The organism is Marisediminitalea alba, from assembly GCF_002993365.1.
Classification (GTDB): domain Bacteria; phylum Pseudomonadota; class Gammaproteobacteria; order Enterobacterales; family Alteromonadaceae; genus Alteromonas; species Alteromonas alba.
Genome location: NZ_PVNP01000142.1, coordinates 1 through 57,671, shown reverse-complemented (window position 1 = coordinate 57,671; position 57,671 = coordinate 1). Strand labels below are relative to the sequence as shown.

The window sequence follows — 57,671 nt, the reverse complement described above, 5'->3', positions numbered from 1 at the left end:
CTATTTCCTTAAGTACCTGGTTATTCTCCTTTATCCTTTTGTAAAGATGTCGGAATGGTTGACTAAAGGCTTTAAAGAAGAGAGTCCCTTGCGTGGCCTTAATCGGGCTGAGCTGCATGCTATGGCCGAGCTGAGTGGCGAAGAAGGCCAGCTCAATGAGCATGAAGCTTCGGTAATGAAGAGTCTGCTTACCCTCAATGAGCTCGCGGTAAAAGATGCCATCACCCACCGTACCCAGGTTTTCTCGGTACCGGAAACACTCACTATCACTGAGTTTTTCCATAAACATGGCAGCATAAAATATTCACGCATCCCTATTTATGAAGAGGGCGATTCAGAGCAAGTCACCGGCTTTGTGATGCGTTCTGACCTGCTGGTTGCCCAGGCTAAAGGCCATGGCGACAATCCGTTGTCACAATACCGCATGAGCATGGTCACGGTACTGGGCTCCATGCCGCTGTCATCCACCTTTGATCAGTTTATTAAAAATCATGTGCATATCGTGCTGGTTGTTGATGAGTACGGTGGCCTGGAAGGCATTCTGACCCTGGAGGATCTGCTGGAAAGATTACTTGGAGTGGATATTGAGGATGAAAAGGATACCAATGTCAGCATGCGCCGCCTGGCTTACGTTATGCATCGCCGTAAGCAGCTGATGATGCTAAAAAATGTGCCGGATAGCAGTATGACATCGGCGCCGGGTAAAAAGTAGCCCGGCGCCGATAGCGTTAAGGGTTTTCCAATCGCTCCTGCCACATTGCCAGATGTTCCCGGCGTTTGTGCTGTAATTCACCAGCCACTTCGGGATCGTCCTGCAAATCCGTTGGGATCATCGCCAGCATGCGGTCGCAGGATAGTGCTGATACCGCCGCCGCCCATACCTGAGTTAAATGTACATTTGAGGTCTGCTGACTCGCCGCCAGCTCATTGGTGGCTGTGATTTTCTGCTGCATAGTCTGGTCGTTGCCCGGGTACATTGCCACCGCGACCTCAAAGTCTCGTTTAAGCTGAGTAAAGTCATCCTGGTTTTCGTCAATATCCCGGCCGGTTTGCATCACCGTCATCACTGCCGACTGGGCGTGACTGAAAGTATCAAACAATTGCACGTGTATCTGGTTGAACTGCTTTTCCAGTGCCACGATCCGCGGATCAGCTTCGCTCATGATTTCGCCTTTTCTGGTTAGTTCTGGGGAACGGGTAATGAAATTACCACGCAGACCCCGGTCTTGTCCGGTAAATCCTGCAGCACAATGTTACCTTTGTGAAAGGCCACAATCATATTGGCAATATACAGCCCCAGGCCTAAATGCGGCGGGCCGTCGGCATTATTGCCTTCTGCGCGCACCGACACCATGGACTGGGTCAGCTGCTCATGCATGCCTTTGGGCAGCAATGGACCGGTATTGGTAATACTCAGTTTAACAGTGCGCTGTTCCTGCCACATATGCAGGGCAATAGTACTCTCTGGCTGGCTGAATTCCACTGCATTGGCGATGATTTTGTCCAGCATCTGGGCAACCAAATCCGGTGAGCCATTGAGTTGCACTTTCTCGCAACTGAGCCTGAGCGCAAACTGGCGGTGGGGGTATGCGTGCTGATAGCCTTCTACGCAACCACCCACCACTTTAACGATATCGAAGCGTTCGGTGTCTTCCTGACTGATCATCTGCTCTAATCGCGTAGCTTCGCTCATACTGTTAAGAATGCTGCTCAGGCGGCTGATGCCCGATTGTGCGCGGCTGAGGAATACCTGCTGCCGGGCAGGATCTTGTACCTCATCGAGGGTATCCAGAGAGGAACGTACCACCGCTATGGGCGTGCGCAGTTCGTGGGAAAGTCGGGACGCCATGTTCTCAAGATAGGAATTGTACTGTTGCAGGCGGCTCAACACAGCGCTGAATGAGCGGGATAAGTCGCCTATTTCATCACCGTGGCGGGATGGCGGCAGACTGCCAATAATTTTGCCGTTGGGGTCGATGACCGCTTCGGTATCGTCACGTAAGTTGCGAATTCGGCTGGAGATACGGTGCGCAAACATCAGCAAACCGAGTGTACCTAGTAGCATTACCGCAAGAATAACGTGAAAAAGCTGTTCCAGCGCCCGGTTACGCAATGTGCGGATCCCGTGGGTGGTTTGTTCAACGACAACCGCACCCATGACGGAGTCGCCAATGTAAATGGGATAAGCGGCCGACAGTATCACCGCCTTGTTGTCCGGGGTCAGGCGCCACAGGGAATCTGGCTGGCCACTCAGCGCGTGATTGATATCTTTGCCTGCCAGCGCGTAGGCGTCTGCCAGTTCGTCCACAAAATCGCCGGGCGGACGGGTGAGTATCTGGTAATAGAGCGGCAACAACCATTGCTGTTCAATATAGTGCCACCATCCCTGACTGCTGCTTTTCTGGCTGCCTGCATTAAGCCCGAGAGAAGAGTGGATAGAGCCCGAGCGGGCCAGTACCCGTTTGTGTTTATCGATAACCCATACACGGGAGTCGGCGTAGCGCAACCCGGAAAGTATCCGCTCGATTTCCGGTGATGGGGTTACCACGGTTCCAAGGTCATCGCTCTGGTTGGGATTGGCGGTGCCCACGGCATACTGTTTGGCGCGGTTAGCCGGGTCGTCAACATCGACAATGGCGAAGGCCAGGGCGCCGGAGGTCATGGTAATCGGAAAGCGCAGCTCAACATTATATCCGGTACTGGTCAGCTCCCAGCGGCCCTGAATTTCCAGCGCGTTATCGACGGCACGAAAGCGACCGGGGTTGTCATCAAGCTGGTAAGCATTCACCCAGCCGGAGTCGTAAGGAGAAATAATATAGCGGTGCAGGGTATCCTGCGCATCCAGCATACCGATCAGCAGATGATCGGAGCGATCAACGCTAAGGCTATTAGGCGCTCGAAAAACTACTTTGTCATCGGTGACCGCGAACATGGCATAAAAGTACTGATCGTAACGTCCCACCATGTGCTCTACCGACAGGGTAACCGGCACATTCTGTTCAGCAAACCAGGTAACCACGTTCTCTTCGTTATAAGACTGGATGAGCGGTGATACTGCCTGCCATTCCTGTAACCGGCCATCGAGCTGAATGGGGACATCAATAGGTGGGGCGTATAAATCAGTACCCGGGCGGACGTTTTGTAAATATGCGGACTGGCTGTCAAACAAGGCAGGGCGCTCGTGCAACGCAGTGGCAACTGCTCTGGCCGTACCAATCATGGTTTGTTCCTGGCCGATGCGCAGGTATTGTTCCAGCTCCCAGACATATTTATAGCCGAGCCACGGAATCGCAAACAAGAAAAGCGACAGTACCAATAACTGCAGACGAATTGAAAAACGTAACTTCACCAGTCTGATCCTTTTATACCGGTCAGCTATTGCTGCCAGCGATATCCCATGCCGTAGACCGTATCAATATGGTCAAAGCTTTCGTCGAGCTGGACAAACTTTTTTCGCATACGCTTAATATGTGACGTAATGGTGGAGTCATCGACGACCATGCGCGACTCGTCCATCAGTTGCTGGCGGCTTTTCACATGCCCCGGGCGTTTGATCAGAGCGTGTAACATCCAGAATTCGGTAACGGTCAGGGCCACCGGAATATCCTTCCAGCTCACCGTCATACGGCTGACATCCACGTTAAGATGGCCAAGGCGAATGGTATCTGAGTCCTGTTTGGGCGTGGCAAGTAAGTCTGTGCGTCGGAACAGGGCGGCAATGCGCGCCAACAGGTGGGCCATGCTGATATCTTTAGTCAGGTAGTCATCGGCACCCATACGCAGCCCGCTGATGGTATCCACGTCATTATCCCTGGCAGTAAAAAAAATGATTGGTAGCGATTGAGAAAGCTGACGTAACTGCTGACACAGCATAAAGCCGCCTTCCATCTCGTCATTCAGGCCGATGTCGATAATAGCAAGATCGGGGAGAGACTGGCTGAATGCCAGGCTGGCCGACGGGCGGTCAGCATAAGCCTGAACCGTGTAGCCTTGTCCGCTCAGCACGGCGGTGTAGTTATCACGGATAGCAATATCATCTTCAACAATGGCAATGGTTTTTGGCATACATCATTCATCCTGTCTAATACCGGCCCCTACTATAACTTAGTTAACAGGGTTAGGCGGAAGTTCGGCATAAATTCCCCGAGCTTGCCATTTTTCTGCCACTTTTGTTCCGCGGTAGGCGGGTTTTCGCAACGGGCAACGTGTTTGGTGGTTAATGTCGCCACAAGTTGCCATGTTTTTCCTTTTTTGCTCAGCACATTGCCACAAGCTGACACCAACCGCGCCATATCCGACTGGTGTAATTCATATCGTTCACAGCGAAACACAAATTGATTACCCAGAGGAAACTATTATGCGTAAAACTATCATTTCAGCCGCACTAGCAATGTCTTGCTTAACTTCAGTGGCGCCAGCCATGGCTAGTGACAAAGAGAAAACTTATGAACACGCCGCGGGCATCGGTATGGGATCCGGGGTGGTGATTGGCGCCATGGTAGCGGGGCCGGTAGGCGCTGCAGTCGCTGGCTTAGTGGGAGCCTTTGTAGGCAATGATATTCAACAGGACAAAGAACTACAGGCCAATCAGGCAAGGTTAACCGCTCAGGCTGAGTTGTTGTCGCAACGCGACCGCTCTTTGCTGGCAATGAAAAGCCAGATTCAACAGTTACAGCAGGCGAGCATGACTACCCAGGTAAGTGATACGCGCACTCAGGATACGCCGGCCATCACCTTGCAGAGTGTGGTGCAGTTTCAAACCGGTGCCTATGACATTGCGCCGGATTACCAGCAGCAATTGGATCTGATTGCCAAAGCGTTACGCGGCTACCCATCGTTGCAGGCTCGCCTTACCGGCCATGCCGATCAGCGGGGCGATGCTCAGTACAATCAGGCGCTGTCTATGCAACGGGCAATTAGCGTAAAGCAATACCTGCTTAATCAGGGTGTAGACGAAAAGCAGGTACTAACCCTGGCGTTAGGCGAGGAACGCAGTAAACATAAAGAGTATGAAGGCACTTTCTTTGACCGTAAGGTGGTCATTGAGCTTGGTGAGGAAGATCCAACGTTAACCGCACAGCGATAGCGGTTAGCCGGTAACCACCTTGTTCTTCCCTTTCAGCTTTGCATCGTACAGGTTGATATCAGCCTGTTCGATGACATCATTGAGGGGATAGCGTTCTATATTCTGAATACTCACTGCACCAGCACTCAGGGTAACCCGTTCAAAAGGTGAGTGCTTGTGCGCTATTTCCAACTGATAGATATCGGTTAAAATCTGATTAGCTATCTCCCTGGTACCGGAGAGTCCGGTATTCGGTAGCAGCATAATAAATTCCTCTCCCCCGTATCTGACCACGGCATCACGGGCCCGGCGCGTATAACGTTTCAGTACTGCCGACACTTTTTCCAGACAAATATCACCTTTCAGATGGCCATAAATATCATTGTACTGTTTGAAGTAATCCACATCGAAGATAATCAGCCCTAGTGGCTGGTGGTTGCGCATCAGTTGGCGCGATAAGCGGGGATATTCCTCATTCAGATAATTGCGATTGTAGAGGCCGGTCAGACTGTCTTCATAACTGAGCTTTCTTAAGGCGTCGAGGCGCAGCTTACTCAGTAACTGATTACGGACGCGGTGAACAATGGTCTGGGCCACCACCGGTTTGGTCACAAAATCATTGCCACCGGCTTCCCAGCAGTCGACCTGGGCGTCTTTACCTAAATCCGCGGTAATAAAGATAACCGGGATATCAGCGGTATCATTACGGGCTTTTAGTTGGCGGCAGAGCTCCAGGCCATTGATATCAGGCATGTTTACGTCAACCACCAGTAAGTCAGGTAGTTTGTTTTCACAAAATTCTATGGCGTCGGCAGCAGAGGAAGCAGTGAAAGAGCGGCAAAGGTTATTCAGGATATTAGCAACCAGCGTACTACTGAGGTGATCATCATCTACGATTAAAACCAGGCAGGACTCGATGTTTTTCGTGGATTGAATGGACATGAGAGGAACTTTCGAGCCACCATTAAATAGATGCGTTGTTGCTAACATGTAAAAATAGCACGGGATAGAAGGAAAACAAACCTTAAACGCGGGCAATAGGTATAACTTTGGTATGTATAATTGCTTTATAGTATATTTTTTAATACTTTATTGGTTTTTTGAAATGGTTTGTCCGGCAAAGTAGACACTTTAATTCTGTAAATTTGTTACCATAATAGATGGGAAATCTAATTCTATCTGAACCCGTTGTGCTCAGGCCTCCCGCCACAAAAACGAAATACCAATAACAGACGTTGGGTTGGATGGTCAGGCGAGTATGGTGTATAGCCATACCATTTGCCAATTCCTGCCCCCCAGGGTAACACAACAATAAACACGGAAATCAGCATGCAAGCGTTAACAATCTCGGGGTTAACAAAAACCTACCGTGGCTCAGTTCATGCCTTAAAGGGCGTTGAGCTGAGTGTGCAAGAGGGTGACTTTTTCGCCCTGCTCGGCCCAAACGGGGCGGGTAAATCAACAACCATTGGCATCATCAGTTCGTTGGTAAACCAAACCTCAGGCGACGTAAAAGTGTTTGGTTATGATTTGGATAAGCAAAAAGAACTGGCCAAGTCCTGCATTGGTCTGGTGCCGCAGGAGTTTAACTTCAACCAGTTCGAAACGGTATTGCAGATCGTGCTTAATCAGGCCGGCTATTATGGCGTGCCTCGCAACGTAGCTCACGAGCGGGCCGAAAAATACTTATCGCAACTCGATTTATGGGAAAAGCGCAATGCCCGCGCGCGCGAATTATCTGGCGGTATGAAGCGTCGTCTGATGATTGCCAGAGCCTTAATGCATGAGCCAAAAATGCTCATTCTCGATGAACCCACAGCCGGCGTGGATATTGAGATCAGACGCTCAATGTGGCAGTTCCTGCAGGAAATAAATAGCCAGGGAATTACTATCATTCTGACTACGCATTACCTGGAAGAAGCGGAAATGCTGTGTCGTAATATTGCCATCATCGACAAAGGACTGATTGTTGAAAATACCTCTATGAAGGCACTGTTATCCAAGCTCAATATCGAAACCTTTGTGCTGGATTTACAGGGCGAAACGGCCGATGTTAGCCTTGAGGGCTTCGAATACCGCTTACTCGATAGCAGTACGCTGGAAGTAGACGTGGCCAAATCCGATGGCCTGAATCCGGTGTTCAGTCAACTGACGGAGCAGGGCATACAGGTAATGAGTATGCGTAACAAAGCCAATCGCCTGGAAGAATTATTTGTTAGTCTGGTTGAAGCCGGACGTAAGGAGTCGGTGTAATGTCTGCCGGAAACAACTGGATAGCTTTAACCACCATCTGGATAAAAGAGTGCACGCGCTTTCTGCGCATTTGGGTACAGACTCTGGTGCCGCCAGCCATTACCATGAGTTTGTACTTTGTTATTTTTGGTAACCTCATCGGTGAGCGTATCGGTCAGATGGGCGGCTTTACTTATATGGAGTTCATCGTCCCAGGCCTTATCATGATGTCGGTGATCACTAACTCTTATGCCAATGTTTCGTCGTCATTTTTCAGTGCTAAGTTCCAGCGTAACCTGGAAGAAATGCTGGTGGCGCCGGTACCTACGTCGGTCATTATTCTGGGCTATGTAGGCGGCGGTGTTGCCCGGGCTATGTTAATTGGCCTGATTGTAACAGTGGTTTCGATGTTATTTGTGGATGTTCATATCCACAATCTTGCGATCATTGTGCTGACCTTACTGCTCACCGCAACACTGTTTGCTACGGCGGGTCTGGTTAACGGTATTTTTGCCAAAACTTTTGACGATATCAGCCTGATCCCTACTTTCGTGCTAACTCCACTTACTTACCTGGGCGGCGTATTTTACTCGCTGACACTGTTACCTGAGTTCTGGCAGTGGGTCAGTAAGGCAAACCCTATCGTATATATGGTTAACGGTTTCCGTTACGGCTTTTTAGGGGTATCTGATGTCAATATCGGTCTGGCCATGGGCCTGCTGGTGTTGTTTAACCTGGCATTATTTACTCTTGCCTACACACTGCTGAAACGCGGTACCGGGATCCGTTCTTAATCATGCGGGGAAATTCACGAACCGTAGAAAGTCAGCAAGATGGCGTTCACGAAAAGCTTGAGGCGATAGTTGAAAAGTACCAGCGTACTGAAAACCGTCGCCCCATCCACGCCCATACCCAGCAGGCTTTTGATGACGTGGCAGACTGGCTGAGTGACTGGCAGGGCGAGGTGATCCTCGACTCCTGCTGTGGCGTGGGTAAAAGCACGGCCGGCTTGGCTGAACGCTATCCGCAGGCGCGGATTGTCGGCATCGACAAATCGGCGCTGCGCGTTAATAAGCACCAGCACTATCAGAACGAGCAGGACAACTACCGGGTCGTGCGGGCTGACGTCGTCGACTTCTGGCGGCTCATGCGGGTTGCGTGTCAGCAGAGCCCATGGCGTATCAGCGCCCATTATCTGTTGTATCCCAATCCGTATCCTAAATCCTCTCAGGTACAAAAGCGATGGCATGCGAGTCAGGCTATGCCCGATCTCATGGCTTTGTCTCCTCGTATTGAAGTGCGAAGTAATTGGTTGATTTACATTGAAGAGTTCGCTGTTGCCGCAGCTAAATACGGCATGCAGTGCGAGATTGCTGAGGTTAATTCGCAGCAACCGGCGCTAACGCCTTTTGAGCAAAAGTATCAGGACAGCGGACAGCAATGCTGGCATTTACTCGGGGCAATGGTGCAATAGAGCCTTACACTAAAGCGGTTAAAATGCGGATTTGTGTCACTAATATGACAGATTTTCATGGGTTTTTGTTAGAAAATCCTTATAATCGCATTCTTTTTGGGGCAGCCCCGGAAGAGCTTTTTACTGGCTGTTTAGCGTAAGAAACACTGGCTGGCCTTGGCGTGGCGGGTAATCTGCGCTACAGTCAGGGGCTGTGAAAGGTCATTGCTAAGTATCCGGCATGAGTTTCAGATTGGGCCGGATAGCGATGTTGCGCGAGCGTTTAACAGTCAGTGTGGCAAAGCATCAGCGCAGTTATCATTTTCAATTCGAGAGGTGTACAGTGTGGGTGAAGCACAAGTAAGCTTGAAGCACCTGTTTCGGGTTTTTACCAAGCCAGAGCACAAAGACTCTAAGCTGGCACAAATTGAAGAACACCTTTCAGACAATATCCTGGATTTCTTGTCGCAACACGTCGTTACCAAGAAAACCTCGCTGGAAGAAGTCGAACAGGACTTTGCCGATGCAATGATGCCTGAGTCGCCTGAGTTTGTGTCTACACACGCTGAAAACCTGTTGGAAAAGCTGGTTGCCCATTCAGTGAATACCTACTCTCCCACCTTTATAGGCCATATGACATCGGCGCTGCCGTATTTTCATTTATCGCTGGCCAAGCTGCTGGTGGGTTTGAATCAGAACCTGGTTAAAATCGAGACATCAAAAGCATTTACCCCACTTGAACGCCAGGTATTAGGGATGATGCACAATCTGGTGTACGAGCAGGACGAAAGCTTTTACGAACAATACCTGCACAGTGCCCGGCACGCGCTGGGCGCATTTTGCTCAGGTGGTACCGTTGCCAACATTACCGCACTGTGGGTAGCACGCAATAAAATCCTAGGTCCACAGGGCCGTTTCCCTGGGGTAGCCAGAGCCGGACTGGCCAGTGCTTACCGCCACTATGATATCGATAACCTCGGCGTGTTGTGCTCGCGGCGCGGTCACTACAGCCTCTCAAAAGCAGTGGATGTTCTGGGGATTGGGCGCGAAAACCTAATTACATTGCCATGTCCTGAGCAGGTCCTGGATCCCGCTGAGGCGCTCAGAAAAGGCCGCGAATATCAGGAACAGGGCAATAAACTGCTGGCCATCGTTGGTATTGGCGGCACCACTGAAACTGGTCATGTTGATCCGCTCGACGAACTGGCCGATGTGGCAGAGGAACTGGGATGCTGGTTCCACGTAGATGCAGCCTGGGGCGGTGCGACGCTGTTTTCCAAGCATTATCGGGGCATCTTAAAAGGCATCGAAAAAGCCGACTCGGTTACCATTGACGCGCACAAACAAATGTACGTGCCCATGGGCGCCGGCATGGCGCTGTTTAAGAACCCGGCAGATGCCAACGCGGTGCGCCACCATGCGCAATATATTCTGCGTGAAGGGTCAAAGGATCTGGGCGCTACTACTCTGGAAGGTTCCCGTAACGGTATGGCCATGATGGTGTATTCGTCATTGCACATCCTGGGCCGCCGCGGCTATGAGCTGCTGATTAACCAGAGTATCGAGAAAGCCAAAAAATTTGCCGCTATGATTGAGGCTCACCCTGATTTTGAGCTGATTACTTCACCGACATTGTCTATTATGACCTATAGGGTTTGTCCGGCGGCTATTCAGGAACAACTGAAAATGCTACCGCAGGTGCAGGCTCAACGGCTGAACAGCAAAGTAGACCGACTGGTAGTTAACGTGCAGAAATTGCAGCGTGAGGCCGGTAAATCATTTGTGTCACGAACCCGTTTAGAATGCCCGGTGTATGGTGCATATCCCATTACGGTTTTCCGTGTGGTACTGGCCAATCCAATGACCACCACCCGCGATCTCAGAGCGATTCTGGAAGAGCAACACGCCATTGCCAGTCGCAACCGCGTATGGCAGGAATTACTGGCGGTGAGTACGCCTGCAACACTGGATCAAGCCTGATCCAGTGTAATCTGCATATTATCGATTAAACGCGTAGTGCCCATAAAAGCTGCCATCAGAATGACGAGCTGATAGTCACCCGGCTCGGCAGGTTGCAGGTTTCTGGCATTGCGAATGGTGACATACTCCGGCTTAAGGCCGGCAGCCATGAGCGATTGCGATGCTATGCGTTCAATGTCAGCATAGCTGTCCTGCCGCGCACAAATAGCTTTACGCATTTGCTCCATGGCGGCGTATATCTGCGTAGCGGTAGTCCGTTGTTCAGCGCTGAGGTAACCATTACGGGAACTCATTGCCAGTCCATCTTCCTGACGTCTTGTGGGCACGCCAACAATATTAATCGGCATGGATAAATCTTCCACCATGGTGCGGATCACCTGTAACTGCTGGAAGTCTTTCTCACCAAAACAAGCTACATCTGGCTGTACCATGTTAAACAGCTTGCAGACGATGGTCGCCACACCGCGGAAATGACCGGGACGACTCGCGCCGCACAGCAAATCAGAAATACCGGGTACTTCCACAAAGGTTTGTTCGCTTAAGCCGCGTGGATAAACGTCATCAACCGCCGGGAAAAACAGCGCGTCAACGTCGTGCGCCTCAAGCTTGCTGCGATCGGCGTCGAGCGTTCGTGGATAGGCGTCCAGATCTTCATTGGCACCAAATTGCATGGGGTTAACGAAAATCGACACCACCACTTTATCAGCCAGGTTTTTGGCCTGCTTAACTAAATCCAGGTGGCCATCGTGCAGATTACCCATAGTGGGTACAAAAGCAACGGTATGATCGGCGTTGCGCCAGCTTTGACGCAGTTCTCGTAAGGTGTTTAGTGATTCAATAAATTGCATTATTTGTCAAAGCTATGTTCGGGGCCGGGGAACAGGCCGTTTTTTACTTGTTCAATATACAGGGCAACGGCCTTGCGCAGATCACCGGTTTCGGCAAGGTAGTTTTTTGAAAACTTTGGCATATAGTTAGCGCTTACGCCAAACATGTCGTGCATCACCAGGATCTGGCCGTCGGTGTGCACGCCGGCGCCAATGCCAATCACCGGAATGTTCAGCTGTTCGCTGACCGTTTTACCCAGCGGTGTGGGCACACACTCTAGCACCAGCATCTGCGCACCAGCGGCTTCTAGCGCCAGCGCGTCATCTATCAGCTGTTGTGCTTTGTCTTCTTCACGACCTTGTACTTTAAAGCCACCAAAGACATTCACCGATTGCGGGGTAAGACCCAGATGACCGCAAACCGGCACACCGCGTTGCTTAAGACCGGTGATGGTCTCGCATAACCAGGCGCCGCCTTCCAGTTTTACCATGCTGGCACCTGCGGCCATTAAGGCCGCAGCGTTTTCAAAAGCCTGGGCGGGCGTGGCATAGGACATAAACGGCATATCGGCAATAACAAAGGCTGCGTTCACACCCGCGGCAACCGAGCGGGTGTGGTAGGCAACGTCTGCCGTCGTCACCGGCAGCGTGCTGTCCTGGCCTTGTAATACCATGCCCAGCGAGTCACCGATTAACAGCACATCAATACCCTGTTCATCAAATAGCTTGGCGAAGCTGGCATCATAGGCTGTCAGGGCGGTGATTTTCTCACCCTGTTGTTTTTGTTTAATCAGCGTCGAAATAGTGACTTTTTTCATGGGCATTCTCCCAATGCAATAAAGGCGACAGGGCCGTTACAGAGTGGATGTCTCGTTGATTGAGGCGAGGCGCTTAAGACCGTCCAACGAGCAGCGTGACACCCACACTGACAGCGGCAGTCCGTCCGGCATAATCATATCCGGCGCAATTTCAAACAGCGGAACCAACACAAACTCGCGCTCGGCCATACCAATATGTGGAATGATCAGATCATCGGTTTTGATGGTCTCGGTATCATACAGCAGAATATCCAAATCGAGGGTGCGCGGCCCCCAGCGCTCACCATCGCGGACCCGGCCGTGATGATGTTCGATTTTTTGCAGACTGGATAATAACTCATGGGGATCTAAAGCGGTTGTAATGCGTGCAATAGCGTTAACATAAACCGGCTGATCCTGCGGGCCCATAGGCTTACTCTGATAAAAAGAGGAGGCTTTTTGTACCTGGGTATCCGGCAATTCACTGATCGCACAAATAGCCGATATCAACTGGCTCAGTGACTCGCCCAGATTACTGCCCAGGCCAATATAAACACTATGCTTACTGGACATGATTTTCGGATTTCGGCTTTCTGGGACGGCGGCGTTTACGCTGGGCTCCACCTTCTTCCTGACGCAGCGTGTTAAGCATTTTCTTCTGCTGATTGGGCACGGCATCCTGAAACTGGGTCCACCAATCGGCCAGTTCAAGCAGGGCGCCGCCTTCAGTCTGGCCGCGGGCGAGCAAAAAGTCGTACGCTGCACGGAATTTCGGATGTGACAACAGTTGGAAAGCCCGGCGGCCAAAGCGCCTTGGTAACCGCTGCTGCAGGTGCCAGATATCACGCACCACAGTGCTGAATCGTTTGGGGATCATAATGCGCTGGGATTGGCGATGTAATACATCACCCATGGCAATATTGAATGCATCGTGGGCGTTCAAGCCTGCCTCTGACTGGAGTTTGGTGGCATGCTCTTCTACTGGGTACCACAATAAAGTGGCAATCAGGAAAGCCGGTGTGACCCGCTGCCCGGTGTTAATACGTTCGTCGGTATTGACCAATACCCGTTCTATTAGTGCTATTTCCTTGCTGTCAGCCGCGGCAAACACCTTACCAAGCATCGGGAACAGTGGCTCCAGAAGGTGGTATTCGCGCAGCATGCGGAATGTTTTCAGACCCTGACCAGACAAAAACAGTTTGAGCATTTCTTCAAACAGGCGGGCCGGAGGGATATTGGATAACAAATGCGCCAGTTCACGGATGGGCTCTGCCGTACGCGGGTTGATGGTCATATCCAGTTTGGCAGCAAAACGCACAGCACGCAGCATTCTGACCGGATCTTCCCGATAGCGGACCTCAGGGTCGCCAATTAAATCAACTTCGCGTCGCTTAATGGCATTGATGCCATTGGCAAAATCCGTGACAGAGAAAGTCGCCACATCGTAATACATGGCATTAAAGGTGAAGTCACGGCGTTCGGCATCTTCTTCAATGGTGCCAAACACATTGTCTCTTACCAGTTGTCCCTGCTCATCCTGTTTGGCCAGCGACTGGTCTTCATTGTGGTGGCCACGAAAGGTTGCAACTTCAATGATTTCACGACCAAAGACAATGTGCGCCAGGCGAAAACGGCGACCAATAAGGCGACAGTTGCGAAATAACCCTTTGATCTGCTCGGGGGTGGCATTGGTGACGACATCGAAATCTTTGGGTTTATGGCCCAGCATCAGGTCGCGCACACAACCGCCTACCAGGTAAGCAGAAAACCCGGCGTTATTCAGGCGGTACATCACCTTAAGGGCATTATCACTAATGTCTTCCCGGGATATTGCATGTTCAGCGCGAGGGATCACCACACCTTCAATCAGCGGGGCTTGTTCACTGTCGCGACTCAATGCGCGTTTCACCTTGTCCAGAACGCGGGTAATGATGGTAACTACTCCTTAACTCTCAGGGGCGTTATGATAAGTAGATTCTGCCCCGTCGACAATAATTTCATGTCTTTTCGGTATTTTATTATACTGCCAGGCCGCTATCGCTGCATTAAGTAATGCCGATATCGTGCTGTGATTTTCTGCAATATTGCTGAATCCAAGAAAGCTCAGTGCATGTTGCAGGTTTTGCAGGGCACGATTGTTATCGAGTGGCCGGGCATGATTTTGTTTGCTTAGTTTACGCCCTGACGAGGTCGCTGCAACCGGAATGTGTGCATAAAGCGGCGGTTGAGCGCCAAGTTGACGGTACAGGGTCAGGTGCGCGGCGGTGGTGGTTAACAAATCGCTGCCCCGTACAATGTGATTAACGCCCTGGGCAATATCGTCCACCACGACCACCAGATTATAGCTGTGCAGCCCATCGCGCCTACGCAGCACGGTATCTTCCAGTGCATGGGGATCGTTTATCTCTACCGGGCCGAGTAACTGATCGGTAAAGGTCGTCACCGGTTGGTCGCACTTGAGTCTGAGCGCATTGCCCTCTGGCGGTAACTTTAGATCACGGCATGTGCCCTGATAAACGCCGCCGGACGCTTTGATTTGTTTGCGGGTACACTGGCAGGCATACAGCGCCTGTTGCGCTGATAAGGTTTGTAGTACTTCATCGTAGTTGCGTAACTGTGCAGACTGATAGCGTACATCGCCATCCCAGGTAAGCTCGTGGGCAGCTAAGCAGTCCAGAATACTGATATCCATCCCAGCAATACACCGGGGGCGGTCAATATCCTCCATTCTGACCAGCCATCGGCCCTGATTGGCTCTGGCATCAAGAAAACTGGCTAATGCGGCAATTAACGAACCAAAATGTAATGGCCCGGTAGGTGAGGGCGCAAAGCGGCCGGTATATGAGGGTTTGCTGCAGTGATTCACGTGGTTAAACACTGTGGTAATAAAAGACGCAGGCCAATAGCCCTGCTAAAACGGACTTGATATAAAAGACGAAGTAAAATACCGGCCAGTTACTACAACACTGCCCGGCAATTGTCATTAACCCTGGAGCTGCTTTTCTTTAATTTCAGCCATGGTTTTACAGTCGATACACAGATCGGCTGTTGGACGCGCCTCAAGACGACGAATACCGATTTCAATGCCACACTGGTCACAAAATCCGAAATCATCTTCTTCGATGCGTTTCAGGGTCTTTTCGATTTTCTTGATCAGTTTACGCTCACGGTCGCGGGTGCGCAGTTCTAAGCTGAACTCTTCTTCTTGCGCGGCGCGGTCTACCGGATCAGGGAAATTCGCTGCTTCATCCTTCATATGAGTAACCGTGCGGTCTACTTCTTCACGCAACTGGTTACGCCAGGCTTTCAGTATTTGACGAAAATGCTCCATCTGAGCATCGTTCATATACTCTTCGTCATCTTTTGGCTGATACGGGGTGAGCCCGGCTAGTGCCAAAAGACCAAGGGATTTGGTTTCTTTCTCAGCTGGCATGTGTCACTTCTCCTACACTACGACACCCTAAATGTACCGAAATAAAACAAATATCTATAACAGAATAGTATTGTACAGGCAACGTAAAGTGTCTATGTCTGACGAGGTAAACATAGTGCTGGATTGTTTACCCCATGGTTGTACCCGAGGGTACCTGCTTATTTCAGCAAGGCGCAAATATGACGTCCATTTCCTAAAAATCAACTCTTTTTTTACAAAATAACAGGTAGTGACTGATTTATATTGATTTTTTCTTGGCTGATTTGGCAGCCTACGGCGAAAACCCTGACTCCGTCTGCCGCAGCCTGACGCACTGCGAGGGCGTATTTCGGGTCGATATGCTCGGCGAGACGGACATTTTGAATGCCGCTGTGCTGAACACAGAACAATAAAGCGGTGGCGACGCCCTGACGAGCCAGCATGGCCAGTTCTTCGGCGTGTTTTGTGCCTCGACTGGTCACCGCATCGGGAAAGAAGCCTTCATTACCCTCGGCCAGAGTGACCGATTTTACTTCGATGTAGAGCGGCGTATGATCGCTGCGGGTAACACAAAAATCGAAACGGGAGTGGAAATCCGGCGGGCTGACTTCCCGCTTAACCTCGGTATAGTCTGTTATTCCCGGCAGCGTGTGGGCTTCCAGCGCACTCTGAACCAATTTGTTAGCGCGGTGCGTATTAACGCTTATCCAATCACCCTGAGGTGTGACCGCCAGTTCCCATGTGAACTTTAGTTTACGCTTTGGGTTATCTGAGGGACTGACCCAGGCGGTAAACCCGGGTTTGGCACAGCCGGTCATAGCCCCGGTATTCGGGCAGTGAGCTGTAATCTGCTCACCGGAGTCGAGCAATATATCGGCAAAAAATCGTTTATAGCGCTTAAGGAGTGTGCCGCGCAACAAAGGTGAAGTAAACTGCATAGATAAACCTGACAATAATAGTAAGGAGCATTATGACTGACATGAAAGTGAAGATCACGAGCAACCCGGCCCCTGCGCATTGGGGAGACAAGGCGTTGGTAAGTCTTTCCGGCAACGACATCACTCTCCACATCAGGGATGACGCGGACCGTCTGCGCAGCATTCGTAAAGCGGCAAGACAGATAGACAATCTCGGGATCCCGTCAGTCACGCTCAGCGGCGAATGGTCGGTTATTGAACAGGTCACCTTTGTCATGAGTTTTTCAAAGGCGCGTAACCCTGGTGAAGTTACCTTGTGCGATAACGCTGAGCGAGCTGAAGCTGAGCGCCAGGTGACGGCGATGATGTTTACCCGCAAGCTGACCAACGACACGCCTGAACAGCTTTCGCCGGTTGGCCTGGCGCAGGAAAGTGCTGACTGGCTGCAATCACTAAACGGGGATGCGGTAACCTACCGGGTAGTGAGCGGTGAACAGCTCGCTGCTGAAGGCTGGACCGGGATATACAATGTCGGACGCGGTAGTGAACGTCCTCCGGCTATGCTGGAACTGGATTATAATCCAGGTGGCGATCCTGAGGCGCCGGTGGCGTTTGCACTGGTTGGTAAAGGAATTACCTTCGACAGTGGTGGCTACAGCCTGAAATCCAGCGAAGGGATGCTGGACATGAAATGCGACATGGGCGGTGCGGCAACCGTTACCGGCGCGCTGGGGCTGGCTATAATGCAGGGGCTTAATAAACGGGTGAAGCTGTTTTTATGCTGCGCTGAAAATCTGGTCAGCGGCCATGCTTATAAACTGGGTGACGTACTGACCTACAAAAACGGCGTGAGTGTGGAGATTGTTAATACCGATGCCGAAGGCCGCCTGGTACTCGCCGATGGCCTGATTGCGGCTTCAGAATCAGCAGCTGGCTGTATCATTGATGCGGCGACACTGACCGGCGCAGCTACGGTAGCGCTAGGATATGACTATCATGCGGTATTCAGCCTCAATCCGGTGCTCAGCCAGTCGTTTTTAAGTGAAGCACAGACCCAGCAGGAACTGTTCTGGCCATTACCACTACAATCGTGGCATCAGGAAAAGTGCCCGTCTGCCTTTGCTGATACGGCTAATAGTCGTCCGCAGAAAGGCGGTGGTGCAGGTGGTGCGTCGAACGCGGCGGGCTTTTTATCACGCTTTGTCAGCCCAACAGACAGCTGGTTGCATCTGGACCTGGCCGCTGCCTATCACGGCAGTGCCAATAGCGAAATGCCGGCAGGCGCCACAGCGGCCGGCATCAGAACCCTGGCGGCATTTATCGGCCAGTAAGTGAAAAGTGGTTACTCGGTGGTCACAGGCCGCCGAGTCGTTCTGCTAAGGTTTTGTATTTTTCTACTTCAACAGAGTCGAACAAGGGATTGCCGTTACCGTCTGTCTCTTTTGCAACGAGCAAACTCTCACGTTGTAGACGCTCAACGCGAATTTCCTGAACATCAAGAAAATCCGCAACCTCCTGGACTGTCATTAAACTCATAAATGCAACCTGCATAGTGAAAGCGGTACAAAGAGTAAAGCGCAAAAAGCGTAATTTGTGAAATAAACTTTAAATATAGGTAAATATTGCCTGTGTTTTGATGGGAGACAAACCATTATGGATACCTGGTCGGCAGCCGTCATGCTGTTCTTAATTATGGATCCGCTCGGCAACCTGCCCATATTCATGTCTGTGCTGAAGATGATCGAGCCGAAGCGCCGACGCATCGTACTGATACGTGAATTATTATTTGCCCTGATTATTTTGTATGTGTTTCTGTTTAGCGGTCAGGCGGTGCTGGACTTTCTGAACGTGAAGCAGGAAACCGTTAGTATTGCCGGCGGGATTATCTTATTTCTGATTGCTCTCAAGATGATCTTTCCTAAAGCCGGCGGCAGTCCGCTAGGGCTTGCTGCAGGCGAGGAGCCTTATATTGTACCGCTGGCTATCCCACTGATTGCCGGACCGTCAACGCTGGCAGCTCTGATCCTGCTTTCTAACCAGAGTCCCGATCGTATGGGTGACTGGTCGCTGGCCCTTGGCGCCTCGTGGCTGGTGAGTGCCACTATTCTCCTGTTCTCCGGTGCATTTCACCGGGTGCTGGGTGAACGTGGTTTAACTGCCATGGAGCGCCTGATGGGGATGATTCTGGTAATGATTGCCATCCAAATGTTTTTAGACGGTGTGGGTACTTATTTTTCTCAGGTAGGTTAATATGTGCCCCAATATTGTATGGCTTCAGATTGAACAACAGGCGTTATCTTGACAACTAAACTCTCAACATTCGCCCAGGTGCGGGCTTTGGAAGGCGCTGATGCAATAGCGTTCAGTGCAGCGCTGCTGCAGCGTATGGTACCCAATTATCAGCTTTTCTGTGAGCTTACGGAGTTTGCTGAGCCTGATACCCTGTCAAAGGGCCTCGATCTTATCTGGGAATCCCTGTGCAGCCCGAAGAGCAAGATTAACTTCGCCACGCAACTGGAAAAGGTGGAAGAGGCAACGCCGGATGTCAGCGATTACGACTCTTTTGGCGTTTATCCTGCGCTGGACGCTGCTATTGCCATGTCGTCGGCCATCAACCTGATTATGAAAGTGGATCCCCATGGCGCCGTGGTTGTCAGTAAACTGTCCCAGGGCAGCGTTGAAGCCTATCTGCTGGCCAGCGGCGAAGCCACGGAAGACGATGTTAAAACCCATCCACTGATGCAGTTTGAAATAGCTATACAACAGGAATTGCTCGACGCCGTAACCACCAAAGCGCCAATGACACAGAAAGTAGCAAAGCTTAAAATCATTGCCGCCAGTGAAGGGATCAGCAATATTGGCCTCGAAATAAACCCTTAAACCGTTGCGTTGGTATACTCAAGCAGACAATAAGCCAGCTGGCCTGTTTGCTTTTGCTTGATTACCTCACAGCCCGGAGGCAGGGCGAGTGCCGGCCCATTGATTTCCTGCTCAACATAAATCAGCGCGTTTTCGGCAAGCAACTGATGCTTATAGAGCGCAGCCAGACAAGGATTGACTAAATCATGGCCAAAGGGCGGGTCGACAAAAATTATATCGAAGGGAGCGCTTAGCGTTGGTAATACCGCCATTGCATCGTTACAGTGAACCTCAGCACCGGCTTGCAGCGTATTGAGATTAGCTTTTAACTGTTTGGCTGTGGGGGCATGTTTCTCAATAAACACGGTTTCTCTGGCATAGCGGGATAACGCCTCTAATCCCAGGACACCGGAGCCGGCAAAAACATCGAGTACCCGGCTACCCTGGACATGGGCCATAAGCCAGTTAAACAGTGTTTCGCGGGTACGGTCGGTACTGGGGCGTAACCCTTCAGCATCCAACACGGGTAACCGGCGACCGCGCCACTGGCCACTAATAATGCGTACGCTGCCACTTTTCTTGTTATGGCGTGAGGTTGGTTTTGCTACTCGATTCATTATGCCAGTCGATGGTATTATGTGCTGATGCAAGCAGCACGCTTAAATTAATATTCAGTAGTTTACCGCACAAAGCGGTTTCTCAGTAAGGAATTGTCAACACAATGTCTAAACTCTTTGGCTGGTTTAACAAAAACAAAAATGAAAATAAAACCCCGGAACCAGCAACTAATCCCCCACAAGAAGAAACGTCAGACAGCAATGAAGTCATAGCTGTTGAAAAAGAACTGCCTGAGCCAGAGCCGGTTGAAGAAGCGCAGCCGGACGTAGCAGATGAAGCCGACCAACCCCGCAACCCGGTTGGATCCGCAGCCGAGGAAGTATCAACCGATGAACCGAAAACTTCGGAAGAGCAGGTGGTTGATGCGGTAGAAGCTGCACCGCAGGAACAGGTAACACCTGAACCAGAACCTGAGGTTGAGCAACCGTCGGTAACGCAGGCTGTTGCAGCTGAAAAGAAATCGTTTTTTGGGCGCCTGAAAGCCAGTTTATCGCGCACTAAAGCCAACCTCGGCAGCGGTATCGTTAGTCTGTTCCGTGGCAAGGCTATCGATGATGAACTGTACGAGGAGCTCGAAACGCAGTTGCTGGTGGCCGATGTGGGCATGGATACGACCCAGAAAATAATCGACCGTTTGGTGGAAGGCGCTAAACATTCACAACTGAAAGACGGCGATGCGCTTTACGAATTGCTTAAACAGCAACTCAGAACCATGCTCACTGCCGTACAGCAACCACTACCGGAGGTGATTGCCAATCACGATAAAGCCCAGGGGCCTTTTGTTATTCTGATGGTTGGCGTTAATGGGGTAGGTAAAACTACCACCATTGGTAAACTGGCCAAGCAGTTTCAGCAGCAGGGCAAAAAAGTCATGCTGGCAGCCGGTGATACTTTCCGGGCTGCGGCGGTGGAACAGTTGCAAGTGTGGGGGGAGCGTAACAATATTCCGGTTATCGCCCAGCCTACCGGTTCAGACAGCGCTTCGGTGTTGTACGATGCCTTGCAGTCTGCTAAAGCCAAAGGGACTGATATTCTTATCGCCGATACCGCCGGTCGCTTACAGAACAAAGACAACCTGATGGAAGAGTTGAAAAAAGTGGTGCGGGTAATGAAAAAACTCAACCCGGATGCGCCCCATGAAGTGATGCTCACCGTTGATGCCGCTACCGGCCAGAATGCAATTAGCCAGGCGAAACTGTTCAGGGAAGCCGTAGGCCTCACCGGTATTACCCTGACCAAGCTTGATGGAACAGCCAAGGGCGGGGTGATTTTTGCCATTGCAGATAAATTTGGTATTCCTATCCGTTATATCGGAGTGGGTGAAGGCATTGATGACCTGCGTGGATTTAACGGCGACGAATTTATTGATGCGCTGTTCAGCGAGGGTGAGAAAAGTTAATCTGGTATTGGTTAATCTTAATAAAAACAACAGACAGAATAGTCAGGATCCTTGATGATCAGATTTGAGCAGGTAAGCAAAACGTATCCCGGCGGCCAGCGAGCGCTGTCTAAAGTCGACTTTCACATAGCCCAGGGCGAAATGGCGTTTTTAACCGGCCATTCCGGGGCCGGTAAAAGTACCCTGCTTAAACTGATCAGTATTATGGAGCGTCCTACGGTTGGCCGGGTGCTTATTAATGGTCACGATCTCAACGTCATTAAACGGCGCCAGATTGCTTATATTCGCCGTGATATCGGCATGATATTTCAGAGCCATCAACTGCTGATGGATAAAACCGTTTTCGATAACGTGGCATTGCCCCTGGTTATCGAAGGGTACAGTCACAAAGAAATTGCCAAGCGGGTGGATGCCGCGCTGGAAATGGTAGGGCTGCGCAGTAAAGCACGTAATTTACCCATAACCTTGTCTGGCGGTGAGCAACAGCGGGTTGGGATTGCCCGGGCGGTAGTCAATAAACCGCCTCTGCTGCTGGCCGATGAACCGACCGGTAACCTCGATCCCAAATTGTCCATGGAAATTGTCCGCCTGTTTGAAGATTTCAATCAGGCCGGTGTTTCGGTACTCATAGCTACCCACGATTTGGGCCTGATTGCACGTATGCGTTATCGCACGCTGACGCTTAAGAACGGCAAAATGATCACCGACGGCTTAACCGACGGCGAGGACGGACTATGAGTATTTTGTTTAAAGGCCGTAGTCAGGGCGCCAGTGAACGTAAAATCAATATTGCTCAGCGCTTTGTCATGTTCTTCGTTAATCACATTCGTCAGGCACTGGGAAGTCTTGGCGAGCTGTGGCGCCAACCTGCGGCATCTCTAATGACCATTGGCGTATTGGGACTTAGTATTACTTTGCCTAGCACGCTGTATATTCTGGTAAAAAATACCGAAAAAATCAGCGCAGGCTGGGAGCAGGCTGCCGAAATATCATTGTTTCTGAAGGAGCAGACCAGCGCTGCAGAGGCGCAGCAGTTAATCACCCGGCTGCAAACCTGGCCGGAAATAGACAAGGTGGTTTATGTTCCCGCTGATGATGCGCTGGAAGAATTTAAACAACTGTCCGGTTTAGGTGATGCGGTGAAATATCTGGAAGCCAATCCGCTACCGAATGTGGTGCTGGTGACTCCCGGCGAAAAGCACACCGCACCAACCGCAGCGCAACTATTGCTCGAAAAACTGCAAAGACAGCGCGAGGTTGATATTGGCAAGCTGGACATCGAGTGGCTGGAGCGGCTTTACGGCTTTCTGCAAATCGCTACCGAGCTGGTTACCATCATTGGCGTATTGTTATTTATTGCCGTGATCCTGATTGTCGGTAATACCATTCGGCTGAATATCCTCAACAAGCGGGACGAAATTCTGGTGATGAAGCTGGTGGGGGCCACTGACGGCTTTATTCACCGGCCGTTCCTTTATACCGGATTCTGGTATGGCTTGCTCGGAGGCGTAATCGCCTGGATGGCGGTTATCATTATTTTATGGTGGATGGACAGCAGCATTCAGGCGTTTGCCAGTTTATACGACAAGTCTTTTCACATTACCGGCTTAACCGGTTCGGCGTTGCTTACCATGTTGTTTTTGTCGGTGATGCTGGGGCTGGTGGGGTCGTTGATTTCGGTGCAACGGCATGTGCGGGAAATTGAGCCGCAGTAACCTTTTTCGCTATGAACTATCTGGCCCATTTATTTTTAGCCCGGCCCACCGCCGACTCCTGCTTCGGTAATTTGCTGGGTGATTTCCGCCGTGGTGTTGATCTTAACAGCTATTCTGATGCCGTGAGAGCGGGCGTTGCTAACCATATCTTTGTGGATAAATTTACCGATTCGCACAGCATCGTGCGTCATGCCCGTGGTGAAGTCTCTGCCGGGCGCAGGCGGTTTGCCGGCATTATGCTGGACGTGTTATTTGATCATTTCTTAATCAAGCACTGGTCACTTTACAGCGAAGAAAGCTTCACGGTGTTTAGCCAGCGCGCCTATGATTGTCTGGGACGGCGCGTCAGCATAATGCCCGAGAATATGCAGGCAATGGTCGGGAGTATGCTGACTCATCGTTGGCTGGATACCTATAGCCATTTGCAGGGCGTTGAACGGGCGCTGGAGCGAACAGCCAGTCGCATTCGTTTTAAGCACAATTTTCATGGCAGTATTGAGGACGTACAGCAAAATTATGCGCTGTTTGAACAAACGTTTCTGACATTCTTTCCACAATTGCTAGCCGCTGTGCGCCAGCACGGCGTGGAAGACTGAGCGACCTTATTTGTCGATGACCTGCTTTTTCGGGAAGTAAGACGAAATGGTTTTGCGTACCCCGTTGCCCCACACAATGGCCTGATTGTACAAGCTGTGCAGGTATTTCTGGTCGATGTTGAGCTCTCTGGATTCACGGATCACATTCATCCACAGCGCCCCTTCAAAGGCACGAACCAGTTTCAAATAGTGATTGAATTCAGCCGATTTGCATAGCAGCGCATCGTTAACTTCGTCGGTCAGCGGGAGCTGGCGTAAAATATCCGGCATTTCCTGGTCAAGCAGGGCATCGAGTAACGAAAACAGGCCAATTAAAAAGCCAATTGGCGGATCGGAATTAAGTCCACGCTCCTGAGCGAGCAGATCGAAGAACTTAGCCCGTACCAAAGACATATGCAGCAATTCAAGCGGCTTGTCGTCGCCTAAATGAGCCAGCGACAACAAGGCGATGAATTTCTTAATTTCCACCTCGCCCATGTAGTTGAGCGCATGCTTTAATGAGGTGATCTTGTAGCGTTTATTAATAGTGGGGTTATTAATAAACTTGAGTAATAAAAACGACAGGGCGGCATCGCGTTCTACAATCTGGTTAATGCGCTCCAGATTAAACTGCGAGCTGGCGCTTTCGCCCATCAGGTCAACCAGGTTCATTTTTGACGCAGGTAGCTGACGTTGCACGGTTTTTTCTGGCGTTGCAAAGAAGTAACCCTGGAATAAATCAAAGCCCAAATCCCTACAAACAACAAAGTCATCGTGATTTGAGACATTCTCTGCAACCAGTTGAATGCTGGATTGCAGAAAACGGGGAATGTTCTGCTCAATCACACTGTAATTGGCTTTGTGCACGTCCACTTTAAGTATATCTATAAGCGGAAAGATAGAATGTTGGCCGCTGATCATCGCCGGATCATCTATCGCCAGTTTAAAGCCCAGCTGTTTTACATGTTTGCAGGCATCCACTAGCGCCGCTTGTTGTGCCGGATATTCAGATAGCTCAATGACCACCGTATCAGGGTTCAGAGTTGCGGGCAGACCGGCAATCAGTGTGTCGCTATGAAAGTTGATAAACGAGGTTTTATCGCCGCAGATATCATCCAGGCCCAGGGTGTGAAAATGTTCCGCGATGTAGCGGCTCTTTTCGTTATCGTGGGTAGGGTAGGTACCGGATTTACCATCCCTGAACAACAGTTCATAACCGAAAACGTCCTTTTCCCGGTCTAGAATTGGCTGGCGAGCGATAAATGCAAACATTAAAATAATTATCCTTGTTATACCGTTGGCCTCAACAACAGGCCTAGACAAACTTTAACCGATGGTTAACCTTTGATCCATCTTTAGTTATTCAAAACCGGCTGATCCGGCGCATTGTTCTGCGCGATAATTAGTTGCGTACTTCATTTTGCAAAGCCGCTGCCCAGCTGAGCGCACTGATATAAATTTCGTGCAGCTGCTTTTGGGTGAGGCCGAAACGCGTGCCAATCGCTCTTACAATACCCCATTGGCCGCGTTCAAAGGCGGTGGCCAGGTGTAAGCATTGTTTAAGTTGATTGTTTTCACCGCATAAAGCGCCACTCACATCACCGGGAAGCGGTAATTTGCTCACTAGTTCTCGCATCTCCTGTTCCATCAGAGTATCGATAAGTGACAACATGCCGGTAAGAAAGCCACTGTTTGGTTTGCTGTGGTCTTTCATCGCAACCAGGATAAGCTCACAAAAACGGGCTCGCACCAGACTCATGCTGAGGATTTCACCAGGCTGGCCGTCAGATAAATTAGCCAGTGACAGCAGGGCAATAAACTTACGCACTTCCTGCTCACCCATAAAGTTCATGGCGTGCTTCAACGATGTGATTTCGTTACGCTTGTTCACCGTGGGGTTATTAATAAACCGGAGTAACAGATAGGAAAGAGAGACATCCCGCTCGAGAATCGTGTTAATATTCTCAATGTTAAGTTCAGCCGCTGTGCTTTCTTTTAATAATTCAAGCATATTGACGGCCGACGAGCTCATCTTACGGTGGCGGATAACTTCAGGACGAGCAAAGAAGTAACCCTGAAAATAGTCAAAACCCAGCTGGCGGTAATAATGAAATTGTTCTTTGGTCTCCACCCGCTCAGCCACTAATTTAATGTTATGCGCCTTCAGAAGGGGCACCGTTTCGCGAATTTGCTGGTCCGTGACGGTAGTGATATCAAACTTCACAATACTGATTAGCGGTAACAGAGCCTGCCATTTTTCCTCGAGATCGTAATCATCCAGTGCCAGCCGGTAGCCCTGAGCGTTAATTTGCTGACAGGCTTCCACCAGATCATCACTGACATCAACGGTTTCGGTTATTTCGATGACCACATTATTGGGGTCGAGGCTGGTAGGAAAGCGGTAAAGCAGTGTATCGGTATGAAAGTTGATAAATGCCAGCGCACCGTTGGTTACCGCTTCCAACCCCACATTCAAATGGCTGGCAGCGAGTATCCGTGAAGTCGCTTCATCGGGCGATATATTGGGAAAACAGTTTTTCTCCCCGTCCCGGAATAACAATTCATAGGCGTATAATTGTTGAGAGGTATCAACAATTGGCTGGCGCGCTACATAGGCAAACATCCGATCCCCATATCATGCAGTTCAGCGCAATTCATTTGCGTTTATTGATCTTGTTCTGTCCAATAGAGGTAATATACGTCGAATAGCATTCATTATCACCTGCCCAATGCAAATTTTGCATAGTTGATAGTGTTATTCACCGGTAGCAGGTGGTCAATTAAGGCTTTTCTCTGAAAGCGCTGCCCACAGAAGGCGGTCATCTGCTAATAGAAGCCGCTGTGCGTGTGGCAGTAACAAAAAGTTACATGATGGTGGCGGTTAATTATTGCGCTGAAAAAGTGGTTTTTCTACACTCTTCATCCGGTTAGCTATCGCAGACGTAAAAATTTGAACTTTTTTATGATATCGGGGTCTTGATAAGTATGGTATTAACCCCTATATTTCGTTTTTGATTGGTTGGTGCGTCGCCGCCTGAGGGCCGCGAAATTGCTATCAACCTAAGCTTCGCCAATGAGCATTTTTGTTATCAGATTAAGTGAAGTAAACAGGATTTTTTTGAGGTGACTATGAGCGTGGGTACAAGTAAAAACTTACAATCAATGGCCCTGTCTGTTCCACACAATGGAAGTATTGAAGGTTACATTCAGGCTGTCAGCACGATTGACATGCTATCCGCTGACGAAGAGCGCGAACTGGCGCTACGTCTGCGTGAAGATGAAGATATCGATGCGGCACGTAAGCTGGTAATGTCTCACCTTCGTTTTGTTGTGCATATTGCTAAGTCTTATTCAGGATACGGATTGCCTCAGGCAGACCTTATTCAGGAAGGCAATATTGGCTTAATGAAAGCGGTAAAGCGTTTCGACCCGTCAGTGGGTGTGCGCCTGGTTTCTTTTGCCGTGCATTGGATTAAAGCCGAGATTCACGAATTTGTACTGAAAAACTGGCGTATCGTTAAAGTGGCGACCACTAAAGCCCAGCGTAAGTTGTTCTTTAATTTGCGCAAAGCGAAGAAGCGTTTGGGCTGGTTCAGTCACGAAGAAGTGCAAACCGTGGCGAATGAACTGGGTGTCAGTACGAAAGAAGTGCTGCAAATGGAAGCGCGGATGAGCTCCCAGGATCAGGCTTTTGATTTGAGTGCTGATGACGATGAAAACGGCAGCTTTGCCCCGGTTCAGTATCTGGAAGATAAATCAGAAGACGTCGAGTCCACCGTAATCAATGACGACTGGGATGCCAACGCGACTAAGCGTTTATACTCAGCCATGAAAACCCTGGACGATAGAAGTCAGGATATTATCGAAACGCGCTGGTTAGCGGACGATAAAACCACCCTGCAGGATCTGGCAGATAAATACCAGGTATCAGCAGAGCGAGTCCGTCAGATTGAAAAGAATGCAATGAAGAAACTGCAGGCTGCCATGGCAGGCTAACAGTCTCTCTTCTAAAAAACAAAAAAGCGCCCTTGTAGGCGCTTTTTTGTTTGTGCAGGTTTCTTATCAGCGTTGGTTAGTCTTTAGCGATGGTGATATTCACCAGATCAGCTGCTTCACGGGCCGTGGCAACGGCAGACTCAATGGTCTCGCCACGAGCCAGTGCTACACCTAAACGGCGCTTACCGTTGATGGTGGGCTTGCCGAACAGGCGTAAATCAGTCATCGGCTGACTGAGAGCCTTATCCAGATTGCTAAAACTAATGCGGTTGCCCTCACCAAAGCCCAGGATGACCGCTGAAGCGCTCGGGCCATAACAGCTGACATTTGGTATGGGTAAGCCCAGAATCGCCCGGCTGTGTAAAGCAAACTCTGACAGATTCTGCGAAATCAGTGTGACCATGCCGGTATCGTGTGGGCGCGGGGAAACCTCACTGAAAATCACCTCCTCACCACAGACAAACAGTTCTACGCCAAATAAGCCATAGCCACCCAGTGCCCCGGTAATTTTATCCGCTATTTGTTGGGCTCCAGACAGAGCAGCGTCACTCATCGCGGTGGGTTGCCAGGAATACTGGTAATCGCCGTCTTTTTGTATATGGCCAATGGGCGGGCAGAATGTTACGCCTTGCCGCGTGCGCACGGTCAGCAAGGTAATTTCGTAGTCAAAATCCACATGTCCTTCAACGATCACTTTGCCCGCTCCGGCTCGGCCACCTTCCTGTGCATACTGCCAGGCGTGTTCAATATCGTCAGGGCCGGTTAGTCGACTCTGTCCTTTGCCTGAGGAGCTCATAATAGGCTTTACAAAGCAGGGATAGCCGATGGCCTCTATTGCTGCGACAAATTGTGCCTTATCGCTGGCGAAGCGGTACGCCGACGTCGGCAGGGCTAATGTTTCTGCGGCCAGGGTGCGAATGCCCTCGCGGTTCATAGTGAGATTAACCGCATTAGCGCTTGGCACTACAGTAAAGCCTTCTTTTTCGAGTTCAACCAGCTCAGCGGTAGCGATGGCCTCTACCTCTGGCACGATCAGATCCGGCGCTTCTTTCTCTACTACCTCACGCAGTGCTTTGGCATCCAACATGGAAAACTGATAGCTGCGATCGGCTACCTGCATGGCCGGAGCGTTGGCGTAGCTGTCACAGGCAATCACTTCGCAGCCCAGACGCTGGCATTCTATCACCACTTCTTTACCCAGCTCACCACTACCCAGTAGCAGCACCTTTTTAGCCTGAGGTGTAAAAGGCGTACTTAGTGTTGTCATTTGTCCTCCTTTTTGGGCAATACCCAGTAAATACCGTGAAACTCTGCCACCGGCTGAGTATCGTCCAGCACTTCAACTTCCAGCTCCAGACGGCATTTCTTACCTTTTTCCAACAGGGTGAATTTGCCTTTAAGGCGTTCAATATTACACACTGCGCGGGGCTTCATAGTGATGGGTTTATGGTAGTGGATATTGCCATCGCCAAGCACGATGTCGCCATCCAGACCTTTATTTTTGAGCTGTAGAAAAATCATCCCCCAGCCGGTTAAAGTGGCCAGCGAGAAAATACTGCCGGCAAACATAGTGCCGTGGATGTTGATATTTTTATTTAGCGAGGCCCGGGTTTCCAGCGTTTTGCCGGTATACTGATGCAGCTTGATGCCCATATGCTCAGTAATCGGGATGGTTTCGGTCCAGGTATTTTGCAGTTCCTGGCACCATTCGGGGTGTAACACCAGTAAGGAAAAGTCGTCCAGCTTCTTCACCATTTGCTGGCGTTTCAGCAGGCCCAGTTCATTAGGCGCCTCCCGCTCTACTTTAAAGCCACAGGCCTGAAAGAAATCAATGGATATCTCCCGGCTGTTGGTAACAGCACGAATGGCACCTAGTTCTCGGGCTACTGCTTCCAGTGCGTTAAGCATAAACTGGCCGAGCCCCCGGCGCTGGTAATCGCTGTGTACTGCGATATGACGGATTTGCGCTTCTTCGGCGGTGTTTAAATGCACCCGGCCACAGGCAATAATATCGCCGTCATTATTCACCACCATGCGGTGTTCGCTGACTTGCTCGTACTCGTCTCTTTCTGAGCCCGGAGGGAAATTCCATGGCTGGCGCAAATACTGCCAGCGGAAATGATAATAAGCCGCCAAAGCATCATCGGTTTGCGGTGTGACTATTTTGAACACAGCCTTACCTCAAATTAAATTAGGGCCCACATTAAATCTTAAGGCTCTACCAACAGCAAGAGGCGAACCGGAAAATTATACCTGTAGATGGAAGGTGACCGGACCATTATTGATTAACTGAACCTGCATGTCGGCGCCAAACTGCCCACTGGCAACCGGAATATCCATGGTTTGTAACCGCTGGATAAACGCTTCATACAAGGCGTTGCCTAACTCTGGTGTGGCACCGCGAGAAAAGCCTGGCCGGTTACCTTTGCGGGTGTCGGCTACCAGAGTAAACTGCGATACGACCAATACGGCGCCGCCAGTTTGCCTGATATTCAGATTCATCTTGCCATCTTCATCACTGAAGATACGGTAATTTGTTAACTTCGTGGCGAGCTTTTCCACTTCAGCCTGGGTGTCATTTTTTTCCACACCCAACAGGATGAGGATCCCCGGGCCAATCTCGCCCACTGTTTCGCCCGCTACGGTCACGCAGGCTTCGTTTACGCGTTGAATGAGTCCAATCATAGATGTGCTAGCGCTTTAAAATAAATTGATGGGTTGCCTCGCGCAGTGCCATAGCAATTGCTGGTTCAGCACTGCTGTGGCCTGCGCCGTCAATCAGCAGTAACTTACTGTCTGGCCATCGCTGATGCAAGGCATAGGCGCCCTGAGGTTTGCAAACCGTATCACAGCGGCCGTGAATTATCCTGCCGGGAATGCCGGCCAGGCGATGCGCCTGCTGAAGAATTTCATTTTCGCTGATAAAGCAGCGGTTGGTGATGTAGTGCCATTCCAGTACTGCCAGGCTCAGCATCAATGGGTGGGCAGACTCAGGTTGCACCTGCTCGCCCGGTGAATGCACCCTGGCAATCGCTTCCTCCCATTGGTACCAGCGGATAGCCGCCTGGTGACGCCGGCGCTCATCCGCTCCTGAAAACACCTTGCTGTAATGGGCCAGAACAGCGGTAAAACTGGTGGGGTTTTCAATTTCTTCAATAAAGCGCTGATAAGCATCCGGGTAAATTTGCGCTGCTCCGCCATCAGGGGCCAGAAACCATTTAAAATCTTCTTCCCGCGCCAAAAAAATCCCACGCAGAATAAGCCCGCTCACTGTTTCAGGCTCGCGGACTGCCGCAAGCAAGGCCAGGGTAGTGCCCCAGGAACCGCCGAACATAAGCCAGCGGGTGATACTGAGATGTTCGCGTAGCCGGGTTATGTCGGTAAGTAAATCCTGGGTGGTGTTATGACTCAGCGACAGGTAGGGTTGAGAACGCCCGCAGCCGCGCTGCTCAAAGCCGATAACATGATAGGCACTGAGATCAAAAAAATGAGTATAACGAGTGCCTAATCCGGCGCCGGGCCCGCCATGGATAACCAGCACAGGCTCGCCGTTCGGATTGCCACTTAGCTCATAGTAAACCCGATGGCCATCACTGCCGGAAAGTAAACCATGTTGATAGCATACGCCGGACATAGACAAGTTCTCTTACAAATCAGAAAGGTGAAATGATTGTATCTCAACCCTAATTCATTTAGTTTAAACAGTAAAAGAGTATTTAACCGGAGTTATCATGGCTGGACAAGGTTCTGGCGGCAACGTAATTGCCGCGATTTGTAGTTTCTTTATTCCTGGTTTAGGGCAACTGGTTCAGGGCCGGATTATGGCGGCCTTATTCTTCTTTGTGGTGACTGCAGTAAGTTATGCACTGGGCGCCACGGTCATTTTATTCTTTATGTGGTTTGTCGGCGCAATCTTTCACTTGTGGGCTATTATCGACGCGGCCAGGTTCAGAGGTGTTGATTAAACATGAACAGGTTATTGAAAGCCAGCCTGGTTGCGCTGTTACTAGGCTCTTTGACGGCTTGCCAGAGTGCCTATTATGCCGCCTGGGAGAAGGTGGGGGTAGAAAAGCGTGAGATTCTGGTCGACCGGGTAGAAGATGCCCGTGAATCCCAGCAAGAGGCTGAAGAGCAATTTACCTCTGCGCTTGAAGAGTTTTCGGCTCTTATCCAGTTTGATGGCGGCGATCTGGAAGAAGCGTATCAGTCTCTTAACGACCAGTACGAAGCCAGTCAGGCTGCTGCAGAGGACGTAACTAATCGCATTGATAAAATCGAAAGTGTGGCAGATGCGCTGTTTGATGAATGGGAAGCTGAACTCGAAGAGTATAGCAACGCCAGTCTGAAACGCACCAGTAAACAAACGCTGTCTGAAACCCGGCTCAAATACAACAAGATGGTACGCGCGATGCGTAAAGTCGAGAGCAGTATGGAGCCGGTATTAAGTACGCTGCAGGATAATGTGCTGTTTCTCAAACATAACCTGAATGCCAGTGCCATTGGTGCGCTGCAAGGGGAACTTAATAATATCGAGCGTGACGTTAAAACCCTGCTAACTGATATGCAAAGCGCTATTGCTCAGTCCAATAGCTTTATCGCCGATATGAATGGCGTTTAACCCAACTTAGTCGACCTTTCATCGCAATTCTTACTACATAAGTAGTAAGAATTGTTCTCAATCAATATCCCTGCCAGACATCTTATGCATGATTACCACCAGTGAGAGTAGAGGTGGTAGTGATAAACTGCGATGAATGCATTAGTTGCAAAATTAAAGAAGCTGTCTGATTTTGTGGGGCAGACCCGCGGACAGGAATATTTCGAACTGTTAGTTCTGGCGTTGTCAGAAATCATCGAATGTGATTTCGTTTTCATCGGACAGCCCAACAATCGGGCTAAGCGTTGTTCTACGGTGGCAGTATCTGCCTTTGGCCGGATCAAGGAAAACTTTACCTACGAGTTAAGCAATACGCCTTGCGAAGCGGTCACCAATTCCGGTGTGTGTTGCTATCAAAGTAAGGTGACGGAGCTTTACCCTGAAGACCAGCTACTCAAGGATATGCGCGTTGAGTCGTATATCGGTATGCCGCTGTACAGTGCGCAGGGCAATGTACTGGGGATATTAGTGGCAATGCACACTTCCGCTATAGAAAGTGTGGCCGAAATCACCGCCTTATTTGAAATTATCGGCTATCGAATCGCTGCCGAGCTGGAGCGGGTAGAGCAGGATCGATCACTGAATATGCTGTCGTCGATTTTCAGTAATTCAGCCGAAGCCATGCTGGTAACCGATGCCGATTTAAAAATCATTGAAGTTAATCAGGCCTTTTGCGATATGTTCGGTTATAGCCGCGCAGAAGTGCAGGGACTTGAACCGCAGTTATTTTCCTCCGGTTTACATGATAAGTCCTTCTATCGGAACTTCTGGTTTAAAGTGTTTAAAAAAGGCGTGTGGCAGGGTGAGATAAAAAACCGTCATGCCGACGGCTCTGTATTAGAGCAATGGGTTTCGGTGAATCAGGTTCGCGATGATAACGGCCATATCCATCATTATACTGCGATTTATACCGACTTAACTGAGCTCAATAAAGCCCAGGCAGAAAACTTATACCTGGCCAACACCGATCCGCTCAGCGGTTTGTCGAGTAAGTCCTTTCTGGCCGAAGAACTCAAATCGCCGGGCTGTAAAAGCCTGTTGATAGTGGGTATCGATGGGCTCAGATACCTTAATGATGCATACGGCTTTGATGTTTGCGATGAATTGATTCGCAGTACCGCCAGAATTATTAAGGAGCAGGTGCACGCCGACTGCTACGTGGGTGGCGGCCCGGGTAAGTTTGTCTTGTTGTTTAAACGACCGGTGGACCTTTACGCCGTCGCCGATCAGCTGCGAATGCATTTTCGCCATCATCAGGTCTCCACAGCGGATATCAGCGTTTTTGTATCGCTGTCTTTTGGTGGCGCCCGGGGAAAAACCGATCTGCTGCGGTTAGGTGTCACTGCACTGCGTCAGAGCCGGGAATCAGGTGACTTAAAATGTATTGTACTGGAACAGGATGCCATTGCGGCGGAAAGTCAGCAGCATTTACTGTTTGTTGAAGCCAACAATATTATTCACAGTGCGGTTAATCAGCAGCTTATTGTGCCGTATTTTCAGGGGATCCATGATAATCAGTTGGGCATTGTTACCCACTATGAAGCGCTGGCACGCATTCACTACAACGACCAGGTGCTAAGCCCTTACAGCTTTATCGATGCAGCCAAAGTGGCAGGCATGCTGCCGCTGATTACCCGCCAAATAGCCCGCCAGGCGTTTAAGATCATGAGTCATCATGATTATACCTTTTCACTGAATATTACCGAGTTTGATCTCAATGCTCAGTATCTACAGCGCTTCCTGGTGGAGTTGTGTCAGCAGTATCAGATTGCACCTCAGCGCGTAATTCTTGAAGTGCTTGAGGGTATTAGCAGTGCAGGCAAAAACAGTCATCTGAAACAGCTTAAAGCCCTTAAAAATGCTGGCTTCAGGCTTGCTATTGATGACTTCGGTACCGAACATTCTAATTTCGAGCGGATCCTCGACTTAGAGGTCGATTACCTCAAAATCGACGCCAAATACATTAAGAATATTCACACCGACGCCAAGAGCTATGAGATCGTCAAGGCGCTCAGCTTCTTTTGTCGCAACAGCGGAATAAAGTGCATTGCTGAATTTGTTCACTCTATTGAAGTTCAACAGTGTTTGTTGGCGCTTGGAATAGACTATAGCCAGGGCTTTTTGTTCTCGCGTCCGGAGTCATTTGGCGAACACCAGGAGCAGGGCGATGTGAGGGTGGAATTTGATAACCAGCATCCTAACCTGGTGCACTTACAGCTCAACGGGCATATTCATAAAGCCATGCGCTTTACAGACGCTTTCCGGCGTTGTCTGGCTGAGCGGGAGCAACCCGTTGCTTATGGATTATTTGATTTCAGGCATTCGGATTTTTTTCAGATGGGAGAGTCTGATCTTATCGACCGTGCCCGACTGGCAGCTATTGAGCCTCAGTATCAACAGTTTGAAAAAATAGCGTTGCTGGTGGAAGGGCAGTATTCACAGAAGATGGCAGCGGTATGGTGCCGGCATGTGATGGAGGTGTTTGAGGTACGTTGCTTCATTGATGAAGCATCCGCCAGGCAATGGCTGCTCGGAGATAGCCGGCTAAGCTTAATTGCCTAGGGCTAAAAGCAGGAACCGTGCGCCCTGAAGATTAGCTGGCAGTTGATGCAAACTAACCTTCCGGGATATCGCTCTCATCATTGTCAGGCTTATCATCCCGCTCTTCGGGGAAGGCTTCGTCCAGACTGCAGGTAAATTCGGCACCTACCAGCACCACAATCCACGACAGGTAAATCCACAGGAACAGCAGTGGCAGTGCGGCCAACGCGCCATAGATAACCTGATAAGACGGAAAGCTGGTAACGTAAAAGGCAAAGCCTTTTTTGCTTAGTTCAAACAACATGGTGGCCAGCACCGCTCCGCCTAAGGCGTGAAGTACCGGGACGCGGCGATTCGGCACCAGCATATATAAAATGATAAACGCTGCCAGGGCAGTAAAGCTTGGCACCAGTTCGAGCAAAAACGTGCCCAGTCCTGGCGTATATTCTTCAGCAAACTCGGCCAGGCCTACCAGGTAGGACGTCATCACCACGCTAGCTCCCATCAACAGTGGCCCGAGGGTAATCACCATCCAGTAAATGGCAAAGGTGTAAATAATCGGCCGTTCACTCTGGGTACGCCAGATGCGATTAAGCGTTTTATCCACATTGGAAATAAGCAGGATGGCAACAAATAGCAGCGAAAGAATCCCCACTGCGCCCATTTGCGAAGCGTTACCCACAAAATCGCTCATGTACTCATGCACCACATCACTGGCAGTGGGCACAAAGTTACTGAAGATAAACTGCTCGAGCTTATTGCGTACGGTGGCAAAGGCCGGAAAGGCCGACAATATGGTAAAAAATACCATGATGAAAGGCACCAGCGACAACAGGGTAACGTAGGCGAGGTGGCCCGCGGATATAGTAATATTATCCGTTTTACAGCGGGTGATGAACGTTGTAGCGAATTTCTCCAGATTGGGCTGGTATTGCTCCCAACGGGCGCGTAATTCTGATAATGCCACTCTTGTTCCCTGTAGGTTCAACTAGATCAATAGTCTACCTGCGCTGGGTGAGGGAGCAACCGTTTTCTTAGCTGCCCCTGGATAAGTTGGCCTACTAGCCGCCGTTTTGCGGTTTTACGCCCAGCATGTGACAGATAGCGTAGCTCAGCTCACTGCGGTTAAGAGTGTAAAAGTGGAAGTGCTTAACACCTTCTTTCGCCAGTACCTTAACCTGTTCCATAGCGATGTTAGCACCCAGCAGATTACGGGTAGTTTGATCGTCAGCATCAAGGCCTTCATACAGTTTGTGTAACCAGCCGGGTACGTGAACGTTGGTAAAACCCGCGAACTTCACCAGTGTCTGGTAGTTGGTGACTGGCAGGATACCCGGCACGATGTCTAAATCGATACCTGCAGCGGCGGCTCTGTCGCGGAAGCGCAGAAATACGCCGGTATCGAAGAAAAACTGGGTAATTGCTTCACTGGCACCGGCCTCAGCTTTACGCTTGAGATTAAGCAGGTCAAACTGGGCATTCGGGGCTTCAGGGTGTTTTTCCGGGTAGGCGGCCACCGAAATATCAAAGTCGTGAACGTCTTTTAACAGGGCAACCAAATCAGAGGCGTACATATCTGTTTTTTCAACGCCTTTGGGTAAATCGCCGCGTAGCGCAACAATACGGCGAATACCGGAATCCCAGTAATCGCGGGCAATTTGTTTTAATTCCTCTGCTGAGGCATCAACGCAGGTCAGGTGCGGTGCAGCGGTAACGCCTGTTTGTTGCTGAATACGCTTTACTACATCATGGGTACGATCGCGCTCGCCACTGTTGGCGCCATAGGTTACCGACATATACGCAGGCTTCAACGGCGCCAGACGCTCAACAGACTTCCACAGGGTTTTTTCCATGTTCTCGTTGCCGGGTGGAAAAAACTCAAATGACACATCGATATCGCGTAATTCTGACAAAGACTGATTTAGGGCATCGATCCCCTGCGCGTATGACACCATGGTGATATATTCTCAATTAGACGTTTAGACGTCTAAACTAAAGAATATATGTCTAGACGTCAAGCAGTTTACACTGCTCAATTGATGTTTTCTGTGGTTTAATACCTTTATAGCGAATATTTTGGTTAAATTGCACGGTGAACGCAGCAGCATGACGAACTGGATGGCCGCACCAATGCCGGGTAACCGAGTCGATCAGGAATTTGCTGTACAGGTATATACAAATTTTCTTATTACAATAATGATAGCAGAGCTGGGAAAGAGCATGGCAAAGTGGGACGGAAAATATATTTACCCTTACGCAGAGCACGGTAAAAAAAGTGAGCAGGTTAAAAAGGTCACGGTGTCGATTCCTATCAACGTACTAAAAGTACTGACCGATGAGCGTACCCGTCGTCAAATTAATAACCTGCGCCACGCCACTAATTCTGAATTATTATGCGAAGCATTCGTTCATGCTTTTACTGGTCAGCCACTGCCTGATGATGAAGATTTGCGTAAAGAGAATCCGCACCGGATCCCGGCTGAAGCGCGCCGTATTATGGAAGAAATGGGTATTGATGTAGATTTTGAGGAAAACGAACTCGATAACGATTAATGCTCGGGGAATGAGCAGTAAAAAAGGCCGCTGCAGCGGCCTTTTTGTTTTCGGAGTTTTCTGTCGTTACATGCGGTCCAAGGGACCGGGTAGCGGCTTAAGCCTTAATGGCTTTGTACATTTCATCCAGCGCTTTTGGTACCGCAGCCGCGTATTTCTTAACATCTTCAATGCGACCGGTACTCACCCGTGACCATTGCTGATAAGTGCGGTACTGACCACGAATAAGGACGTCCTGCGCTTCCATCGCTTTGCGGAATGCGTTGGCATCGCCGTCGTCACCGAGATTCACAAACACAAAGTTAGTGGTAGACGGTAACGCGCTTAAGCCGTTAGCTTTTACTGCATCCATGATGATGTCGCGACCTTCTTTGACTTTCTGGCGTGAGAAATCCTTAAAGGCTTCATCATTGTAGCTGGCAATGGCAGCAGCCAGACCAGCCTGGTTAATTGAGTAGCCACCCAGACCATACTTGTTGATGAACTCCATGTTCTCTTCGCTGCCGAGCATATAACCAACCCGCATACCGGCTAAGCCATAGATTTTCGAGAAAGTACGGGCAACAATGATATTATGACCTTCGTTGATCAGAGGGATCATTGAGTGCTTTGGACCATCGTCAATCAGTTCGTTATAGGCTTCGTCTACCAATACCAGCGTCTTTTTCGATGCCTTGATACAGAACTCGCGAAGCGCCTTTGGATCCAATAGTTTACCGGTAGGGTTATTCGGGTTACAGATGTGTACCATGGCAATGTCATCATCGATGGCATTGTAGATGGCATCCAGATCAATACTCAGATCGGCTTTGTTCGGTACCCGCACAAGTTCCGGACCGCCCTGACGAACAGGCGCCATTGACGTGGTGTCCCAGAATAAGTCGGGGCCCAGAATTTTGCCTTTACTGGTTGCAGCAAAAGCTGCAAAAGCCAGGATCAGGCTTGAACCTGCGGTGATTGAAACGTTTTCTGGTTTCAGGCCGTTTGATTCAGCCAGCATATCGCGTAAATACATACCTGCACGGTAGGCGTAATAAGCACCACCGGTGCTACTTGCTTCAGCTATGGCTTTCAGCGCCATATCGCTGGGGCCATAAGGATTTTCGTTGGCGTTCAGTTTTGCCACGCCCGGTGTTGGCCCATACATAATTTTCGGCGATTGCATTGGTTGCGCTGCGGCTAAGCCGGCAGGCGTGATAAGACCCGTAGCACCAGCGGCCGAAGCGGCCAGTGAGCCTCCTAAGAATAATCGTCTTGATGGATTATAAGTCATAGACTGTTCCTCTTATTTTAATGTGTGAGCTTTATAACGCTTTGGCAAACATAGCGACTGATACAATCACCAGGTAAATACCAAACAGGCGTTTAAGCATTTTTTCACTAAAGCTGTGTGCCATTGATGCACCAATCGGTGCGGTCAGAATTGAACCAATACTGATCGCTAGCAGAGCCGGCAGATTTATATAGCCAACCGTGCCAACGGGCATGCCCTGTGGATTGGTGTTTTCCATAAACAGGAAACCAATTGCACCGGGTAAACCAATTAAGAACCCAACACCAGCAGCCGTCGCTACCGCTTGTTGAATGGTACGGCGACACATCACCATGGTGATAACTGTCGGCGTGCCACCACCAATACCAAGCAGTGCAGAGAAGCCACCAATGATAAAAGCAAGAACACTTTTGCCCACGCCTTGTGGCATCGAAAAAGTCATCCCGGGACGAACTACAAATTCAGGAAACAGGAAGTAAACTGAATAGAGTAAAACGCCGCCGGCAAAAACCATTGTCAGGCCATTACTGCTGGTGTGATTAGCGATGGCTACACCGCCAAGCACGCCGAGTATGATCCATACTGACCATGATTTAAGCATGTCAAAATCGACTGCCCCACGTTTCTTGTGTGCTAAGACTGAACGAGCACTGGAAATAACAATGGATGCCAATGAGGTACCAATAGCTACTTTTACTAACTCTTCAGAATTGGGGGTAAAGAAAGGAAATACGGCGAGAAGGGCTGGGACTACAACAAAACCACCTCCGTTGCCAAAAAGGCCAGAAGTTATGCCTGCGACCGCGCCCGCAACGCACAAAGTGAGGACGAACCAGACGAGTTCAATCTCCATAACAACAGTGCTCCACTAGTTAAATAATTATTCGGTTTTTTATTATTTTTATACGGTAGAAATTATAACGTTTTGTGCGGTTTGTCGCCTTGATAGCGATGAGTGACCTGATAAAGTCGACCAGCCTAGAGGCTGGTCGATAACAGGTTTAATTTCAGAGATAAGCTGCTTAGAAGCTCATGTTGAGGCGCATGTAGTAGTAACCACCCTGCCAGTCAACGATAGAGTCAGAACGGTAGATACGACCACAACATGTCTCGCCAATCTCACCCGCATCCGGGTAGTTGTCGAACAGGTTACGGGCACCGGTTGACACAGACAGCATCTCGCTGATGAAGTAAGTACCTTCTAAGTCGAACATGACTTCAGGCTCAAAGATCTGGATTGCAGACACCTGGCCGCCACCATCAGAGTTTGAGTAACCACCGAAGTAGTTCATACGAGCAGTAAATGACATATCATCCATAGCGTGTTTTAAAGATAAAACACCACGCGTGGCTGGCGTGCCATTTAAGAAGTCATAGATAGCTTCGTTGTTGAAGTAAACCTGCGGATCAGAGTTAAAGTTCTGGTCGGCAAAGTTCATTGAAGCTGTGATAGTGGTATCACCGTACTCAGATTCAAAGTTATAGGTACCAACGATATCAATACCCTGAGTTACCGTATCGAATGCGTTCTGGAAGTAGAATACGCCACCGATAGTGTTAGCACCTTCTACACCTGCAGCATCAAGTGCCAGGTAGCGTTCATAAGCGGCTAAATCAGCTGTATAACTTTCTGATTCAGGATCAGTTGGTTGAAATGTTGACACATCCAGAGTCGAGATCGCATTTACGCGGTCCTCAAGCAGGATGCGGTAGTAATCCACTGTTAAAGTGAAGTTACCTACATCAGCTGTAGCACCCAAAGTAAAGTTGGTTGAAGTTTCTGGATCCAGCGGTGAAGCACCCAGCGCCTGAGCTGTTGCACTGTTAGCTGGGAACAGACCTGTCGCAACCGGGAAGCCGTTAGGCAGACGGGTTGATACGTTGGTGGTACCTTGCTGACCTGGAGTCGGAGCACGGAAACCGGTACCGAATGATGAACGAATCGCGATTTCGTCAGTTACCTGGAAAATACCGGCAATTTTGTATACCAGCTCAGAACCAAAGTCAGAGTAGTCTTCGTAACGAATCGCCGCCTGGGCGAATAATTTATCAGTGATGTCACCAGAGATATCAGCATAAACAGCGTAAGAATCACGCTCATAGGTACCTGTAGAAGCGTCTGAGTAACCAGGGAAGCCGTTTGAACCTACACCAACAGCCTGGAAAGTAGGGTCGATACCCTCAAAGCCATCAACCGGATTATCATCATCGTCAGTTGCGCTGGTAGTGTTGGCGCAGTTCATACCAGCAGCGAGAGCGGCTGCCACTGCTTCCTCAGACGCTAAGCCATAACCGATATCCTCGCGTGAGCAGAATCCAAATGGGTCAGGCACAGAGTGAGGGCCTACTGCAACTGATGCGGCATCACCAGCCGATATTTCGTAGGATTCTTCCATGTAGCTTGCACCAAACGCCAGCACGTATTCAGCCATATCATAGGTAAAATCTGCCTGGAATTGCAATTCGTCATTGCTGAGATCCCCCGGCTTAAAGGAAGTGGGGGAGGCATCGCCCATTGACGGGTTGATGGTGTTTTTCAGGGTATAAGAAATTTCGTTGTAGCCATAACGACCACTGATGTCATAACCTAATGAACCGGTCATGCCTTTTAAGCCTGCTGCAAAAGAGTAATCAGTGATGTCACCGAAGAAGCGAGGCGTAAAACCACCCGGGAATTTTTCCAGCGGGCTGTAAATTGTACCGTCGATTTCGCGCAGATCTTCGATGGTGCCGTTGCCCGGGTAACGATAGAAGAATGAACCATCGCCCTCACTTTCTGAGTAATTGGCGAAGGAATAAATTTCCATATCTGAGTTCAGCGCATAGCCAGCGTTTACGAATACTTTTGCGCCGCTGTAGTTTGGCTGACCCCAGGGTTGTACCTGTGGTGAACCGTGTACTGAATTGCCCATTGCTTCTGCTGCAGCGATGTATTCATCACTTTGCTCGTCTACACAGAACCAGCTTTCACAATATTGCTCACCGCGGTAAGTCGCTTCTGAATCTGTCACTTCTGCAGAGATGCTTAAGAAACCGTCGTCACCTAAAGAAAAACCTTTGTTACCACTGATGGTGTACTGGTCGCCGTCACCTTCGTAATACTGGCCAACATCCAGTGATAATGAACCGCCTTCGGCATTGTTTTTAAGCTGGAAGTTGATAACACCAGCGATGGCGTCAGAACCATACTGTGCTGCCGCACCGTCTCGCAGCACCTCAACACTGCCTAGTGCAGCTGAAGGAATAGTGGCAATATCCGGGCCCTGGGTACCAGAACCACCAATTTCAACTAATGCTGCGCGGTGGCGGCGTTTACCGTTAACCAGAACCAGGGTTTTGTCGGTTGGCAGGCCACGTAATTGCGCCGGACGAATAAAAGTACCACCATCAGATATTGGCTGACGGGTCAGGGTATATGATGGAACGAGTGTCATCATGATGTCGTTCATGTCTGATGACGCCACACCAGTAATGTCTTCAGCGGTTAATACATCTACCGGTACTGGAGAGCTGGTTACGGAGCGAGGTGCACCACGGGCACCCACAACTGCGATTTTCTCAACATTCTCTTCCGCTGCCTCTTCTTCTGCTAATGCAGAGGTTGCGACAGTCATCGAAAGCGAATAACCGGCAAGACCTGCCAGTATTGCTGCATTTAATTTCTTGAGTTTCATCATGTATTCCCTAAATTGTCATATCGCTATGATCTTTTTAGGTGCAATTACAATAGGCGTGAAATCACGGCACTGGCTAAATTTGCCCCAAATTGGTTCGTAAAAGCACCAAATTTAAACATTATTTGGACTTAATGAGCGCGTCAGACGTTGCTGACGACAATACAGAGACTAAAAAAAGAGCAAGTGTTTCAGGAAGAAAAAAGAATGTTGAGGGTTATAAAGAAAATATTGAGGTGTGAAAAAATTATATTAAAAACAAAGGTTTAGTATCATCTATAGCAAATAAAATATTTTATAATAAATGAGAGGGCTACAAAAACTTAACAAATTAAAGGCTGAACCTGACCATTTGGTGGCATGTAACTTGCTGAAATTAAAAATGAAAGTGACCGATTCGCTGTAGGTTGGTTGAAATGTAACAAACCTATGATTTACAGCAGTTTGCCATAAAAGTTGACGAGTTGAGTAGTCTATAAATGAATTCCAAACAGCTTCAGTATTTTCTTGTTACGGTTCAAAAAGGAAGTATTGCCGCTGCAGCGAGGGAACTGGATATCGCACAACCTGCGATCAGTCAGCAATTGGCCAATCTGGAACGGGAAATGGGTAGTGCCCTGTTTGAGAGAAGCTTTAAAGGAGTGAGTCTGACGGCAGCCGGCGAGGTTTTCGAAAAACACGCGAAGAAACTGATCGAAGACATCAATGCCGCTAAAATGGAATTACATCAGTTAGCCGCAAATCAGCATGGTGTTGTTCGTGTTGGTATGTTGCCGTCGATTGGCAATGTACTGTCGATGTCGTTAATTGCCATGGTTAATGAGTTTCATCCCCAGCTAAAACTTGAGATCAGCACAGGCCCGTCCTACGCGGTAAAAGAGTGGCTGAAAACCAATCAGGTTGATATCGCGCTGACCTACGAGCAGGAAGTTGAACCACGTTTTATGTCGGCCTACCCGCTAATTGAAGAATTTATGTATCTGGTGGTGGGTGTTAACGAGGCCTCCGCCTATTATCAGTTATTGCAAAACCGCGACACGATTTGTTTCTGGGAACTAAGTCAGTTTGAACTGCTAACACCGGGGCCTAAAGATGCCCTTGGACGCCTGATAGAGAAATATGAACACGACACAGGCGTAGCGCTCAAGCACGATAAAGCCTACTCAGGGCAACTAATGACAGGACTGCGTCAGGTTATTCAGGGCGAAGGACTGATGATTTTACCATCTTCGGCGATGTACCATCTGGAAGAAAGCAAGGTGATCAAGTCGCTGAAAATCACCCAACCCGATATGAAACGCCAGGTACTGGCCGCCACTAACAGCAATTTTGCTATGACCGACGCCATTGTGAAAATGTTAAGTATTATTCAGGAAGCGAGCAGTACCGAGCAGGCTTGCGGCCACTGGCGCGGTAATTTGCTTAATAAAGTGCCTAAAAGTGATGCGCGGCCCATGGGCTTTGCATCGCCATCGACCGTCAGCGCCCTTTAACAACCAGGGCGTTTCAAACTGAAATGCCGCTGTTGATACCACAACAAGGGTGCAAACAGGGTAAATAAAGCCAGAGCATAAAGCATTTTACTGCCCAGTCCCAGGGCGATGATGCTGCAGAACAGGCAGCCAAAATACACCAGCGGACGATGCGCCGGCGACAGCAGTTTCAGCGCGGCCAGCATGCTGGCCAGATAAATCAGCACAAACACACCATTTACCCAGCCTATCAAATCTTCCAGGTTGTGCGTTGAAAAGTGGGTGATGATCAGCGTCATCGACATGATCAGTAAAATAGCCTGCAAAGCCCGCTGCGGCACACCATACCGGTTGAGGGTATTAAAGTATGCGGGCAACACGCCGTCCTGACTCAGGCTCCAGGTTAGCCGGGACAAACTGGCCGTATAAACATTGACCGTGGCCAGGCCACCGGCAACGCCCAGTACACCAATTACGTAAGCACCATTACCGCCAACAATCTGGTCGAACACGGCCACCATGGCCAGGGTATTTTCTGTGCTGACATCGAGCAGCAGATAAGTGCAGCCAATATAGATAACGCCAACTAACAGCGTGCCAAGCATAATTGCCGGCACCAGATCCCGTTTCGGATCCCGAAAATCATTAGCCAGGTGGGATAAAGCTTCAATGCCTAAAAAGCTCCAGAACGCCAGGCCCATTGCCGCTAAAGTGCTGTCCAGCTGAAAAGCGGAAGAAGTCAGAGTCGCTGGAGCCGGCATAAGGCTGCCGCCAATAACCAGGGCGCAAACCACCAGTGTGATAATAAGTGTCAGGCCCAGCTGTAAGGTGGCAGAAAACTGAACGCCCCGATAGTTCAGTACCAGCAGCAGTCCGACAATCGCCAGCTGCACCGGCAGCGACCAGGCGGCGTTAAGTTGCAACAGGGTTTCAATAAACCAGTAGGTCATGATGATGGCGGCAGGTGCCCCGATGGGCACTACAAACAAAAACAACATCCCAATGGTTCTGCCAGCGGTTACGCCAAAAGCCTTTTCCACAAAGAAAGCCGGACCACCGGCATGGGGATACTGTGACGACAGTTTGGCAAATACCATTGCCACCGGGAGGATGGCCAGAATAAGCAGTATCCAGCTTAATAATGCATAGTGACCGGCAAGCCCGATTGTCATTTGGGGCAGGATAAACACACTGGTACCGAGCAGAGTGGTGGTTAACAAGCCAGCGCCATGCCAGCGGCCGATTTTTTGTGAAGAGTGGCTCATAGCAAGTGTCAGTGGATGCAGAGGCTGGCGATTATAGCGTTTTACCTACAAAATCGTGGCAGTTTTTCTTCATGGTGGACACATTTGTCGAATATTTTGACACTCTGACTATTCGCCTGATTGCTATATTTTTCCAAATCTCTGATTCGAATGATAAATATTACTGTGGCCCGGATTATGCTGCAGTGAAGCATAATGTCGCCTAGCAGTAATTAAGTGACTTTTGGCTCGCCAATCCTGGATGGTGTCTGACTCAGGTAAAGCGTATAAGAGGTATTTATGTCTTGTTTAACCCGACAACTACAACAGCAATTGGCTAAGTACATCAAAAAAGAAGTCGAGGTGGTATCGCCCTGCGATCCATCGGTGATCCGAGAAGAATTGATCAATCGCGGTGTTTGTCCAAGTGGTATTACAGAAGGGCAGGTTCGACAGGTGCTGGAAGTCGCCGGATACCTGCCATAGTAAGTTGCATAAAAAACAGGTGGCTGAAAGCCACCTGTTTATTCCATCTTAATGACGGATTATTTCAGATCGAAGCGGTCGTTTTGCATCACTTTCACCCACGCATCAACGAAGTCAGCAACAAATTTCTGCTCAGCATCGGCTGCTGCGTAAACTTCAGCGATAGCGCGTAGTTCAGAGTTAGAGCCAAAAATCAGATCCACCGGTGTGGCAGTCCATTTGGCTTTACCTGATGAACGGTCAACGCCTTCATACACACCTTCCTCATCGGTTTTATTCCACTTGGTACCCATGTCCAGCAGGTTGGTGAAGAACGCATTGTTCAGTTTACCCGGAGTGTTGGTAAGAACACCATGCTCCATACCTTTATAGTTGGCGTCGAGCGCTCGCATACCACCAAGCAGAGCGGTCATTTCTGGTACCGACAGATTGAGATAGTCAGCCCGTTCAACCAGCATTTCGGTTGGTGACATGTAGTTCATTTCCGGGTCGTAAAAGTTACGGAACGCATCAGCAGTAGGCTCCAGTACAGCGAATGACTGTACGTCTGTCATTTCTTGCGACGCATCCATACGGCCTGGCTCGAAAGGTACGGTGATGGTGTGACCTGCATCTTTCGCGGCTTTTTCGATGGCTGCAGCACCGGCCAGAACAATGATGTCTGCGGTAGAGATACGTTTGTTGGCTGAAGCCTTACGGTTAAAGTCACGCTTTACCTGTTCAAGTTCTAACAGCACTTTATCGAGTTCTGCAGGGTTATTTACTGCCCAGCTATTCTGTGGCGCTAAGCGAACGCGGGCGCCGTTTGCACCACCACGCATGTCGGTGCCGCGGAAGCTGGCAGCTGAAGCCCAGGCTACTCTTACTAACTCAGATACGCTTAAACCAGTGTCAAGGATATCCGCTTTCAGTTTGCGTACATCAGCATCGGTAACCAGATCATGGTTAACCTCTGGGATTGGGTCCTGCCATACCAGTACCTCATCTGGCACCTCATCACCTAAATAACGGGCGCGAGGACCCAGGTCACGGTGATTCAGCTTAAACCAGGCTTTGGCGAAGGCCAGTTCGTATTCCGCCGGATCGGCGCGGAAACGCTCAGCAATTTTGCGGAACTCCGGATCTTTTTTGATCGCAATGTCAGTGGTAAACATGATAGGTGCATGGCGCTTACCTTTCACATGAGCGTCAGGAACCATGTTGGCTGCGGCCGGATCATCAGGGATCCACTGAGTAGCACCCGCCGGGCTTTTGGTTTTCACCCAGTTGAAGCTAAACAGGTTATCCAGGTAGTTTGTTGTCCACTGGGTTGGAGTGACTGTCCAGGCGCCTTCCAGGCCGCTGCTTGTGGTGTCTTCAGAATGGCCCTTGCCACATTTGTTTTTCCAGCCAAGGCCTTGTTCTTCGATGTCGGCCGCCGCAGGTTCTGCGCCTACACAGTCAGCTGGCTTCTTCGCGCCGTGGGCTTTACCGAAGGTGTGACCACCGGCAATCAGCGCAACAATTTCTTCGTCATTCATCGCCATACGACCAAATGACATGCGAATGTCTTTGGCGGCTGCCAGCGGATCGGGGTTACCATGTGGGCCTTCCGGGTTAACGTAAATCAGACCCATCTCAACGGCTGCTAAAGGACCTTTCAGTTTGCCAAACTTATCGCGACGTTCGTCGGTCAGCATTTTCTCTTCCGGTCCCCAGTAAACGTAGTCTGGCTCCCAGTCATCCTCACGACCACCGGCATAACCAAAGGTTTTAAAGCCCATGTCTTCCAGCGCTACGTTACCGGTTAATGCCATCAGGTCGGCCCAGGAGATCTTACGGCCATACTTTTGCTTCACCGGCCAGATCAAACGGCGGGCTTTGTCGAGATTTACGTTATCCGGCCAGCTGTTCAGCGGATCAAAGCGCTGTTGTCCGCCACCTGCGCCACCACGGCCATCGTGGATACGGTAGGTACCGGCAGCGTGCCAGGCCATACGAATGAAGAAGGGACCATAATGCCCGTAATCTGCCGGCCACCAATCCTGTGAGTCAGTTAGCACCTTACGCAAGTCGGCTTTTACCGCTTCCAGATCCAGTGAGTTAAACTCTTTGGCGTAATCAAAGTCTTCACCGTAAGGGTTTGATTCCACCCCGTGGGCGCGCAGCTGACTCAGGTCGAGCTGATCCGGCCACCAAAAACTGTTGGCTTTTGGCTCTGCAGCATCAGCATAGGCGGGGGATGTCAGCACTACTGGTGACATCGCAATGGCCACGGCTGCCGCCAAAGATAAAGTCTTCTTCAATTTCATTTGTCCTTCCTCGTTTCGAATGTGAACAATGTACAAATACAGTGTTTGTTAACATTTATAAGTGTTAACGAGGAAAGCGAATTTGCATAATTAAAAAATCAGATGCACTTGATTGAAAAAACAAAAGTTGAATAACTATATGTTTTTAAATGGTTATACCCTCCACTTTAAATAACGCCAAAAACTATAAAAGTTAGTCGAAGCTATCTTTTTAATTTAATCTGACACGAAATTTTAACATTTTTTACAAGCGCGCAGGGGATTGATGGCGGGAGTTAAAACTCTTTTGGCTGTCACTTTCCAGGCATAAACGTGTTCAGATGTCTTGCTTTTAATAACGAATCAAGGAAAGCCGGTGAAACCTGGTTTAAGTTCGTGGTATTCTTCAGGTTTGCTGGCGCGTCGCCTTTTTCACATCGTTATGGACCATGGGAACAACACAACGACATCTGGTTAATCTGGATATGCTGCTAACTGATATAGAAATGCTCGATGGAAGTGAGTATGGCAGTCTGGTACATGTGAAATTATTAAAAGATATCCAGCGCGTACTGGAAGCACTTGAGGTGGCGGTGCAGTCAGAAACCGTGTCTTCATTTCAAAAAGCGGTGATTAACGCTGGTCTGGCCGGGCCGCTGGAAGATAAGCGAATACCTGGGATCTTTAAACGGCTGATAGGGTATGTTCTGGAATACTGGGATGCCCACAGCAAAGCCGCGAAAATCCTTGACTCACAGTTTGACGGCAATGCCGATAAACGCCTTGAACTGCTGCAGGTGAAAGGCATTAAGGCAAAATCTCAGTTTAAAACGGTTGCCCGGGCAATGGGGCGCACCGACTATCTTCACTTTGTGGAGGCGCTGGGGCTGCTCCACGAAGACTGGCAGTGGCAGGTCTGAACCTTTCATCCAAATTCCTGCCCTTTCACGTATAAGGCACATCTTAAAGCTGTTTCGGGAAATATGCCGTGCCAGAAGGCCCAGAGATCCGCCAAAGCGCCGATGCCCTAGCTAACGTTTTACAAAACCAGAAGATCAACAAAGTGACCGTAGGGCTAGAATCATTAAAGCCTTTTCAGTCTGTACTGAGTGGCCAGCGAGTAACGCAAGTGAGTTGTCGGGGAAAGGCCATGTTGCTGCACTTCGACAACGACCTGAGTATTTACTCTCATAATCAGTTGTATGGGCGCTGGGTAATTGTACCCTGTGATGAGCTGCCTGAGACTAATCGTTCACTTCGTCTTGGCTTACATACCCGCACGCACAGTGCACTGCTTTACAGTGCTTCAGATATCAGTGTCTGGCCTCGCGAGAAGCTAAGCGAACATCCATTTTTGCGTAAATTGGGGCCCGATCTTCTTAACCAGGCGGTTACCCCGGAAGCGATACAACAAAGATTAACCAGTAAGCGGTTTCGCAATCGAAGCCTGGCGGCACTTTATCTCGACCAGGGTTTTCTGGCCGGGATGGGCAATTACCTGCGTAGTGAAATCTTGTTTTTTGCCGGTATTCACCCTGATAAGAAGGTCGCTCACCTGAGTGATAAGCAAATCAATCACCTGGCGGAACAAACATTACAGGTTACATACCGTTCATATGAAACGGCAGGCTATACTACGTCGATCGCTGCATCCGTCCGTGCGCGGCATTCGGCAGCTGAATATGAAGCACAAAGGTTTATGGTTTTTGACCGGGAAGGGCAGCCGTGCAGGCGCTGTAATGAAACAATCCTGCGCGCTGAACGAAGCAGCCGCAGGATCTATTTTTGCCCGCAATGTCAGGTGATCGGGTAATCCGTTACGTGACGGACAACCTCAGGGGCGTTAAAACACATAGCGCGCAAACAACTTGCACCACTGGGAGTCGGAAAACTTAGTGTACTCTGCGCCCAGCACAAATTGTTTTGTTGCGCCGAAAGCATACTGAGCACCCAGTCGGTAGGCTTTCTGGTTTGAACCTTCGTGCCATTTTTGCACTTCCAGGCCGCCAAATAATTCTACAGCATCGGTTAGCTGATGACGCACGTTGCCGGCAACGCTGTAAAAATGCGTACCGTCTTTGGCTGATGCCTCGTTGTCTGAGAGTTTAAAGTCGATCTCGCCGTAATACAGCCTGGCATCAATAACGGTATTCTGACGGAAGTAGTAATAGTAGCCAGCGCCAGCCTGCCAGTTGGTTTCATCCAGGGTATACTGATCAACCTTATCGTCGGCGCTACGGTATTTACCGGTAATAAATATATTCCGGCCAATTTCATAGCTACCTTCAAATTCTGGCCCTTTGAAATCAAATGGCTCGATGTCGGCATAATCGCCCGCTGCATAACCTAATTGCAGGTAATCATAATCGAGTGGATCGGCCACTGCCACGGTGCTAATCAATGAAGCTAAAGCTATCAAAGCGGTTTTGAAGGTATGTTTTTTCATGGGGTTTCCTTAAGTGTTTACCAAAATGTGCGGCAAAGATACTTAAGGCGGGGTCAAATTGTGGTGAAGCTTTGCCTGTAATTCAGGCCAGCAACACCCAGTTTAACAGGCTGGCAAGGACCCACATGGTGATGACGTAATGCCAGTTATTTCGGATAATTCGACGTGAGGAAGCCCCGTAACGGCCAGTCAGGACTAGACCTATTCCCGATAGCGGTCCCGAGCCTGTGGAAATAGCCCAGGTAGAGAGAAACAAAAAGCCCAGGCTGGTGGGGTCAGGAGCTAGTGGCAGCAGTACCGGGCTCACTACCGCGATACTGATCACCGGGTGCACCCCGAGCAGGCCGGCTGTGATCATTAACGCTAATAGGATAGCAAACATGTTGGCATCGAAACTGAACTGATGGAGGTCAATGAGATTCGGATGCAGATCAATTACAGTTTTGATGCCAGCAGAAAACACACCCGCAGCGAGAAATAGGGCAAATTGAGGGCCGGCAGTGTGCAACCGGTTATCAACAAAGTCTTTTAAAGTGAGCAAGCGGGGGCATTGCCGCATACACACCAAAGTACCCAGAACCGACAGCAGGCTTATCAGGAGCATGATGGGAATTTGCGGGAAAAAATGGTGCAGAGTCAATACGGAAACCGCCATTAATAAGGGGATCATAAGGCTTTCTGCTTTCAGTGGATAGCCTTCAAAACGAGTTGTGGACTTGCGATTGACATCCACTAATGTATAGCCAATGCCCAGCAAAGCCATGATGGCGCCAGGGGCAACGGTTGCTTTCCAGGCCATTCCGGGGGCATACATAAGTGCTACGCCAGTGGCAATAAAAAACGGGGACCACCAGGCTGCGGCAGTAAAACAGCGGGCCAACAGAATTTGTTGGGCATCGGTTAACGTGCCGTTACGTTTTAGTCGGTCGCCAAACACAAAGATAACCGACATGTTGATCACGGCGCCGAGTAATGTGGTGCCAAAGGCGGTAATGGCTGCCGCCTTGCTGCCGGTGGGGAGGTGTTCGTCTCCGCCCGGGGCATTGGTTAAGGATAAGAATGTAATTGCCACGAACATGGTTAACAGCGGTACATTGGCAGCAAACACACTGTGCCAGCTGATATCTGCACCTTGCCAATAGCCTGTGGCTATCCCGCCGACGCCCAGCAGAAATAGCACCGTGGACTGCTTTCTGGCCGATGTTTTAACCGCTGGTAACATGGTAAGCAGGGTAATCCACGCCGCCACGGTGGCTATATCGGATGACAGTAACCCGGCTACCGAAAGCAGATAAGTGATTAATGTAAAACACGCTAGCCAGCCAGCGAAACGGGCAGGGTGATACGGCTTCATGGCAATGATAAGTGGCTCAAAGAGTTATGCTTAAACGAGAAATGCGCTTAGTTTAGCAAAAATACCCGGTTACCAGGTGGCGTTAAACGTAAATCTACGCTTTATCAGCCTGATTTACAGTTTGTTTTGCCAGGCGCACAAAATCAGCTATGTAGTCAATATTGACGTCATTATTGCGCATTCCCAGGTAAATATGCTTCATGATCCCCTCATCACCTAATTGCAAACTCACCAGTTGCAAGGATTCAGCATAGGTGTCAACCAACCAGCCTGGCAGCGCTGCAACGCCACGACCGGCACTGACCATTTGCAACATGATTTCGGTTGCCTCTATGTGTCTGTGGCGTTTAACAGTGCAGCCTGCCGGGGCCAGAAACTGACTGAAAATATCCAGCCGTTGTGGTTCTACAGGATAAGTGATCAGGGTTTCATTCTGCAGGTCGTGTGGCTCAATCTGCTCAAGCTTCGCCAGAGGATGATTGTGACTCACTACCAGTCGCTGCTCAAAGTCAAATACTGGCTCGAAAGTAACACCGCTTTTAAACAAAGGGTCAGGGGTTACCAGTACATCGATATCATAATCATACAAAGCCCGCATGCCGCCAAACTGAAACTCCTGCTTAACATCGACTTCAACACCTGGCCAGGTATCCAGAAAAGGGCTGACTACCTTTAAAAGCCACTGATAGCAAGGGTGACATTCCATGCCTATGCGCAATGAACCGCGCTGACCTTTGGCTATCTGAGTCAGTAATAGTTCGGTGTGTTCAAACTGGGGTAATAAACGTTTTGCCAGGATCAGAATTTGTCGTCCTGCCTGGGTGAGGCGAAGTTTACGGCCGTCTTTTTCCCATACTGGTGTGCCCAACTGTTGCTCCAGCTTTTTGATGCTGTGGCTCAGTGCAGACTGGCTAAGAAACAATTTTTCTGCTGCCAGTGTCAGGGTGCCATATTCATCTACCGCGGTGAGAAGTTGTAAATGGAATCGCTCTATCATTTTTAACTATGCATAATTTTCATTGTTTTTCCCGATTCTATCACTTTTTTTAATCAAAAAGGGCCGTTGACGGGTAATTGTTGTATACGGGTAGTAGCCTCACAACTAAAGCCGTTACAAAAACCGCAAATGCAAGTATATTGGTAAGGCCACCTTGCCATTGTGGTGATCGACTGTAAACCGACTACTTGTTTAACTCTCCCCGAGGATTTTTCTATGCTGGAAACATGGCGCTGGTTCGGACCAGATGATGCAATAACGTTAAGCAAAATACGACAGGCGGGAGCGTCGGGTATTGTAACGGCTCTGAGTGAAGTACCTACCGGTGAGATCTGGCCTGAAGCACTTATCAAAGCCCGCCTCGACATGATAAAGGCGGCTGGCCTTCAATGGAGTGTGGTGGAGAGCGTGCCCTTACATAACGATATTAAGACCCGCTCCGGTGATTATCAGCGCTTCATCAGTAACTATAAAGATTCACTGGCTAACCTTGGTAAAAATGGCATATACACGGTTTGTTATAATTTTATGCCAGTGGTCGACTGGACGCGTACAAACTTAAGTTACACGTTACCCAATTCGAGTCAGGCACTGCGCTTTGAAATGACTGACTTTGTTGCATACGACGTGTTTATTTTAGAGCGCCCTGGCGCTGAGTCAGACTACACGACGTTACAACTGGAACGGGCAGAAGAACGCTTTCGGGCAATGAACGAAGCCGAGCGCGAATTACTGGAAAAAAACATTATTGCCGGTTTGCCTGGTGGTGAAGGTTGTTATGACAGGCAGGGTATTAAACAGGCTATTCAGCAATTTACTGCAATCGGTACAGAAGGGTACCGACAAAATTTGTTTTTGTTTCTTAAGGACATCATGCCAACAGCTGAAGCTTATGGAATTAAGTTGTGTATCCATCCTGATGACCCGCCGTTCTCGTTATTTGGTTTGCCAAGGGTTGTTTCAACGGCCGATGATGCCAAAGCTTTGCTTGCTGCAGTACCGAGTGCCTGCAATGGCCTGACATTGTGTGCCGGCTCATATGGTGCGCGAGCTGATAATGATCTGGTGGAAATGGTACGCGAATTCGGCCCTCGTATTTTCTTTGTTCATTTACGAAATGTGAAACGGGAGGACGACGGTTCCTTTTATGAATCGGATCATCTCGATGGCGACAACGATATGATAGGCCTGATTCAGGCATTGCTGGATGCAGAGAAGCAACGCGGAGCCGGTGGCGATGTTATTCCTATGCGCCCTGATCACGGCCATTTGCTCGAAGATGAAATGGACAAGGCCGGGGTTAAACCGGGCTACTCCTATGCCGGCAGGATGAAAGCGCTTGCTGAACTACGCGGGGCTATTCACGTGCTGGAGCAGCTTCAGGGCTGATAGAAAGATTATCAAGTATTGCTTGCAGCGACGTTGCAGGGGCGGAGAGGTTAATCGGCCTTACCAAATTCGCGTGTTAAGCGATGTGCTTTGTGAAAAGTGTGCCCGGAGCGCTTTCTCCGCTCTACGCACACTGTTCCTGGAATACAGGTTGGTTTAGCGCGTATAGTCGATAGCAATTTTGCCAAAATGCGCGGCCGATAGTTCGTAACGGAACGCATCCGCAAGCTCTTCCAGCGCAAACGTTTTATCGATCACCGGTTTAATAGCCAGTTGTTCCAGGGCTTTAACCATGTCCTGTTGTTCCTGACGGTTACCCACAACAATTCCCTGCAAGCGAATTTGTTTAAGCATCATAAGCGCCGTGGGAATATCACCGGTCATGCCGGTAAGCACCCCGATGAGTACAATTTTACCGCCTACACGACAGGCAGTAATGCTTTGGGTTAGCGTGCCAGGGCCGCCCACTTCTACTACCACATCCACACCGCCCGCAGACCATTGTGCAACGGTTTCTCCCCAATTCTCATCTTCTTTATAGTTAACGGTAAAGTCTGCACCAAGCGCTTTGGCCTGTTCGAGTTTATCGTTACTGGAAGACGTGATTGCTACTTTCGCGCCCATACCTTTCGCCAGTTGCAGCGCGTAGACAGAAACCCCACCAGTGCCTAACAGTAAGACCTTGTCGCCAGCTTTGATATTTCCTTCCGTGACCAGAGCTCGCCACGCGGTCAGGCCTGCGGTGGTGATGGTAGAGGATTCGGTGGCGGTCCATCCTTTAGGGGCTTTGGTAAACCAGCTCTGCGGCGTCACTACCTTGTCGCGGGCGTAGCCGTCGATACCATCACCCGGTGTGCGGCTAAAATCACCAATTTGCGGACCGCCAGCCTGCCAGTCAGGGAAGAAACAAGAGACTACTTCATCGCCAGGAGTAAAATCAGTTACCGCGTCGCCAACCGCTTCTACGATCCCGGCACCGTCGGCCAGTAGAATGCGATCCTGGACTTTATTCAGTGTGCCCATGGCTACGCCGAGATCATGAAAGTTCAGTGAGCTGCCCAGTAACCTTACCAGGATCTGATCGCCCTTCGGGGCTGCCGGCTCCGGGATATCCGTTACTTTCAGGCCATCAAGTCCGTTATCCGGATCAGCGGTAACTATTGCTCGCATAGTGATTACTCTCTTTGTTCAGGGATCTACATTTACGTGTCGCAACACAGGTTAGTTTAACGCTTACTTGCGCCATGCTATCGCAGCGTTGGTTAACAAAATAGGGCCTAAAGTAGCAATTTCAGAGTTGTTATTCGCAAAAATATGACGCTCATCTCAAATAGGAGCTTTAAGTTGGACACCAATTAACTTCATAAATTAATATTACATTAATGAACTAAATTCCATGCAAAAAAGTACTGTTTGTCCGTTTATTCAGTGCCACAGAGTGAAATCGCCAATGACCCCATTTTCTGATATCGAAAAACAGTTAACTGCCTTCAGTCAGCGCCACCCTGAATATTCTCTGTCGGAGGCGTTACTTGTCCGGCTTATTCGTATGTTGGATAAACTCATGGCTGACAATGCTCATCAGCAATTACGAAAATACGGCCTGTCATTATCAGAGTACAATACGCTGACGATGCTGGAAGGATCTGAAGATGGCCTGACGGTGTCAGAAGTGATTGCCCTAACCGGTGAGAAGCCGTCGAATATCACCCGGGTAACGGATCAGTTATTTGCCAAAGGGTTGATTGAAAGACGTGTCAGCCCAATCGATCGGCGAGTTTGGCTGCTGAATCTGAATGAAGAGGGCAGAGCGCTTCTGAAGCAACTTTTGCCAGACATCTCCGCGCAATTACGCAGTATATTTGCCGGTGTTAACCAGCCCCAAAGGGAAAATCTTGAGGCCTCGCTAAAGTTGTTGCTTCAAAGTGTGAGTAAAGAAATACAGTGAAAAACCAGGCACTTTATCAACAAATAGTAACTCCGCTTTTTCAGGGCGTTAAAGCGAACCGTGAGCCCTGGTTATTTGTACTTAAGGCTATGTTGTCGTTATATCTGGCAACCGGGCTGGCCATGCTACTGGAGCTGCCATCACCAATGACGTCCATGCTAACCGTGGTAGTCGTTATGAATAGTCAGTCCGGTATGGTTATGGCGAAGAGTTTCTACCGGATCCTTGGAACGGTTATTGGTACGGTCGCCTCGGTCACACTGGTGGCTATGTTTCCACAACAGCCACAGTTCCTGATAACGGCTATTGCTCTGTGGAGTGGCCTTTGTGCTGCCGGAGCGCTTATGTTCAAAGGTTTTCGTGGCTATACCTTTGTGCTTGGAGGCTACACGGTAGCCATGATAACCCTGCCGGTACTGGGTAATCCCCATGCGATTTTTGATGTGGCTATTCACCGTTTTTTTGAAGTGGTGCTCGGACTTGGAGTGACGACGCTGGTATTCGACGGGTTGTTCCCCCGTCAGCTCCGAGGTCAGGTTAAAAAACAGGTTGAGGCAAACATCAGCAACTTACTTGCAGAAGTACACCATACGTTGTCGCAGGGGCAGCATTCAAGGCAAGCCCTCGCGATTTACCGGGATACCACTTCAGACGCCATGAACTTTGAAGATCTGCTCGCCAATGCAAAGTTTGAAGGACCGTGGTTAAGTAGCCTCAGTCGGCCCCTACGGCTGAGTAACTATTATTATCTTGAAACAATCACCCACTTGCAGACATTACAAAAGCTAAAGCAACGTCTGGCCAACAATGCTTCCTCAAGCCTGCTGGTTATCAACCGGAGCAGCCAGCCGTTGGTAGACATACTAAGGCGTGTTGATCTTTCGTGATTGGTTTTTGAGCAGCATGGTAAAGAGTTATAATTTGCTTCGCCAAAAGTAAAAGAACAACTCACTACCATGCCGAGACTAATGCTAACTGATAAGCGGTGGCAAAAGCTACTTCAAGTAATGAAGAGTACAGGCCGCATTTACAATAAACCAGAACATAGAATGACGTTTGAAGGGATACTCTTCCGGCTGAGAACAGGAATTCCTTGGCGTGATTTACCAACAGAATTCGGCGGTTGGAGCGCCGTTTATCGCCGATTCAATTTATGGTCGAAGAAAGGTTTATTGAACATGTTATTCAATGAGTTAGCCAAACTATCTGATTACGACTGGGTCTTTGCTGATGGTTCGATTGTCAAAGCTCATCAGCATAGTGCCGGAGCAGGTACTAAGGATAATGAGTGCATTGGAAAAAGCCGAGGTGGTAACTCCACAAAAATCCATTTAGCCGTGGATAGTGGTGGGCTTCCAATTTATTTTGAACTATCAGAAGGCCAGAGAAATGATATAGCTCGGGCTCAAAGTCTGGTTGACCATTTAAGGGAAGTAAACATTTTCGTAGGTGACAAAGGCTACGATAGTGACGCATTAAGAGAATATATTGAAGCCAAAGGAGGTATCTCCGTCATACCTAA

57 protein-coding genes (1 of these 57 running past the window's edge) are annotated in these 57,671 nt (G+C 49.5%); 26 read left to right on the top strand and 31 right to left on the bottom strand.

Annotation, left to right across the window (positions count from 1 at the left end):
* A protein-coding gene (locus C6Y40_RS13085) for a CNNM domain-containing protein (RefSeq protein WP_105934961.1) crosses the window boundary here: on the top strand, positions 1-712 show its 3' portion. The gene continues 371 nt to the left of window position 1, outside the view; only the last 712 of its 1,083 coding nucleotides appear in the window; its start codon lies off the left edge, out of view; it ends in the stop codon at positions 710-712.
* A 16-nt stretch (positions 713-728) separates the two neighbouring features.
* Here the strand turns inward: C6Y40_RS13085 and C6Y40_RS13080 are convergent, their stop codons facing one another.
* Genes C6Y40_RS13080 through C6Y40_RS25415 form a run of 4 tightly spaced genes read right to left on the bottom strand, consistent with a single transcriptional unit; the run spans position 729 to position 4,229 of the window.
* Positions 729-1,163 (bottom strand): hypothetical protein, encoded by a 435-nt coding sequence (locus C6Y40_RS13080; RefSeq protein WP_105934960.1) that lies wholly within the window; start codon positions 1,161-1,163, stop codon positions 729-731.
* Between the two features lie 17 nt (positions 1,164-1,180).
* A complete protein-coding gene (gene pdsS / locus C6Y40_RS13075) occupies positions 1,181-3,349 on the bottom strand; it encodes a proteobacterial dedicated sortase system histidine kinase (RefSeq protein WP_105934959.1) in 2,169 nt (722 codons plus the stop codon).
* A gap of 26 nt (positions 3,350-3,375) precedes the next feature.
* A complete protein-coding gene (pdsR, locus tag C6Y40_RS13070; protein WP_105934958.1) occupies positions 3,376-4,065 on the bottom strand; it encodes a proteobacterial dedicated sortase system response regulator in 690 nt (229 codons plus the stop codon).
* A gap of 32 nt (positions 4,066-4,097) precedes the next feature.
* Complete coding sequence (locus tag C6Y40_RS25415; RefSeq protein ID WP_276309520.1) at positions 4,098-4,229, bottom strand: hypothetical protein; 132 nt, start codon at positions 4,227-4,229, stop codon at positions 4,098-4,100.
* A 128-nt stretch (positions 4,230-4,357) separates the two neighbouring features.
* On the opposite strand from C6Y40_RS25415, the gene pdsO reads away from it, so the two are divergent.
* On the top strand, positions 4,358-5,086 hold the full coding sequence (gene pdsO / locus C6Y40_RS13065) for a sortase-associated OmpA-like protein PdsO (protein WP_170308479.1): 729 nt from the start codon (positions 4,358-4,360) through the stop codon (positions 5,084-5,086).
* A gap of 3 nt (positions 5,087-5,089) precedes the next feature.
* On the opposite strand, the gene C6Y40_RS13060 is transcribed toward pdsO, so the two are convergent.
* A complete protein-coding gene (locus C6Y40_RS13060) occupies positions 5,090-6,007 on the bottom strand; it encodes a GGDEF domain-containing response regulator (RefSeq protein WP_170308478.1) in 918 nt (305 codons plus the stop codon).
* Positions 6,008-6,394: 387 nt separating this feature from the next.
* Here C6Y40_RS13060 and C6Y40_RS13055 point away from each other — a divergent pair, with 387 nt between their 5' ends.
* From C6Y40_RS13055 to panP, 4 genes are all read left to right on the top strand, one after another.
* Positions 6,395-7,318, top strand: coding sequence for an ABC transporter ATP-binding protein (locus C6Y40_RS13055; RefSeq protein WP_105934955.1), 924 nt, complete (start codon positions 6,395-6,397; stop codon positions 7,316-7,318).
* Positions 7,318-8,091 carry an ABC transporter permease gene (locus tag C6Y40_RS13050; protein WP_105934954.1) on the top strand — a complete coding sequence of 258 codons (774 nt, stop codon included), beginning with the start codon at positions 7,318-7,320 and terminating at the stop codon, positions 8,089-8,091. Before C6Y40_RS13055 ends, C6Y40_RS13050 begins: the two co-directional genes overlap by 1 nt.
* Entirely contained in the window at positions 8,091-8,771 is a 681-nt protein-coding gene (gene trmB / locus C6Y40_RS13045) for a tRNA (guanine(46)-N(7))-methyltransferase TrmB (RefSeq protein ID WP_105934953.1), read from the top strand. The genes C6Y40_RS13050 and trmB overlap by 1 nt, the downstream gene beginning before the upstream one ends.
* A gap of 324 nt (positions 8,772-9,095) precedes the next feature.
* Positions 9,096-10,730 carry a pyridoxal-dependent aspartate 1-decarboxylase PanP gene (gene panP, locus C6Y40_RS13040; RefSeq protein ID WP_105934967.1) on the top strand — a complete coding sequence of 545 codons (1,635 nt, stop codon included), beginning with the start codon at positions 9,096-9,098 and terminating at the stop codon, positions 10,728-10,730.
* On the opposite strand, the gene panC is transcribed toward panP, so the two are convergent.
* The 7 genes from panC to sfsA all read right to left on the bottom strand — a co-directional run bounded on the left by panC (position 10,721) and on the right by sfsA (position 16,704).
* Entirely contained in the window at positions 10,721-11,569 is an 849-nt protein-coding gene (gene panC, locus C6Y40_RS13035; RefSeq protein ID WP_170308482.1) for a pantoate--beta-alanine ligase, read from the bottom strand. The two genes, panP and panC, sit on opposite strands and share 10 nt — an antisense overlap.
* Positions 11,570-11,577: 8 nt before the next feature.
* Positions 11,578-12,375: a 3-methyl-2-oxobutanoate hydroxymethyltransferase gene (panB, locus tag C6Y40_RS13030; protein ID WP_105934951.1), complete on the bottom strand. Its 798-nt coding sequence runs from the start codon at positions 12,373-12,375 to the stop codon at positions 11,578-11,580.
* 36 nt (positions 12,376-12,411) lie between these two features.
* Complete coding sequence (gene folK / locus C6Y40_RS13025; protein WP_105934950.1) at positions 12,412-12,927, bottom strand: 2-amino-4-hydroxy-6-hydroxymethyldihydropteridine diphosphokinase; 516 nt, start codon at positions 12,925-12,927, stop codon at positions 12,412-12,414.
* Complete coding sequence (gene pcnB / locus C6Y40_RS13020; RefSeq protein WP_105934966.1) at positions 12,917-14,206, bottom strand: polynucleotide adenylyltransferase PcnB; 1,290 nt, start codon at positions 14,204-14,206, stop codon at positions 12,917-12,919. Before pcnB ends, folK begins: the two co-directional genes overlap by 11 nt.
* A 93-nt stretch (positions 14,207-14,299) precedes the next feature.
* Positions 14,300-15,220: a tRNA glutamyl-Q(34) synthetase GluQRS gene (gene gluQRS, locus C6Y40_RS13015; protein WP_105934965.1), complete on the bottom strand. Its 921-nt coding sequence runs from the start codon at positions 15,218-15,220 to the stop codon at positions 14,300-14,302.
* A gap of 117 nt (positions 15,221-15,337) precedes the next feature.
* Entirely contained in the window at positions 15,338-15,787 is a 450-nt protein-coding gene (gene dksA / locus C6Y40_RS13010; protein WP_070174721.1) for an RNA polymerase-binding protein DksA, read from the bottom strand.
* A gap of 212 nt (positions 15,788-15,999) precedes the next feature.
* A complete protein-coding gene (gene sfsA, locus C6Y40_RS13005) occupies positions 16,000-16,704 on the bottom strand; it encodes a DNA/RNA nuclease SfsA (RefSeq protein WP_105934949.1) in 705 nt (234 codons plus the stop codon).
* 32 nt (positions 16,705-16,736) lie between these two features.
* Here sfsA and pepB point away from each other — a divergent pair, with 32 nt between their 5' ends.
* Positions 16,737-18,014 carry an aminopeptidase PepB gene (gene pepB, locus C6Y40_RS13000; RefSeq protein ID WP_105934948.1) on the top strand — a complete coding sequence of 426 codons (1,278 nt, stop codon included), beginning with the start codon at positions 16,737-16,739 and terminating at the stop codon, positions 18,012-18,014.
* Positions 18,015-18,036: 22 nt separating this feature from the next.
* Here the strand turns inward: pepB and C6Y40_RS12995 are convergent, their stop codons facing one another.
* The gene (locus tag C6Y40_RS12995; protein WP_105934947.1) at positions 18,037-18,219 is read right to left on the bottom strand and encodes a helix-turn-helix domain-containing protein; all 183 of its coding nucleotides are present in this window, start codon (positions 18,217-18,219) and stop codon (positions 18,037-18,039) included.
* A gap of 117 nt (positions 18,220-18,336) precedes the next feature.
* Between C6Y40_RS12995 and C6Y40_RS12990 the strand changes: the two genes are divergently transcribed.
* Together C6Y40_RS12990 and C6Y40_RS12985 are read left to right on the top strand one after the other, a co-directional pair.
* Positions 18,337-18,933 (top strand): YhgN family NAAT transporter, encoded by a 597-nt coding sequence (locus C6Y40_RS12990; protein ID WP_105934946.1) that lies wholly within the window; start codon positions 18,337-18,339, stop codon positions 18,931-18,933.
* A 45-nt stretch (positions 18,934-18,978) separates the two neighbouring features.
* Positions 18,979-19,563: a YjaG family protein gene (locus tag C6Y40_RS12985; RefSeq protein ID WP_105934945.1), complete on the top strand. Its 585-nt coding sequence runs from the start codon at positions 18,979-18,981 to the stop codon at positions 19,561-19,563.
* Here C6Y40_RS12985 and rsmD read toward each other — a convergent pair.
* Complete coding sequence (gene rsmD, locus C6Y40_RS12980) at positions 19,560-20,159, bottom strand: 16S rRNA (guanine(966)-N(2))-methyltransferase RsmD (protein WP_105934944.1); 600 nt, start codon at positions 20,157-20,159, stop codon at positions 19,560-19,562. The genes C6Y40_RS12985 and rsmD overlap by 4 nt on opposite strands.
* 104 nt (positions 20,160-20,263) lie before the next feature.
* Here rsmD and ftsY point away from each other — a divergent pair, with 104 nt between their 5' ends.
* Genes ftsY through C6Y40_RS12960 form a run of 4 tightly spaced genes read left to right on the top strand, consistent with a single transcriptional unit; the run spans position 20,264 to position 23,870 of the window.
* Entirely contained in the window at positions 20,264-21,559 is a 1,296-nt protein-coding gene (gene ftsY / locus C6Y40_RS12975; protein ID WP_105934943.1) for a signal recognition particle-docking protein FtsY, read from the top strand.
* Between the two features lie 54 nt (positions 21,560-21,613).
* Entirely contained in the window at positions 21,614-22,297 is a 684-nt protein-coding gene (gene ftsE, locus C6Y40_RS12970; protein WP_105934942.1) for a cell division ATP-binding protein FtsE, read from the top strand.
* Positions 22,294-23,274, top strand: coding sequence for a permease-like cell division protein FtsX (ftsX, locus tag C6Y40_RS12965; RefSeq protein WP_105934941.1), 981 nt, complete (start codon positions 22,294-22,296; stop codon positions 23,272-23,274). The genes ftsE and ftsX overlap by 4 nt, the downstream gene beginning before the upstream one ends.
* An 11-nt stretch (positions 23,275-23,285) precedes the next feature.
* Complete coding sequence (locus C6Y40_RS12960) at positions 23,286-23,870, top strand: acyl carrier protein phosphodiesterase (protein WP_105934940.1); 585 nt, start codon at positions 23,286-23,288, stop codon at positions 23,868-23,870.
* 6 nt (positions 23,871-23,876) lie between these two features.
* On the opposite strand, the gene C6Y40_RS12955 is transcribed toward C6Y40_RS12960, so the two are convergent.
* A complete protein-coding gene (locus C6Y40_RS12955; RefSeq protein ID WP_105934939.1) occupies positions 23,877-25,121 on the bottom strand; it encodes an EAL and HDOD domain-containing protein in 1,245 nt (414 codons plus the stop codon).
* A 130-nt stretch (positions 25,122-25,251) separates the two neighbouring features.
* Complete coding sequence (locus C6Y40_RS12950) at positions 25,252-26,472, bottom strand: EAL and HDOD domain-containing protein (protein ID WP_105934938.1); 1,221 nt, start codon at positions 26,470-26,472, stop codon at positions 25,252-25,254.
* Between the two features lie 539 nt (positions 26,473-27,011).
* Here C6Y40_RS12950 and rpoH point away from each other — a divergent pair.
* Positions 27,012-27,845: an RNA polymerase sigma factor RpoH gene (gene rpoH / locus C6Y40_RS12945; protein WP_240621956.1), complete on the top strand. Its 834-nt coding sequence runs from the start codon at positions 27,012-27,014 to the stop codon at positions 27,843-27,845.
* A gap of 76 nt (positions 27,846-27,921) precedes the next feature.
* Here the strand turns inward: rpoH and purT are convergent, their stop codons facing one another.
* From purT to pip, 4 genes are all read right to left on the bottom strand, one after another.
* A complete protein-coding gene (purT, locus tag C6Y40_RS12940) occupies positions 27,922-29,112 on the bottom strand; it encodes a formate-dependent phosphoribosylglycinamide formyltransferase (protein WP_105934936.1) in 1,191 nt (396 codons plus the stop codon).
* Positions 29,109-30,017: a bifunctional GNAT family N-acetyltransferase/hotdog fold thioesterase gene (locus tag C6Y40_RS12935; protein ID WP_105934935.1), complete on the bottom strand. Its 909-nt coding sequence runs from the start codon at positions 30,015-30,017 to the stop codon at positions 29,109-29,111. Before C6Y40_RS12935 ends, purT begins: the two co-directional genes overlap by 4 nt.
* A 75-nt stretch (positions 30,018-30,092) precedes the next feature.
* On the bottom strand, positions 30,093-30,530 hold the full coding sequence (gene dtd / locus C6Y40_RS12930) for a D-aminoacyl-tRNA deacylase (RefSeq protein ID WP_105934934.1): 438 nt from the start codon (positions 30,528-30,530) through the stop codon (positions 30,093-30,095).
* 7 nt (positions 30,531-30,537) lie between these two features.
* A complete protein-coding gene (gene pip / locus C6Y40_RS12925) occupies positions 30,538-31,479 on the bottom strand; it encodes a prolyl aminopeptidase (protein ID WP_105934933.1) in 942 nt (313 codons plus the stop codon).
* Between the two features lie 97 nt (positions 31,480-31,576).
* Here pip and C6Y40_RS12920 point away from each other — a divergent pair, with 97 nt between their 5' ends.
* From C6Y40_RS12920 to C6Y40_RS12910, 3 genes are all read left to right on the top strand, one after another.
* On the top strand, positions 31,577-31,810 hold the full coding sequence (locus tag C6Y40_RS12920; protein ID WP_105934932.1) for a hypothetical protein: 234 nt from the start codon (positions 31,577-31,579) through the stop codon (positions 31,808-31,810).
* Positions 31,811-31,812: 2 nt separating this feature from the next.
* Positions 31,813-32,463, top strand: a complete 651-nt coding sequence (locus C6Y40_RS12915) for a DUF2959 domain-containing protein (RefSeq protein WP_105934931.1) — start codon at positions 31,813-31,815, stop codon at positions 32,461-32,463.
* Between the two features lie 132 nt (positions 32,464-32,595).
* Positions 32,596-35,064 carry a sensor domain-containing phosphodiesterase gene (locus C6Y40_RS12910; RefSeq protein ID WP_105934930.1) on the top strand — a complete coding sequence of 823 codons (2,469 nt, stop codon included), beginning with the start codon at positions 32,596-32,598 and terminating at the stop codon, positions 35,062-35,064.
* Positions 35,065-35,116: 52 nt separating this feature from the next.
* Here the strand turns inward: C6Y40_RS12910 and C6Y40_RS12905 are convergent, their stop codons facing one another.
* Both C6Y40_RS12905 and metF read right to left on the bottom strand, forming a co-directional pair.
* Entirely contained in the window at positions 35,117-36,010 is an 894-nt protein-coding gene (locus C6Y40_RS12905; protein ID WP_105934929.1) for a virulence factor BrkB family protein, read from the bottom strand.
* 94 nt (positions 36,011-36,104) lie between these two features.
* Positions 36,105-36,998 (bottom strand): methylenetetrahydrofolate reductase, encoded by an 894-nt coding sequence (gene metF / locus C6Y40_RS12900; protein WP_105934928.1) that lies wholly within the window; start codon positions 36,996-36,998, stop codon positions 36,105-36,107.
* Between the two features lie 265 nt (positions 36,999-37,263).
* Between metF and metJ the strand changes: the two genes are divergently transcribed.
* The gene (gene metJ / locus C6Y40_RS12895) at positions 37,264-37,596 is read left to right on the top strand and encodes a met regulon transcriptional regulator MetJ (RefSeq protein ID WP_105934964.1); all 333 of its coding nucleotides are present in this window, start codon (positions 37,264-37,266) and stop codon (positions 37,594-37,596) included.
* Between the two features lie 97 nt (positions 37,597-37,693).
* Here the strand turns inward: metJ and C6Y40_RS12890 are convergent, their stop codons facing one another.
* The 3 genes from C6Y40_RS12890 to C6Y40_RS12880 form a co-directional block, all read right to left on the bottom strand.
* On the bottom strand, positions 37,694-38,869 hold the full coding sequence (locus C6Y40_RS12890) for a pyridoxal phosphate-dependent aminotransferase (RefSeq protein ID WP_105934927.1): 1,176 nt from the start codon (positions 38,867-38,869) through the stop codon (positions 37,694-37,696).
* A 31-nt stretch (positions 38,870-38,900) separates the two neighbouring features.
* Positions 38,901-39,722 carry a sulfite exporter TauE/SafE family protein gene (locus C6Y40_RS12885; RefSeq protein WP_105934926.1) on the bottom strand — a complete coding sequence of 274 codons (822 nt, stop codon included), beginning with the start codon at positions 39,720-39,722 and terminating at the stop codon, positions 38,901-38,903.
* 169 nt (positions 39,723-39,891) lie between these two features.
* Complete coding sequence (locus C6Y40_RS12880) at positions 39,892-42,543, bottom strand: TonB-dependent receptor plug domain-containing protein (protein WP_170308481.1); 2,652 nt, start codon at positions 42,541-42,543, stop codon at positions 39,892-39,894.
* A gap of 479 nt (positions 42,544-43,022) precedes the next feature.
* On the opposite strand from C6Y40_RS12880, the gene C6Y40_RS12875 reads away from it, so the two are divergent.
* Positions 43,023-44,036, top strand: coding sequence for a LysR family transcriptional regulator (locus C6Y40_RS12875; protein ID WP_105934924.1), 1,014 nt, complete (start codon positions 43,023-43,025; stop codon positions 44,034-44,036).
* On the opposite strand, the gene yjeH is transcribed toward C6Y40_RS12875, so the two are convergent.
* The gene (gene yjeH, locus C6Y40_RS12870) at positions 44,033-45,280 is read right to left on the bottom strand and encodes an L-methionine/branched-chain amino acid transporter (RefSeq protein ID WP_105934923.1); all 1,248 of its coding nucleotides are present in this window, start codon (positions 45,278-45,280) and stop codon (positions 44,033-44,035) included. The genes C6Y40_RS12875 and yjeH overlap by 4 nt on opposite strands.
* Before the next feature lie 279 nt (positions 45,281-45,559).
* On the opposite strand from yjeH, the gene C6Y40_RS12860 reads away from it, so the two are divergent.
* Positions 45,560-45,745 carry a hypothetical protein gene (locus C6Y40_RS12860; protein WP_105934921.1) on the top strand — a complete coding sequence of 62 codons (186 nt, stop codon included), beginning with the start codon at positions 45,560-45,562 and terminating at the stop codon, positions 45,743-45,745.
* A 59-nt stretch (positions 45,746-45,804) separates the two neighbouring features.
* Here C6Y40_RS12860 and katG read toward each other — a convergent pair whose 3' ends face one another.
* Positions 45,805-48,036, bottom strand: a complete 2,232-nt coding sequence (gene katG / locus C6Y40_RS12855; RefSeq protein ID WP_105934920.1) for a catalase/peroxidase HPI — start codon at positions 48,034-48,036, stop codon at positions 45,805-45,807.
* A gap of 428 nt (positions 48,037-48,464) precedes the next feature.
* On the opposite strand from katG, the gene C6Y40_RS12850 reads away from it, so the two are divergent.
* A complete protein-coding gene (locus tag C6Y40_RS12850) occupies positions 48,465-48,935 on the top strand; it encodes a hypothetical protein (RefSeq protein ID WP_105934919.1) in 471 nt (156 codons plus the stop codon).
* Positions 48,936-49,003: 68 nt separating this feature from the next.
* Positions 49,004-49,828, top strand: coding sequence for an endonuclease VIII (nei, locus tag C6Y40_RS12845; RefSeq protein ID WP_105934918.1), 825 nt, complete (start codon positions 49,004-49,006; stop codon positions 49,826-49,828).
* A 30-nt stretch (positions 49,829-49,858) separates the two neighbouring features.
* Here the strand turns inward: nei and C6Y40_RS12840 are convergent, their stop codons facing one another.
* The 3 genes from C6Y40_RS12840 to C6Y40_RS12830 all read right to left on the bottom strand — a co-directional run bounded on the left by C6Y40_RS12840 (position 49,859) and on the right by C6Y40_RS12830 (position 52,812).
* Positions 49,859-50,461: a DUF481 domain-containing protein gene (locus C6Y40_RS12840; RefSeq protein ID WP_105934917.1), complete on the bottom strand. Its 603-nt coding sequence runs from the start codon at positions 50,459-50,461 to the stop codon at positions 49,859-49,861.
* A gap of 82 nt (positions 50,462-50,543) precedes the next feature.
* Positions 50,544-51,815 (bottom strand): hypothetical protein, encoded by a 1,272-nt coding sequence (locus C6Y40_RS12835; RefSeq protein WP_105934916.1) that lies wholly within the window; start codon positions 51,813-51,815, stop codon positions 50,544-50,546.
* Positions 51,816-51,909: 94 nt separating this feature from the next.
* Complete coding sequence (locus C6Y40_RS12830) at positions 51,910-52,812, bottom strand: LysR family transcriptional regulator (RefSeq protein WP_105934915.1); 903 nt, start codon at positions 52,810-52,812, stop codon at positions 51,910-51,912.
* 216 nt (positions 52,813-53,028) lie between these two features.
* On the opposite strand from C6Y40_RS12830, the gene uxuA reads away from it, so the two are divergent.
* A complete protein-coding gene (gene uxuA, locus C6Y40_RS12825) occupies positions 53,029-54,201 on the top strand; it encodes a mannonate dehydratase (protein ID WP_105934914.1) in 1,173 nt (390 codons plus the stop codon).
* A gap of 156 nt (positions 54,202-54,357) precedes the next feature.
* On the opposite strand, the gene C6Y40_RS12820 is transcribed toward uxuA, so the two are convergent.
* Entirely contained in the window at positions 54,358-55,371 is a 1,014-nt protein-coding gene (locus tag C6Y40_RS12820) for a zinc-dependent alcohol dehydrogenase family protein (protein ID WP_105934913.1), read from the bottom strand.
* Positions 55,372-55,651: 280 nt separating this feature from the next.
* On the opposite strand from C6Y40_RS12820, the gene C6Y40_RS12815 reads away from it, so the two are divergent.
* From C6Y40_RS12815 to C6Y40_RS12805, 3 genes are all read left to right on the top strand, one after another.
* The gene (locus C6Y40_RS12815; RefSeq protein ID WP_170308477.1) at positions 55,652-56,149 is read left to right on the top strand and encodes a MarR family winged helix-turn-helix transcriptional regulator; all 498 of its coding nucleotides are present in this window, start codon (positions 55,652-55,654) and stop codon (positions 56,147-56,149) included.
* Complete coding sequence (locus tag C6Y40_RS12810) at positions 56,146-57,036, top strand: FUSC family protein (protein ID WP_105934911.1); 891 nt, start codon at positions 56,146-56,148, stop codon at positions 57,034-57,036. Before C6Y40_RS12815 ends, C6Y40_RS12810 begins: the two co-directional genes overlap by 4 nt.
* Positions 57,037-57,105: 69 nt before the next feature.
* On the top strand, positions 57,106-57,671 hold a 566-nt coding region (locus tag C6Y40_RS12805), incomplete at its 3' end, for an IS5 family transposase (protein WP_105934963.1).

Bases quoted from the DNA above. Each gene is read 5' to 3' on its own strand.
- C6Y40_RS13080 (WP_105934960.1), bottom strand. From the start codon at position 1,163: ATGAGCGAAGCTGATCCGCGGATCGTGGCACTGGAAAAGCAGTTCAAC.
- pdsR (WP_105934958.1), bottom strand. From the start codon at position 4,065: ATGCCAAAAACCATTGCCATTGTTGAAGATGATATTGCTATCCGTGAT.
- pdsO (WP_170308479.1), top strand. From the start codon at position 4,358: ATGCGTAAAACTATCATTTCAGCCGCACTAGCAATGTCTTGCTTAACT.
- C6Y40_RS13060 (WP_170308478.1), bottom strand. From the start codon at position 6,007: ATGTCCATTCAATCCACGAAAAACATCGAGTCCTGCCTGGTTTTAATC.
- C6Y40_RS13055 (WP_105934955.1), top strand. From the start codon at position 6,395: ATGCAAGCGTTAACAATCTCGGGGTTAACAAAAACCTACCGTGGCTCA.
- C6Y40_RS13050 (WP_105934954.1), top strand. From the start codon at position 7,318: ATGTCTGCCGGAAACAACTGGATAGCTTTAACCACCATCTGGATAAAA.
- panB (WP_105934951.1), bottom strand. From the start codon at position 12,375: ATGAAAAAAGTCACTATTTCGACGCTGATTAAACAAAAACAACAGGGT.
- folK (WP_105934950.1), bottom strand. From the start codon at position 12,927: ATGTCCAGTAAGCATAGTGTTTATATTGGCCTGGGCAGTAATCTGGGC.
- dksA (WP_070174721.1), bottom strand. From the start codon at position 15,787: ATGCCAGCTGAGAAAGAAACCAAATCCCTTGGTCTTTTGGCACTAGCC.
- sfsA (WP_105934949.1), bottom strand. From the start codon at position 16,704: ATGCAGTTTACTTCACCTTTGTTGCGCGGCACACTCCTTAAGCGCTAT.
- pepB (WP_105934948.1), top strand. From the start codon at position 16,737: ATGACTGACATGAAAGTGAAGATCACGAGCAACCCGGCCCCTGCGCAT.
- C6Y40_RS12995 (WP_105934947.1), bottom strand. From the start codon at position 18,219: ATGAGTTTAATGACAGTCCAGGAGGTTGCGGATTTTCTTGATGTTCAG.
- C6Y40_RS12990 (WP_105934946.1), top strand. From the start codon at position 18,337: ATGGATACCTGGTCGGCAGCCGTCATGCTGTTCTTAATTATGGATCCG.
- rsmD (WP_105934944.1), bottom strand. From the start codon at position 20,159: ATGAATCGAGTAGCAAAACCAACCTCACGCCATAACAAGAAAAGTGGC.
- ftsY (WP_105934943.1), top strand. From the start codon at position 20,264: ATGTCTAAACTCTTTGGCTGGTTTAACAAAAACAAAAATGAAAATAAA.
- ftsE (WP_105934942.1), top strand. From the start codon at position 21,614: ATGATCAGATTTGAGCAGGTAAGCAAAACGTATCCCGGCGGCCAGCGA.
- ftsX (WP_105934941.1), top strand. From the start codon at position 22,294: ATGAGTATTTTGTTTAAAGGCCGTAGTCAGGGCGCCAGTGAACGTAAA.
- C6Y40_RS12960 (WP_105934940.1), top strand. From the start codon at position 23,286: ATGAACTATCTGGCCCATTTATTTTTAGCCCGGCCCACCGCCGACTCC.
- C6Y40_RS12955 (WP_105934939.1), bottom strand. From the start codon at position 25,121: ATGTTTGCATTTATCGCTCGCCAGCCAATTCTAGACCGGGAAAAGGAC.
- C6Y40_RS12950 (WP_105934938.1), bottom strand. From the start codon at position 26,472: ATGTTTGCCTATGTAGCGCGCCAGCCAATTGTTGATACCTCTCAACAA.
- rpoH (WP_240621956.1), top strand. From the start codon at position 27,012: ATGGCCCTGTCTGTTCCACACAATGGAAGTATTGAAGGTTACATTCAG.
- purT (WP_105934936.1), bottom strand. From the start codon at position 29,112: ATGACAACACTAAGTACGCCTTTTACACCTCAGGCTAAAAAGGTGCTG.
- dtd (WP_105934934.1), bottom strand. From the start codon at position 30,530: ATGATTGGACTCATTCAACGCGTAAACGAAGCCTGCGTGACCGTAGCG.
- pip (WP_105934933.1), bottom strand. From the start codon at position 31,479: ATGTCCGGCGTATGCTATCAACATGGTTTACTTTCCGGCAGTGATGGC.
- C6Y40_RS12920 (WP_105934932.1), top strand. From the start codon at position 31,577: ATGGCTGGACAAGGTTCTGGCGGCAACGTAATTGCCGCGATTTGTAGT.
- C6Y40_RS12915 (WP_105934931.1), top strand. From the start codon at position 31,813: ATGAACAGGTTATTGAAAGCCAGCCTGGTTGCGCTGTTACTAGGCTCT.
- C6Y40_RS12910 (WP_105934930.1), top strand. From the start codon at position 32,596: ATGAATGCATTAGTTGCAAAATTAAAGAAGCTGTCTGATTTTGTGGGG.
- metF (WP_105934928.1), bottom strand. From the start codon at position 36,998: ATGGTGTCATACGCGCAGGGGATCGATGCCCTAAATCAGTCTTTGTCA.
- metJ (WP_105934964.1), top strand. From the start codon at position 37,264: ATGGCAAAGTGGGACGGAAAATATATTTACCCTTACGCAGAGCACGGT.
- C6Y40_RS12890 (WP_105934927.1), bottom strand. From the start codon at position 38,869: ATGACTTATAATCCATCAAGACGATTATTCTTAGGAGGCTCACTGGCC.
- C6Y40_RS12885 (WP_105934926.1), bottom strand. From the start codon at position 39,722: ATGGAGATTGAACTCGTCTGGTTCGTCCTCACTTTGTGCGTTGCGGGC.
- C6Y40_RS12880 (WP_170308481.1), bottom strand. From the start codon at position 42,543: ATGAAACTCAAGAAATTAAATGCAGCAATACTGGCAGGTCTTGCCGGT.
- C6Y40_RS12875 (WP_105934924.1), top strand. From the start codon at position 43,023: ATGAATTCCAAACAGCTTCAGTATTTTCTTGTTACGGTTCAAAAAGGA.
- yjeH (WP_105934923.1), bottom strand. From the start codon at position 45,280: ATGAGCCACTCTTCACAAAAAATCGGCCGCTGGCATGGCGCTGGCTTG.
- C6Y40_RS12860 (WP_105934921.1), top strand. From the start codon at position 45,560: ATGTCTTGTTTAACCCGACAACTACAACAGCAATTGGCTAAGTACATC.
- katG (WP_105934920.1), bottom strand. From the start codon at position 48,036: ATGAAATTGAAGAAGACTTTATCTTTGGCGGCAGCCGTGGCCATTGCG.
- C6Y40_RS12850 (WP_105934919.1), top strand. From the start codon at position 48,465: ATGGGAACAACACAACGACATCTGGTTAATCTGGATATGCTGCTAACT.
- C6Y40_RS12840 (WP_105934917.1), bottom strand. From the start codon at position 50,461: ATGAAAAAACATACCTTCAAAACCGCTTTGATAGCTTTAGCTTCATTG.
- C6Y40_RS12835 (WP_105934916.1), bottom strand. From the start codon at position 51,815: ATGAAGCCGTATCACCCTGCCCGTTTCGCTGGCTGGCTAGCGTGTTTT.
- C6Y40_RS12830 (WP_105934915.1), bottom strand. From the start codon at position 52,812: ATGATAGAGCGATTCCATTTACAACTTCTCACCGCGGTAGATGAATAT.
- uxuA (WP_105934914.1), top strand. From the start codon at position 53,029: ATGCTGGAAACATGGCGCTGGTTCGGACCAGATGATGCAATAACGTTA.
- C6Y40_RS12820 (WP_105934913.1), bottom strand. From the start codon at position 55,371: ATGCGAGCAATAGTTACCGCTGATCCGGATAACGGACTTGATGGCCTG.
- C6Y40_RS12815 (WP_170308477.1), top strand. From the start codon at position 55,652: ATGACCCCATTTTCTGATATCGAAAAACAGTTAACTGCCTTCAGTCAG.